The organism is Acidovorax soli, assembly GCF_014207955.1.
Classification (GTDB): Bacteria; Pseudomonadota; Gammaproteobacteria; order Burkholderiales; family Burkholderiaceae_C; genus Acidovorax; species Acidovorax soli_A.
Window position 1 is genome coordinate 56,766 of record NZ_JACHLK010000003.1, and the last position, 55,045, is coordinate 111,810.

At 69.2% G+C, this 55,045-nt stretch carries 54 protein-coding genes (2 of these 54 only partly in view); 26 read left to right on the plus strand and 28 right to left on the minus strand.

Annotated elements, in window-relative coordinates; translation table 11 throughout:
* Both HNP48_RS09030 and HNP48_RS09035 read left to right on the plus strand, forming a co-directional pair.
* On the plus strand, nt 1–198 hold the 3' portion of the coding sequence (locus HNP48_RS09030; protein WP_184856592.1) for a YafY family protein. It extends 789 nt beyond the left edge of the window; the window shows 198 of its 987 coding nt (coding positions 790–987); the start codon falls outside the window, past its left edge; the stop codon is at nt 196–198.
* Nucleotides 195–836, plus strand: a complete 642-nt coding sequence (locus tag HNP48_RS09035) for an SMI1/KNR4 family protein (protein ID WP_184856593.1) — start codon at nt 195–197, stop codon at nt 834–836. The genes HNP48_RS09030 and HNP48_RS09035 overlap by 4 nt, the downstream gene beginning before the upstream one ends.
* A gap of 4 nt (nt 837–840) precedes the next feature.
* Here HNP48_RS09035 and HNP48_RS09040 read toward each other — a convergent pair whose 3' ends face one another.
* The 5 genes from HNP48_RS09040 to HNP48_RS09060 are packed head-to-tail and all read right to left on the minus strand — an operon-like array spanning nt 841 to nt 5,122.
* Nucleotides 841–1,404 carry a TIGR00725 family protein gene (locus HNP48_RS09040; protein WP_184856594.1) on the minus strand — a complete coding sequence of 188 codons (564 nt, stop codon included), beginning with the start codon at nt 1,402–1,404 and terminating at the stop codon, nt 841–843.
* Nucleotides 1,364–2,176: an ABC transporter permease gene (locus HNP48_RS09045; RefSeq protein WP_184856595.1), complete on the minus strand. Its 813-nt coding sequence runs from the start codon at nt 2,174–2,176 to the stop codon at nt 1,364–1,366. Before HNP48_RS09045 ends, HNP48_RS09040 begins: the two co-directional genes overlap by 41 nt.
* A gap of 15 nt (nt 2,177–2,191) precedes the next feature.
* The gene (locus HNP48_RS09050) at nt 2,192–3,283 is read right to left on the minus strand and encodes an extracellular solute-binding protein (RefSeq protein ID WP_184856596.1); all 1,092 of its coding nucleotides are present in this window, start codon (nt 3,281–3,283) and stop codon (nt 2,192–2,194) included.
* 37 nt (nt 3,284–3,320) lie between these two features.
* On the minus strand, nt 3,321–4,349 hold the full coding sequence (locus HNP48_RS09055; RefSeq protein WP_184856597.1) for an ABC transporter ATP-binding protein: 1,029 nt from the start codon (nt 4,347–4,349) through the stop codon (nt 3,321–3,323).
* Complete coding sequence (locus tag HNP48_RS09060; protein ID WP_184856598.1) at nt 4,346–5,122, minus strand: ABC transporter permease subunit; 777 nt, start codon at nt 5,120–5,122, stop codon at nt 4,346–4,348. Before HNP48_RS09060 ends, HNP48_RS09055 begins: the two co-directional genes overlap by 4 nt.
* Nucleotides 5,123–5,448: 326 nt before the next feature.
* On the opposite strand from HNP48_RS09060, the gene HNP48_RS09065 reads away from it, so the two are divergent.
* The 3 genes from HNP48_RS09065 to HNP48_RS09075 are packed head-to-tail and all read left to right on the plus strand — an operon-like array spanning nt 5,449 to nt 7,426.
* Nucleotides 5,449–6,360, plus strand: coding sequence for a LysR substrate-binding domain-containing protein (locus HNP48_RS09065; protein ID WP_184856599.1), 912 nt, complete (start codon nt 5,449–5,451; stop codon nt 6,358–6,360).
* Nucleotides 6,357–7,037, plus strand: a complete 681-nt coding sequence (locus HNP48_RS09070) for a nucleotidyltransferase domain-containing protein (protein ID WP_184856600.1) — start codon at nt 6,357–6,359, stop codon at nt 7,035–7,037. Before HNP48_RS09065 ends, HNP48_RS09070 begins: the two co-directional genes overlap by 4 nt.
* The gene (locus HNP48_RS09075; RefSeq protein ID WP_184856601.1) at nt 7,028–7,426 is read left to right on the plus strand and encodes a hypothetical protein; all 399 of its coding nucleotides are present in this window, start codon (nt 7,028–7,030) and stop codon (nt 7,424–7,426) included. Before HNP48_RS09070 ends, HNP48_RS09075 begins: the two co-directional genes overlap by 10 nt.
* Nucleotides 7,427–7,438: 12 nt before the next feature.
* Here the strand turns inward: HNP48_RS09075 and HNP48_RS09080 are convergent, their stop codons facing one another.
* The 6 genes from HNP48_RS09080 to HNP48_RS09105 all read right to left on the minus strand — a co-directional run bounded on the left by HNP48_RS09080 (nt 7,439) and on the right by HNP48_RS09105 (nt 18,653).
* Nucleotides 7,439–8,893, minus strand: a complete 1,455-nt coding sequence (locus HNP48_RS09080; RefSeq protein WP_184856602.1) for an efflux transporter outer membrane subunit — start codon at nt 8,891–8,893, stop codon at nt 7,439–7,441.
* On the minus strand, nt 8,893–12,036 hold the full coding sequence (locus tag HNP48_RS09085; protein ID WP_184856603.1) for an efflux RND transporter permease subunit: 3,144 nt from the start codon (nt 12,034–12,036) through the stop codon (nt 8,893–8,895). The genes HNP48_RS09080 and HNP48_RS09085 overlap by 1 nt, the downstream gene beginning before the upstream one ends.
* Before the next feature lie 27 nt (nt 12,037–12,063).
* Nucleotides 12,064–15,204 (minus strand): MdtB/MuxB family multidrug efflux RND transporter permease subunit, encoded by a 3,141-nt coding sequence (locus HNP48_RS09090; protein WP_184856604.1) that lies wholly within the window; start codon nt 15,202–15,204, stop codon nt 12,064–12,066.
* A gap of 36 nt (nt 15,205–15,240) precedes the next feature.
* Entirely contained in the window at nt 15,241–17,025 is a 1,785-nt protein-coding gene (locus tag HNP48_RS09095; RefSeq protein ID WP_260420170.1) for an MdtA/MuxA family multidrug efflux RND transporter periplasmic adaptor subunit, read from the minus strand.
* A 271-nt stretch (nt 17,026–17,296) separates the two neighbouring features.
* Nucleotides 17,297–17,932: a LysE family translocator gene (locus tag HNP48_RS09100; protein WP_184856605.1), complete on the minus strand. Its 636-nt coding sequence runs from the start codon at nt 17,930–17,932 to the stop codon at nt 17,297–17,299.
* Between the two features lie 88 nt (nt 17,933–18,020).
* Nucleotides 18,021–18,653 carry an ABC transporter ATP-binding protein gene (locus HNP48_RS09105; protein ID WP_184856606.1) on the minus strand — a complete coding sequence of 211 codons (633 nt, stop codon included), beginning with the start codon at nt 18,651–18,653 and terminating at the stop codon, nt 18,021–18,023.
* Between the two features lie 100 nt (nt 18,654–18,753).
* Between HNP48_RS09105 and HNP48_RS09110 the strand changes: the two genes are divergently transcribed.
* The 8 genes from HNP48_RS09110 to HNP48_RS09145 all read left to right on the plus strand — a co-directional run bounded on the left by HNP48_RS09110 (nt 18,754) and on the right by HNP48_RS09145 (nt 24,639).
* Nucleotides 18,754–19,122: a hypothetical protein gene (locus HNP48_RS09110; protein WP_184856607.1), complete on the plus strand. Its 369-nt coding sequence runs from the start codon at nt 18,754–18,756 to the stop codon at nt 19,120–19,122.
* Between the two features lie 323 nt (nt 19,123–19,445).
* Complete coding sequence (locus tag HNP48_RS09115; protein WP_184857079.1) at nt 19,446–20,354, plus strand: transglutaminase family protein; 909 nt, start codon at nt 19,446–19,448, stop codon at nt 20,352–20,354.
* 98 nt (nt 20,355–20,452) lie between these two features.
* Nucleotides 20,453–20,623, plus strand: a complete 171-nt coding sequence (locus HNP48_RS09120) for a hypothetical protein (RefSeq protein ID WP_184856608.1) — start codon at nt 20,453–20,455, stop codon at nt 20,621–20,623.
* Nucleotides 20,624–20,783: 160 nt separating this feature from the next.
* The gene (locus tag HNP48_RS09125; protein ID WP_184856609.1) at nt 20,784–21,470 is read left to right on the plus strand and encodes a glutathione S-transferase family protein; all 687 of its coding nucleotides are present in this window, start codon (nt 20,784–20,786) and stop codon (nt 21,468–21,470) included.
* 276 nt (nt 21,471–21,746) lie between these two features.
* The gene (hppD, locus tag HNP48_RS09130) at nt 21,747–22,859 is read left to right on the plus strand and encodes a 4-hydroxyphenylpyruvate dioxygenase (RefSeq protein ID WP_184856610.1); all 1,113 of its coding nucleotides are present in this window, start codon (nt 21,747–21,749) and stop codon (nt 22,857–22,859) included.
* On the plus strand, nt 22,856–23,155 hold the full coding sequence (locus tag HNP48_RS09135; protein ID WP_184856611.1) for a 4a-hydroxytetrahydrobiopterin dehydratase: 300 nt from the start codon (nt 22,856–22,858) through the stop codon (nt 23,153–23,155). The genes hppD and HNP48_RS09135 overlap by 4 nt, the downstream gene beginning before the upstream one ends.
* A gap of 18 nt (nt 23,156–23,173) precedes the next feature.
* Nucleotides 23,174–24,073: a phenylalanine 4-monooxygenase gene (gene phhA, locus HNP48_RS09140; RefSeq protein ID WP_184856612.1), complete on the plus strand. Its 900-nt coding sequence runs from the start codon at nt 23,174–23,176 to the stop codon at nt 24,071–24,073.
* Between the two features lie 62 nt (nt 24,074–24,135).
* Entirely contained in the window at nt 24,136–24,639 is a 504-nt protein-coding gene (locus HNP48_RS09145; protein WP_184856613.1) for a low molecular weight protein-tyrosine-phosphatase, read from the plus strand.
* Between the two features lie 5 nt (nt 24,640–24,644).
* Here HNP48_RS09145 and HNP48_RS09150 read toward each other — a convergent pair whose 3' ends face one another.
* The 7 genes from HNP48_RS09150 to HNP48_RS09180 all read right to left on the minus strand — a co-directional run bounded on the left by HNP48_RS09150 (nt 24,645) and on the right by HNP48_RS09180 (nt 32,391).
* Entirely contained in the window at nt 24,645–25,721 is a 1,077-nt protein-coding gene (locus tag HNP48_RS09150) for an XdhC family protein (RefSeq protein ID WP_184857080.1), read from the minus strand.
* 64 nt (nt 25,722–25,785) lie between these two features.
* The gene (locus tag HNP48_RS09155) at nt 25,786–26,466 is read right to left on the minus strand and encodes a CoxG family protein (RefSeq protein ID WP_184856614.1); all 681 of its coding nucleotides are present in this window, start codon (nt 26,464–26,466) and stop codon (nt 25,786–25,788) included.
* A gap of 31 nt (nt 26,467–26,497) precedes the next feature.
* The gene (locus HNP48_RS09160; RefSeq protein ID WP_184856615.1) at nt 26,498–27,715 is read right to left on the minus strand and encodes a VWA domain-containing protein; all 1,218 of its coding nucleotides are present in this window, start codon (nt 27,713–27,715) and stop codon (nt 26,498–26,500) included.
* A gap of 1 nt (nt 27,716) precedes the next feature.
* Nucleotides 27,717–28,640 (minus strand): MoxR family ATPase, encoded by a 924-nt coding sequence (locus HNP48_RS09165; RefSeq protein ID WP_184856616.1) that lies wholly within the window; start codon nt 28,638–28,640, stop codon nt 27,717–27,719.
* A gap of 51 nt (nt 28,641–28,691) precedes the next feature.
* Entirely contained in the window at nt 28,692–29,483 is a 792-nt protein-coding gene (locus HNP48_RS09170) for a xanthine dehydrogenase family protein subunit M (protein ID WP_184856617.1), read from the minus strand.
* Between the two features lie 13 nt (nt 29,484–29,496).
* Nucleotides 29,497–31,884 carry a xanthine dehydrogenase family protein molybdopterin-binding subunit gene (locus HNP48_RS09175; protein ID WP_184856618.1) on the minus strand — a complete coding sequence of 796 codons (2,388 nt, stop codon included), beginning with the start codon at nt 31,882–31,884 and terminating at the stop codon, nt 29,497–29,499.
* A 36-nt stretch (nt 31,885–31,920) separates the two neighbouring features.
* Nucleotides 31,921–32,391, minus strand: coding sequence for a (2Fe-2S)-binding protein (locus HNP48_RS09180; RefSeq protein ID WP_184856619.1), 471 nt, complete (start codon nt 32,389–32,391; stop codon nt 31,921–31,923).
* 220 nt (nt 32,392–32,611) lie between these two features.
* Between HNP48_RS09180 and HNP48_RS09185 the strand changes: the two genes are divergently transcribed.
* Nucleotides 32,612–33,760, plus strand: a complete 1,149-nt coding sequence (locus HNP48_RS09185; protein WP_184856620.1) for a helix-turn-helix domain-containing protein — start codon at nt 32,612–32,614, stop codon at nt 33,758–33,760.
* Between the two features lie 35 nt (nt 33,761–33,795).
* Here HNP48_RS09185 and HNP48_RS09190 read toward each other — a convergent pair whose 3' ends face one another.
* Both HNP48_RS09190 and HNP48_RS09195 read right to left on the minus strand, forming a co-directional pair.
* Complete coding sequence (locus HNP48_RS09190) at nt 33,796–34,575, minus strand: TOBE domain-containing protein (RefSeq protein ID WP_184856621.1); 780 nt, start codon at nt 34,573–34,575, stop codon at nt 33,796–33,798.
* A 21-nt stretch (nt 34,576–34,596) separates the two neighbouring features.
* Nucleotides 34,597–35,232, minus strand: coding sequence for a LysE family translocator (locus HNP48_RS09195; RefSeq protein WP_221480157.1), 636 nt, complete (start codon nt 35,230–35,232; stop codon nt 34,597–34,599).
* A 128-nt stretch (nt 35,233–35,360) separates the two neighbouring features.
* Between HNP48_RS09195 and modA the strand changes: the two genes are divergently transcribed.
* From modA to HNP48_RS09230, 7 genes are all read left to right on the plus strand, one after another.
* A complete protein-coding gene (gene modA, locus HNP48_RS09200; protein WP_184856622.1) occupies nt 35,361–36,119 on the plus strand; it encodes a molybdate ABC transporter substrate-binding protein in 759 nt (252 codons plus the stop codon).
* A gap of 32 nt (nt 36,120–36,151) precedes the next feature.
* Nucleotides 36,152–36,832: a molybdate ABC transporter permease subunit gene (gene modB / locus HNP48_RS09205; protein ID WP_184856623.1), complete on the plus strand. Its 681-nt coding sequence runs from the start codon at nt 36,152–36,154 to the stop codon at nt 36,830–36,832.
* Complete coding sequence (gene modC, locus HNP48_RS09210; protein WP_184856624.1) at nt 36,829–37,917, plus strand: molybdenum ABC transporter ATP-binding protein; 1,089 nt, start codon at nt 36,829–36,831, stop codon at nt 37,915–37,917. The genes modB and modC overlap by 4 nt, the downstream gene beginning before the upstream one ends.
* A 98-nt stretch (nt 37,918–38,015) precedes the next feature.
* Nucleotides 38,016–39,719, plus strand: coding sequence for an EAL domain-containing protein (locus tag HNP48_RS09215; RefSeq protein WP_184856625.1), 1,704 nt, complete (start codon nt 38,016–38,018; stop codon nt 39,717–39,719).
* Entirely contained in the window at nt 39,716–40,849 is a 1,134-nt protein-coding gene (locus HNP48_RS09220) for a saccharopine dehydrogenase family protein (RefSeq protein ID WP_184856626.1), read from the plus strand. The genes HNP48_RS09215 and HNP48_RS09220 overlap by 4 nt, the downstream gene beginning before the upstream one ends.
* The gene (locus HNP48_RS09225; RefSeq protein WP_184856627.1) at nt 40,846–41,214 is read left to right on the plus strand and encodes a DoxX-like family protein; all 369 of its coding nucleotides are present in this window, start codon (nt 40,846–40,848) and stop codon (nt 41,212–41,214) included. The genes HNP48_RS09220 and HNP48_RS09225 overlap by 4 nt, the downstream gene beginning before the upstream one ends.
* A complete protein-coding gene (locus HNP48_RS09230) occupies nt 41,211–41,690 on the plus strand; it encodes a DUF2269 domain-containing protein (protein ID WP_184856628.1) in 480 nt (159 codons plus the stop codon). Before HNP48_RS09225 ends, HNP48_RS09230 begins: the two co-directional genes overlap by 4 nt.
* Before the next feature lie 15 nt (nt 41,691–41,705).
* Here HNP48_RS09230 and HNP48_RS09235 read toward each other — a convergent pair whose 3' ends face one another.
* The 3 genes from HNP48_RS09235 to HNP48_RS09245 are packed head-to-tail and all read right to left on the minus strand — an operon-like array spanning nt 41,706 to nt 44,025.
* Nucleotides 41,706–42,539 carry an extracellular solute-binding protein gene (locus tag HNP48_RS09235; protein WP_409362540.1) on the minus strand — a complete coding sequence of 278 codons (834 nt, stop codon included), beginning with the start codon at nt 42,537–42,539 and terminating at the stop codon, nt 41,706–41,708.
* On the minus strand, nt 42,536–43,291 hold the full coding sequence (locus HNP48_RS09240) for an ATP-binding cassette domain-containing protein (RefSeq protein ID WP_184856629.1): 756 nt from the start codon (nt 43,289–43,291) through the stop codon (nt 42,536–42,538). Before HNP48_RS09240 ends, HNP48_RS09235 begins: the two co-directional genes overlap by 4 nt.
* Complete coding sequence (locus HNP48_RS09245) at nt 43,288–44,025, minus strand: ABC transporter permease (RefSeq protein ID WP_184856630.1); 738 nt, start codon at nt 44,023–44,025, stop codon at nt 43,288–43,290. The genes HNP48_RS09240 and HNP48_RS09245 overlap by 4 nt, the downstream gene beginning before the upstream one ends.
* 50 nt (nt 44,026–44,075) lie before the next feature.
* Between HNP48_RS09245 and HNP48_RS09250 the strand changes: the two genes are divergently transcribed.
* The 4 genes from HNP48_RS09250 to HNP48_RS09265 all read left to right on the plus strand — a co-directional run bounded on the left by HNP48_RS09250 (nt 44,076) and on the right by HNP48_RS09265 (nt 48,043).
* On the plus strand, nt 44,076–45,188 hold the full coding sequence (locus tag HNP48_RS09250; RefSeq protein WP_184856631.1) for a substrate-binding domain-containing protein: 1,113 nt from the start codon (nt 44,076–44,078) through the stop codon (nt 45,186–45,188).
* Between the two features lie 145 nt (nt 45,189–45,333).
* The gene (locus HNP48_RS09255) at nt 45,334–45,873 is read left to right on the plus strand and encodes a TRAP transporter small permease subunit (RefSeq protein ID WP_184856632.1); all 540 of its coding nucleotides are present in this window, start codon (nt 45,334–45,336) and stop codon (nt 45,871–45,873) included.
* A gap of 116 nt (nt 45,874–45,989) precedes the next feature.
* Entirely contained in the window at nt 45,990–47,525 is a 1,536-nt protein-coding gene (locus HNP48_RS09260; protein WP_184856633.1) for a TRAP transporter large permease subunit, read from the plus strand.
* A 23-nt stretch (nt 47,526–47,548) separates the two neighbouring features.
* Complete coding sequence (locus HNP48_RS09265) at nt 47,549–48,043, plus strand: hypothetical protein (protein WP_184856634.1); 495 nt, start codon at nt 47,549–47,551, stop codon at nt 48,041–48,043.
* 42 nt (nt 48,044–48,085) lie between these two features.
* Here HNP48_RS09265 and HNP48_RS09270 read toward each other — a convergent pair whose 3' ends face one another.
* A complete protein-coding gene (locus HNP48_RS09270) occupies nt 48,086–48,538 on the minus strand; it encodes a helix-turn-helix domain-containing protein (RefSeq protein ID WP_184856635.1) in 453 nt (150 codons plus the stop codon).
* A 148-nt stretch (nt 48,539–48,686) separates the two neighbouring features.
* Between HNP48_RS09270 and HNP48_RS09275 the strand changes: the two genes are divergently transcribed.
* Nucleotides 48,687–49,865: an MFS transporter gene (locus HNP48_RS09275; protein ID WP_184856636.1), complete on the plus strand. Its 1,179-nt coding sequence runs from the start codon at nt 48,687–48,689 to the stop codon at nt 49,863–49,865.
* A gap of 51 nt (nt 49,866–49,916) precedes the next feature.
* Here HNP48_RS09275 and HNP48_RS09280 read toward each other — a convergent pair whose 3' ends face one another.
* The 4 genes from HNP48_RS09280 to HNP48_RS09295 form a co-directional block, all read right to left on the minus strand.
* Nucleotides 49,917–50,999 carry a TRAP transporter substrate-binding protein gene (locus HNP48_RS09280; protein ID WP_184856637.1) on the minus strand — a complete coding sequence of 361 codons (1,083 nt, stop codon included), beginning with the start codon at nt 50,997–50,999 and terminating at the stop codon, nt 49,917–49,919.
* Nucleotides 51,000–51,308: 309 nt separating this feature from the next.
* Nucleotides 51,309–52,391 (minus strand): TRAP transporter substrate-binding protein, encoded by a 1,083-nt coding sequence (locus HNP48_RS09285; protein WP_184856638.1) that lies wholly within the window; start codon nt 52,389–52,391, stop codon nt 51,309–51,311.
* 180 nt (nt 52,392–52,571) lie between these two features.
* Complete coding sequence (gene dxs / locus HNP48_RS09290; protein WP_184856639.1) at nt 52,572–54,455, minus strand: 1-deoxy-D-xylulose-5-phosphate synthase; 1,884 nt, start codon at nt 54,453–54,455, stop codon at nt 52,572–52,574.
* 111 nt (nt 54,456–54,566) lie between these two features.
* Nucleotides 54,567–55,045, minus strand: partial view of a polyprenyl synthetase family protein gene (locus HNP48_RS09295; protein ID WP_184856640.1) — the 3' portion only. The gene runs 478 nt beyond the window's last position; the window shows 479 of its 957 coding nt (coding positions 479–957); the start codon falls outside the window, past its right edge; its stop codon occupies nt 54,567–54,569.

The window sequence follows — 55,045 nt, forward strand, 5'->3', positions numbered from 1 at the left end:
CAGGCCCTGGACGCCGAGCGCTGCGTGCTGGCCTGCGGCGCCCACCAGCAGGGCACCCTGGTGTACTGGCTGCTGGCGCTGCAGGTGGAGTTCGAGGTGCTGGAGCCACCCAGCCTGCGCGAGTACCTGCGGGAAGCCACCGAGCGCGTGGCGCGCGGCCTGGCGCGTGGCTCTGGCAATATGGCGCCCTTGCCATGAACACCATGCCCTACCCCGACCTGTTCCAGATACTGGGCCGCCCGCTCCGGCCCACGGACGCGGTGGACCCGCAGGCCATCGCCAAGGCCGAGCAGTCCCTGGACACCACCGCGCCGCAGGCGCTGCGCGCGTTCTACCTGCTGGCCGGCAACGCGCACGACTTCACCACGGTGTACGACCAGTTCCTGCCGCCCGCCGACTGGAGCCTGCAGGAAGGCAAGCTCGTCTTTCTCGAAGAAAACCAGGACGTGGTGCGTTATGGCGTGGACTGCGGCCCCGCAGCGGGCGACGACCCGCCCGTGTGGATCACCACCACCGGCGATGCCACCGAGTGGCACTTGGTGTGCGAGCGCTGCTCGGAGTTCATCGCCACCATGCTGGTCTGGCAATGCGGCTTCGGCGAGGCCCTGCCGCACGGCGCATCGGGCCTCGCGGGGCCCGGCACCGAAACAGCGCTGAAGGCCGGCTGGCGCTTGGTGGGCACCGTCAACGACATGCGCGCCTATGTGCAGCCCGGGCAGGTGGCCTGCCTGGTGGAATGGAGCGATGGCCTGCGTGTCTTCGTGGGCGCGCTCAGCGACGAAGCGTTGTGGGCGCTGGAAGATGCGCTGGATGTGGCGCTGGAATCCGAAGACTGAGCCGCTACGCCAGAAGGCAGGCCAACACCTTGGCCAGCAGATCGTGCACATCGGCGGCCGGCACGGCCCCGGGCAATTGCACGCCGCCGTAGAGCTCGAACACCGGCTTGCCCCACTTGAGGCCCAGGGCCATCTCCGACAGGGTGCCCAGGTTGCTGCCGATGGCCACCAGGCAGACACCGCTGCGCGCAACGATGGCGTTGCGCATCTCGCCCATGCCGGTGGGCACGGCCACGCTGAGCCATTCATTGGCATTGGCGTCGTCGTCCTCGGGCAGGATGCCAACGGCCATGCCGCCGGCCTCGGTGGCACCGCGCGACGCGGCCGCCATCACCCCGCCGCGCCCGCCGCAGATGATCACCATGCCCGCGCCGGCCAGCGCATGCGCCACGGCGTGGGCGGCCGCGCACTCGGCCACGCCTGCGTCACCCGGCCCGATCACGGCCACGGGCTGGCGGTGGCGCCCGGGGCCCTGCTGCCTCAGGGCCAGGCGCTGCAGCGCCTGCAGCACCGGCTCCGGCCAGGTTTCAATGGCCTGCACGGCGCTCGCGTTGTCGCGTAAAGACATCACCCACTCCCATCACCACCACACACACCACCATCAGCACCAGCGACAGGGCCGCCGCCACCGCAAAATCCGACCCGCCATCGCTGACCTGCGCCAGCAGCATCAGCGGCAGGATGTTGAGCTGCGTGCCCACCAGCGCCAGCGCCGTGCCATAGGTGCCCATGGCGATCGCGGCCACCATGCAGGCGTTGGACAGCACCGAGGGCGCCACCTCGGGCACCACCGTGTCCCAGAAGGCCCGTGCGCGCGAGGCCCCCAGCGTGCGCGCGGCCTGCGCGGGACGCAGGTCCAGGTTGGCGAACACCGGGTACAGCGACAGCGCCACGCGCGGGATCAGGTAATAGGCATAGGCCACGCCCAGGCCCGAGACGCTGTAGATCCAGCTGCCGATCACCGCCGGGTCACCGCCCAGGCCCGCCAGCAGCTGCGTGACAAAGCCCGCCCGCCCGAACGCCAGGATGAAGCCGTAGGCGATCACCAGGCCCGAGAAGGCCAGCGGCAGGCCCAGCAAGGCCATCATCCACTGGCGCCGCGCCGCGGGCTGGCGTGCCAGCTCGATCGCAATGCAGGTGCCCACCAGCGCCGACACGGCGCCCGCCGCCAGCCCCAGCGCCAGCGTGTTGCGCAGCGCGCCCAGGAACAGCGGGTTGCCGAACAGCCGCCCGAAAGCGCTGGCGCCATCGCCAAAGGCCTCGGGCAGCAGCGCGGCCAGCGGCACCGCAAAGAAGAGCGCCATGAAGGCCCATGCGGGCCAGGCGCCAAAGCGTCGCATGCGGGCCGGCTCCCTTTACTTGTTGCCCAGCGCGGCCTGCGCCCACAGGCGGTCCACATCGGCCTTGCGCTCGGAGGCTTTCACCACGTCGAGCGGGCGGATCTGCGGCGCGGCCGGCATCTTGGCGGCCACGTCGGCCGCCAGCGGCGTGCCGGGCACGGCGGGGCGCACGAAGCCCTGGGCGAACAGCGATTGGCCGGCCTCGCTCATGATGAAGTTGAGCCAGAGCTTGCCCGCATTGGGGTTGGGCCCGTTCTTCACCAGGCTGATCGCATAGGGTGCGGCCACGCTGGCCTCCTTGGGAATGACCACTTCCACCGCATCGCCCATGCCATCCACGTGCTTGGCCTTGAGGCCGTCGTTCTCGTAGCTGATCCACACGGGGATCTCGCCCTTGAGGAACTTGGCGTAGGGCGTGGTGCCTTCCACGCGCAGCACATTGCCGGCCGCATGCAGCTTGCCCAGGTAGTCGGTGCCGGGCTGCACGTTGTCCACGCCGCCGCCATTGGCATACGCCGCCGCAAAGGTCAGCACCTGGCCGATGCCGGTGGAGCGCGGGTCCAGGTAGACCACGGTGTTCTTGAACTCGGGCTTGAGCAGGTCGGCCCAGCCCGTGGGCATGTTCTTCACCAGCTTCTTGTTGACCAGGAAGGCGATGTTCAGCGTGTGGATGGTGAACCAGCGGCCTTCGGCCTCGCGGAACACGGGCGGCAGCTTGTCGAAGTTGACAGGTTTGAAGGGCGCAACCACGTCTTTCTTCGCGGCGTCCACCGCCGAGGCGGCGAAGTAGTAGGCCGTGTCGGCCTGCGGGCGGCGCTTGGTCTTTTCCAGCGCGACCACGGTGGCGGCCGAGCCGATGTCGTTGTAGGTCAGCTCGATCTCGGGGTAGCGCTTCTTGAAATCGCGGAACAGCGACTTCCAGTTGGCCCATTCGGGGCCGGTGTCGAAGGAGACGCACAGGCCCTCCTTCTGCGCCTCGGCGTACAAGGCCTTTTCGCCCGCATAGAGCTCGGGGCCGTCGAAGGCAAAGGCGGTGCGGGCGGCGAGCGTCGCGAATGACAGTGCTGGCAGTGCGCCGGCGGCCTGGATCAGTTGTCTGCGTTGCATGGTGAAAGCTCCTCGATGGGATGGTTTGGGAGGGAAGTCAGAGGTCGAGCAGGCGGATGTGCTCGGGGGCAATGGCAATCGCTTCGGCCGCCGGCCGAGCCGACTCGGCGAGGAAGGGCTTGCCCGCACCGGGCACCTCGAAGTCGTAGCGCGTGAGCGCGCCCAGGTAACGCTGGGCACCGGTGCGCCCTTGCAATCGGTTCACGCTGCCGGGCGCCGGGTCGGCACGCACATGCTCGGGGCGCACCATCGCGTGCAGCACCGTGCCCACGGGGCGGCTGCCTGTGTGCGCGTGGAGTTCGGCAAAGCCCAGGTCCACCCGGCCCGGCGCGCAAACCGTACAGGGCAGGATGGTGGACAGGCCCACGAATTCGGCGACCGCGCGGCTGGCGGGCTGCTCGTACAACTCGCGCGGCGTGGCGATCTGCAAGAGGCGCCCATCCTTGAGCATGGCCACGCGATCGGCCATGACCAGGGCCTCCTCCTGGTCGTGCGTGACCAGCAAGGTGGTGGCGCCAAAGCGCTGCTGGATGGCGCGGATCTCGTCGCGCAGGTGGCCGCGCACGCTGGCATCGAGGGCCGAGAGCGGTTCGTCAAGCAGCAGGGCCTGCGGGTCGATGGCCAGGGCCCGCGCCAGCGCCACGCGCTGCTGCTGCCCACCCGAGAGCTGGCCAATGCCGCGCTGTGCGTAGCCCGAAAGGCCGACGATGCCGAGCAGCTCCTGCGCGCGCCGGTGGCGCTCGGCCACGGGCACCTTGCGCAGTTTGAGGCCATAGGCCACGTTGTCCAGCACCGACAGGTGCGGGAACAGCGCATAGTTCTGGAACACCATGCCCATGCGGCGCTGGTGCACGGGCATGGCCGACATGTCCTGCCCGCCGAAGACGATGCGGCCCGTGTGGCCGGTTGTGAGGCCCGACACCAGCTTGAGCAGCGTGGACTTGCCCGAGCCGCTGGGCCCGATCACGGCCACCAGTTCGCCGGCACGCACGTCCAGAGAGACTTCGTGCAGGCCATGCGTGCTGCCAGGGTAGCGGTAGCTGACGTTGTCGAGGACGAGGCTCATGGCTGGTCTTTGCGGGCTTGGACGAGGGAAGAAGACAACAGGGCCGATGCACCCGCCAGCACCAGCAGGACCACCGTGGCGGCGCAGGCAAAGCCCGTGGCGCCGTAGAAGGCCTGCAGCAGCACGACGGGGTAGGTGCGGTTCTGGAAGCTGGTGAGCAGGTTGGAGACACCGAACTCGCCCACCGAGATGGCAGCCACCATCACCAGGCCGCTGAGCAGGCTCTGGCGCAGGCTGGGCAGCACGATGCCCGTGAACTGCTGCCAGCCCGAGGCGCCCAGCGTGGCCGCGGCCTGCTCCAGCCGGTGCAGGTCCAGGTGGCGCAGGTCGGCCAGCAGGGTGTTGGTAAGGTAGGGCAGCGTGAGGATGGCGTGCGCCGCGATGAGCAGCGGCATGGAGCCCAGCCAGGGCGCGAGGTCGGTGTTGAACACCACCATGTAGCCAAAGGCCAGGGTGATGGCCGGCACGGCCACGGGCATGGCGCTCACGATGCGCGCCGCCAGGCCCCCGCCGCGTCGCGCGCCGTGGTACAGCGCATAGGCCAGCGGCAGCGCCAGCACGGTGTTGATGGCGCAGGCCGCCAGCGCCACCACCAGGCTGCTCACGAAGGCCTTGCGGAACGAGCTGTCCAGCCACAGGTCCTGGTACCACTGGCCGGTGGCGCCGCTGGGCAAGAGCGTATTGGTCCAGCTGCCGCCCACGCTGCCCACCAGCAACAGTGCGATGGGCAGCAGCAGGTACAGGCCGTAGACGAGGGAAATACCGCGGATCACCTTGTTGTCTCCAATGTCCTGAGAGCGGCCAACAAAACTCTTCTGGCGTCGTTGCCGCGTCTTGTCGTACTACCCGTACTGCCTGCGACGCAGCGCCTGGCCAGAACCGCTTCGCTGAGTTTTGTTATCCGCTCCAATTGCCGGCATACTTTCCGGATACGCAACTGTCGATTCACACCTCTTGCTGCGATGGCCGAATTTTATGAACCAACACGGTTTTCATGGGTGAATCATGGAACACAACACTTGAGCGATTGGAAAATGTTTTTCACTACAACGTCATCAAGACGCGCTAGCGTGGACGGGTTGTGCAAGGAGCGCCAGGCATGAAGCGCGACTGCCCCACCATCCAGGAACTGCTGGCCTTTGACGCCGTTGCGCGCCACCAGAGCATCACTTTGGCGTCGGGTGCGCTGTGCATCACGGCCAGCGCCGTGAGCAAGCAGGTGGCGGGGTTGGAGGCCTTTCTAGGCCGCCAGCTGCTGCAGAAGAACGGGCGCGGCGTGGAGCTCACGCCCCAGGGCCGCGTGTACTGGCAGAAGATCTCGGGCGGGCTGCGCACCATCGAGGCCGCGACCTTCGAGGCGCGCTCGGGTGATGCCGGGGCGGGCCTGCTCACGCTGGCCAGCGTGCCCACCTTTCTCACCAAATGGCTGATCCCCCGGCTGCCGGCCTTCAGCCAGCAAAGCCGCCATGTGATGCTGAGCTTCAGCCGCCACCTGGAGCCCAGCGACGGCATTCCCGCCGGGGTGGACGCCGCCATCCGCTACGGACCCGACGGCTGGCCGGGGGTGGTGTCGGAGTACATCGCGGGGCGCGAGTTCGTGCTCATCGTGGCGCGCAGCCTGGTCGAGGGGCGCCACCGCATCGCCCAGCCCACCGACATCCTGGGCCACACCCTGCTGCACCACGAGGGCGCGCCCACGGCCTGGCGCCAGTGGGCCACCCAGCACGGCGTGCCCGAGGTACAGACCCTGGCGGGCCCGCGCTTCGCCCAGTATTCGGCCCTGATCCAGGCCGCACTCAACGGCCTGGGCATCGGCCTGGTGCCCGCCCTGCTGGTGCAAAAAGAGAGGGCCGAGGGCGCCTTGCTCAGCCCCTGCGGCAGCCCGGTGCGTGTGGACCAGGGCCACTACCTGTGCTACCGGCCCGACCGGCTGGACCTGCCGGCGTTTGCGGCCTTCCGCACATGGTTGCTCCACGAAGGCGCGCAGTCGCGCGGGGGCAGCACGGAATGACCGCACCGAACATCCACTGGACACCCTTGCTGCGCACCCTGTGCGAAGAACTGACCCGGGAGGGCGGCAACCACACCTTGTTGCTCTACGGGTCACGGGCCGACGGCACCGCGGACGAGGACAGCGACTACGACATCGCCGCCTTTGGCCCGCGCGACAGCACAGGCCGTGACACGCGCACCATCGACGGCACGTTTCTTGACGTATTCCTCTACCCGGAATCGGCGCTGACGCAGCCCGGCCCTGAATGGCTCAAGCTGCGCGGCAGCGTGGTGCTGCTGCAGCGGGGACAGGAGGCGGATCGATTCCTGCAGGGGCTGGCTGCCGTCTTCACGCAAGGCCCGCCCCCGCTGCCCGCCGACGAGATCGGCGCGCGCACCACCTGGGCCTGGAAGATGGCGGCCCGCATGGAGCGCGGCGATGCCGAAGGCCACTACCGCCGTGCCTGGCTGCTGACCGCCTTGCTCGAAGACTACTTCGCCCTGCGCAGGCAGTGGTTCGAGGGGCCCAAGAAAGCCCTGCAATGGCTCCAGGCACACGACCCCGAGACGGCGCTCGCACTGCAGGCCGCCTTGCGCCCGGATGCCTCGCATGCCAGCATCCGCCAGGCGGTGGCCCGCGTGGCAGGCCCCTGGCCAGGCAGACACCCAACCCCAGGAGGCAATCCATGCCCGTGAGCACTGACATGGCCGGCGAGATCCGGTCCTTCTTCGATGCCTTCGTGGCGGCCTTCGCCGAATTCGACGGCCCCCTGGTGGCACAGCGCTATGCCGTGCCCTGCATCGCCGTGGAAGCGCAGGGGGCGGTACGGGCCTTCCACACAGCGCAGGACGTTGGCGGCTACTTCCAGGCCGTGCTCACCACCTACCATGGCCAGGGCTGCCGCTCTTGCCGCTTCAGCGATCTGCAAGTCGTACCCATGGGCACGCTCAGCGCGCTGGCCAGTGTTTCCTGGGAGTTGCTGCGCGCCGATGGCAGCGTGGCCAGCGGCTGGCGCGAGTCCTACCACCTGCTGCGCACTGGCCAGGGTTGGCGGGTGGTGGCTTCCGCTGACCACGCCGGCTGAGCCGCCAACCCGTCACCGCGCCAGCGGCTCCCAGTTCCCCGCCACGTTCTTGAGCAGGGTGTTCACGGCCGCCAGGCGACGGTTCTTCACGTCGATCAGGCTGCGCTGCGACGAGAGCACGCTGGCCTGCGCGGTGATCACATTGAGGAAACCCACGGTGCCCGCGCGGTACTGGTTGTTCACCACGTCCAGCGCGCGCTGGGAGGCGGCCAGGGCCTCGGCCTGCAACTGCTGCTCCTGGGCCAGGGCGGTGGCGGCCGTGAGGTTGTCCTCCACCTCCTGCAGCGCGGTGAGCACCGTCAGGCGGTAGGCGGCGGCGGCCTGCTCGTTGCTCGCACGGGCCGACTCCACCGCGGCATTGCGTGCGCCGCCATCGAACAGCGAGACCGCGAGCGCCGGGCCCAGCGACCAGAACAGATTGGGCGCGCGCAGCAGGTTGGACAGTTCCGAACCCCGGTAGCCGGCCGAGCCCGACAGCGTGAGCGCCGGGAAGAAGGCCGCGCGCGCCACGCCGATCTGCGCGTTGGCAGCCGCCACACGGCGCTCGGCCGCGGCGATGTCGGGGCGGCGCTCCAGCAGCTGCGAGGGCAGTTGCGCAGGCACGGCGGGCGGCGCCGGCAGCTCGGCCGTGGCCGGCAGGCTGAAGGCTGCGGGCGCCTGGCCCACCAGGGCGGCCAGCGCATGTTCGAGCTGGCTGCGGTTGGTCTCGGATTCGAGCAACTGCACCTGGGTGCCCTTGTACTGCGCCTCGGCCTGGGCCACGTCGGCCAGCGAGGCCACACCGGCCGCCTGGCGGTTGCGCGTGAGCTCCCAGCTGCGCGCATAGGCGTCCAGCGTCTCGCGCAGCAGCCGGGCCTGGGCCTCGGCGGCCCGCAGCGAGAAATAGGTCTGCGCCACCGTGGCCTGCACCGACAGGCGCATGGCGGCCAGGTCGTCGGCGCTGGCCTGGGCGCTGGCGCGCGCGGCGTCCACCGTGCCCGAGATGCGGCCCCACAGGTCCAACTCCCAGCTTGCATTCAGGCCCAGCGAATGGCTGGTGCTGATGCGCGCATTGCTGCTGCCATCGGCCTGCAGCGTGCTGCCGCTGCGCGCGCGCGAACTGCTGGCGCTGGCACCCAGGCTGGGCAGCAGGCTGGCGCTGCTGCTGGCCACGGCCGCCTGCGCGGCGCGCAGCCGGGCCACGCTCTGCGCGATGTTCTGGTTGCCGGCTGCGGCCTGCTGCTGCAGGGTGTCAAGCGTCGCGTCGCCATACAGCGACCACCATGCGGTCGGCACGGCCTGGCCGCCACCGGGCTGGGCCGGCTGCCACAGGCCCTGGGCCGCGGCGCCGCTTTCCTTGAACGCGGGCGGAATGTCCATGGCCGGGCGCTCGTAGGGCTGCCGGCTGGCACAGGCCCCAAGCAGGGCCAACACGGCCAGCGACAGCGCCAGGCGCGCGGAAGAAGGGAAGAAAGGGGTCGAAAGCATCAATCGTTTCCTTGCAGCGCCGCGGCGGCACCGGCGGATGGCGCCGGGCGGCTGCGGCGCCAGCGGCGCGCCAGGCGGTGGGCACCCATGCGCAGGCGGTCCAGCGCCACGTAGACCACGGGCGTCGTATAGAGCGTGAGCACCTGGCTGAACAGCAGCCCGCCCACGATGGCAATGCCCAGGGGCTGGCGCAGCTCGGCGCCGTCGGCCCGGCCCAGGGCCAGCGGCAGCGCGCCAAAGATGGCGGCCATGGTGGTCATGAGGATGGGGCGCAGGCGCAGGTTGCAGGCGCGGTAGATGGCCTGGGCCGCGCTCACATGGCCGCCGCGCTGGCGCACCAGCGCGAAGTCGATCATCATGATCGCGTTCTTCTTGACGATGCCGATGAGCAGGATCACCCCGATCAGCGCGATCAGCGAAAACTCGGTCTTGAACAGCATCAGCGCCAGCAGCGCCCCCACGCCCGCAGAAGGCAGCGTGGACAGGATGGTGAGCGGGTGCACCAGGTTTTCGTACAGGATGCCCAGCACCAGGTAGATGGTGATGATGGCCGCCAGGATCAACAGCGGCTGCCCCGCCAGCGCATCCTGGAAGGCCCCCGCCGTGCCGCCGAAGGTGCCGCGGATGCTGACCGGCACGCCCAGTTCGGACACCGCGTTGTGCACCGCATCGGTCGCCTGCGAGAGCGAGACGCCCGGCGCCAGGCTGAAGCTCACCGTGCTGGCCGGCGTGCCCCGGTCGTGGCTGACCGACAGCGGCGTGTTGGTCTGGGTGATGCGCGCAAAGGCCGTCAGCGGGATCTGCTGGCCCTGGTTGTTCACGAAGAAGAAGCTGCGCAGGGTCTCGGGGTCCTGCAGGTACTGGGGCGCGGCCTCCATCACCACGCGGTACTGGTTGAGCGGGTTGTAGATCACGCCCACCTGGCGCTGGCCGAAGGCGTCGTTCAGGGTGGCGTCGATGGTGGCGACCGTGAGTCCCAGGCGCGAGGCCGCGTCGCGGTCGATCACCAGCGTGGTCTGCAGGCCGTAGTCCTGCACGTCGCTGTTCACGTCTTCCAGCTCGGGCAGCTGCGACAGGGCCAGGCGGATGCGCGGCTCCCAGGTGCGCAGCTCGGCGATGTCGTCGGCCTGCAGCGTGTAGTCGAACGAGGCGCTGCTCTGCCGCCCACCGATGCGGATGTCGCGCTGGGGCGTCATGAACAGGCGCGCACCGGGCTCGTTCTTGAGCTGCTCGCGCAGGCGGTTGATCACCGTCTCGGAGCTCTCCTGCCCCGGCCCGCGCTTGAGCGACATGAACATCATGGCCGCATTGCGCTGCCAGCCGCCCGTGAAGCCGGTGACATGCTCCACGGCCGGGTCGGCCTGCACGATGGCCAGAAAGCGCTGCAGCCGCTGTTCCATGGCCTGGAACGAGGTGGCCTGGTCGGCCCGGATGAAGCCCGAGATGCGGCCCGTGTCCTGCTCGGGCATGAAGCCCTTGTCGATGGCCGTGTACAGGTACACATTGCTGGCCACCACGCCGGCCAGCACCAGCAGCACCACGGGCTGGTGGCGCAGGCACCAGGCCAGGCTGCGGCGGTAGACGCGCAGGGCGCGCTCCTGCAGCCGGTCCACCCAGCGCGAAAAGCGCGCCCAGCGGGACGGGCTGGGCGCCTTGGGGGCCCGCTGCTGCTTGAGCAGGGCCGCACACATCATGGGCGTGGTGGTCAGAGAGACCAGCAGCGACACCAGGATGGCGGCCGACATGACGATGGCGAACTCGCGAAAGAACCGTCCCACGATACCGCCCATGAACAAAATGGGCACGAACACCGCGATCAGCGAGATGCTCATGGACACCACGGTGAAGCCGATCTCGCGCGCCCCGTCGAGCGAGGCCTGCAGCGCCGTCTTGCCGCGCTCCATGTGGCGCATGATGTTCTCCAGCACCACGATGGCATCGTCCACCACGAAGCCGGTGGCCACGGTGAGCGCCATGAGCGAGAGGTTGTCGAGCGTGTAGCCCGCCAGGTACATGATGCCGAAGGTGCCGGCCAGCGACACCGGCACCGCCACGCTGGGAATGAGCGTGGCGCGCGCATTGCGCAGGAACAGAAACACCACCAGGATCACCAGCGCCACGGCGATCACCAGGGCGCGCTCCACCTCCTTGACCGAGGCACGCAGCGTGGGCGTGCGGTCGGAGACGATCTCGATGTCGATGGCCGCGGGGATGGACGCCTTGAGCGCCGGCAGCAGCGCGCGCACACGCTCCACGGCCTCCAAAATGTTGGCACCCGGCTGCTTGTACACCTGCAGCAGGATGGCGGGCTTGCCGTTGGCCACGCCGAAGTTGCGCACGTCCTGCACCGAATCGGTCACCTGGGCCACGTCGGCCAGGCGGATGGCATTGCCGTCCTTCCAGCGCAGCACCAGCGGGGCATAGTCGGCCGCCACGCGGGCCTGGTCGTTGGCGGTCACCTGCCAGTAGTGGTCCTCGCGCTCCACCGAGCCCAGCGGCCGGTTGGCGTTGGTGCTGGTGATGGCCGCGCGCACCTGCTCCAGCGAGACACCGTTGGCCGCCAGGCGCAGCGGGTCGAGCTGCACGCGCACGGCCGGCAGCGCGCCGCCGCTGATCGACGCCTGGCCCACGCCCTCCACCTGCGAGAGCTTTTGCGCCATGACGGTGGAGGCCGCGTCGTACATCTGCCCACGCGTGAGCGAGTCCGACGTGAGCGCCAGGATCATGATGGGCGAATCCGCCGGGTTCACCTTGCGGTAGGTCGGGTTGCTGGGCATGCCCGTGGGCAGCAGCGTGCGCGAGGCGTTGATGGCCGCCTGCACGTCGCGTGCGGCGCTGTCCACCGTGCGGCTCAGGTCGAACTGCAGCGTGATGGAGGTGCTGCCCAGCGTGGAGCGCGAGGTGATCTCGTTGACGCCCGCGATCGCGCCCAGCGCGCGCTCCAGCGGCGTGGCCACGGTGGCGGCGATGGTGTCGGGGCTGGCCCCGGGCAGGCTGGCCGAGACCGAGATGGTCGGGTAGTCCACCTGCGGCAGCGGCGCCACGGGCAGCAAAAAGTACGACACCGCCCCCGCCAGCGCCAGGCCGATGGTCAGCAGCATGGTGGCGATGGGCCGGTGGATGAAGGGAGTGGAAATGCTCACAGCACCCCCTCGCCCTGGCAGGCCAGGCTACGCATGGCTGGCCCCTTCGGCCTGCGCTGCTGCCTTGGCGGCACGGCGCGCGCGCCAGCGCTCGGCCGCGTTCTCGAAGGTCAGGTAGATCACGGGCGTGGTGAACAGGGTGAGCAACTGGCTCACGATGAGGCCGCCCACCATGGTCACGCCCAGCGGGTGGCGCAGCTCGCTGCCCACGCCCGTGCCCAGCATCAGCGGCAGCGCGCCCAGCAGCGCGGCCAGCGTGGTCATCAGGATCGGGCGAAAGCGCAGCAGGCAGGCCTGGTAGATGGCTTCGCGCGCGGGCAGGCCCTGGTCGCGCTGGGCCTCCAGCGCGAAGTCGATCATCATGATCGCGTTCTTCTTGACGATGCCGATGAGCAGCACGATGCCGATGATGGCGATGATGTCCACATCCAGCCCCGTGACCAGCAGCGCGAGCAGCGCGCCCACGCCGGCCGACGGCAGGGTCGAGAGGATGGTGACCGGGTGGATGGTGCTCTCGTACAGCACGCCGAGCACGATGTACATGGTGACCACGGCCGCCAAAATCAGCAGCAGCGTGTTCGACAGCGAGGCCTGGAAGGCCAGCGCCGCGCCCTGGAAGCTGGTCTCCACCGACAGCGGCAAGAGGCCCGCCTCCTTGGCGCCGGCCTGCTCGGCCTGGATGGCCTTGACCGCATCGCCCAGTGCCACGCCGGGTGCGGTGTTGAAGGAGATGGTGGCCGCCGGCAACTGGCCCACGTGGTTCACGCCCAGGGCCATGGGCCGCTCCTCGATGCGCGCCACGGTGGACAGCGCCACCGGCTTGCCGGCCGTGGAGGTGACGTAGATGTTGTTCAGCGCCTCGGGCCCGATCTTGAACTGCGGCGAAACTTCCAGCACCACCCGGTACTGGTTGGACTGGGTGAAGATGGTGGAGATGAGCCGCTGGCCGAAGGCGTTGTACAGCGCCGTGTCGATGCCCGACACGGTGACCCCCAGGCGGCTGGCCTGGGCCCGGTCGATCTGCACGAAGGCCTGCAGGCCCTGGCTCTGCAGGTCGCTGGCCACGTCGGCCAGCTGCGGCAGGCCGCGCATGCGGCGCACCAGCTCGGTGGTGCTGGTCTGCAGCTGCGCCGGGTCGGGCGATGACACCAGCAGCTGGTACTGCGTGCGCGCCACGCGGTCCTCGATGGTCAGGTCCTGCACGGGCTGGGCATACAGGCGGATGCCGGGCATGTCGGCCGTGTCATCGGCCAGGCGGCGCACCACGGCCGAGGCCTTGTCGCGCTCGCCATGCGGTTGCAGGTCGATCAGCAGGCGGCCGGTGTTGAGCGTGGTGTTGGCACCGTCGACGCCGATGAAGGACGAGACGCTTTTCACCGCCGGGTCGCGCAGGATGCGCTCTGCCAGCTGCTGCTGGCGCTCGGCCATGGCCGCGAACGAGATCGACTGGTCGGCCTCGGTGGTCGCCTGCAGGGTACCCGTGTCCTGCACCGGGAAGAAGCCCTTGGGCACCACCATGTAGAGCAGCACCGTGAGCGCCAGCGTGGCGATGAACACCACCCAGGTCAGCAGCTGGTGGCCCAGCACCCAGTTCAGCGCGCGGCCGTACTGGGCGATGGTGCGGTCGAAGAAGCGGCCCGTGGCCTGGTACAGGCGGCCATGGCTCTCCTCGGGCGTGTGGCGCAAGAGGCGCGCGCACAGCATGGGCGTGAGCGTGAGCGAGACCACCGCCGAGATCAGGATGGCCACGGCCATGGTGATCGCGAACTCGTGGAACAACCGGCCCACCACGTCGCCCATGAAGAGCAGCGGGATCAGCACCGCGATCAGCGAGATGGTCAGCGAGATGATGGTGAAGCCGATCTGCTTGGCGCCCTTGAGCGCTGCCTGCAGGGGGGGCTCGCCGTCCTCCACATAGCGCGCGATGTTCTCGATCATCACGATGGCATCGTCCACCACGAAGCCGGTGGAGATGGTCAGCGCCATCAGCGTGAGGTTGTTGATGGAGAACCCCGCCAGGTACATGATGCCGAAGGTGCCCACCAGCGACAGCGGCACCGCCACGCTGGGGATGAGCGTGGCCGAGGCGCTGCGCAAAAAGACGAAGATCACCGCCACCACCAGCCCGATGGCCAGGGCCAGCTCGGCCTGCATGTCCTTGACCGAGGAGCGGATGGTCACCGTGCGGTCGGTCAGGATCTGCACGTCCAGCGAGGCTGGCAGCGTGCTCTGCAGCTGGGGCAGCAGGGCCTTGATGCGGTCCACCGTCTCGATCACGTTGGCGCCGGGCTGGCGCCGGATGTTGAGGATCACGCCGGCGCGCGCGCCCGTCTCGGGCGTGCCGGCCCAGGCGGCCAGGCGGGCGTTCTCGGCATCGTCCACCGTGGTGGCCACGTCGCGCAGGCGCACGGGCGTGCCGTTGCGCAGCGCGATCACCAGGTTCTGGTACTCGGCGGCGGACTGCAGCTGGTCGTTGGCGTCGATGGTCGATGCGCGCGCCGGCCCGTCGAAGCCGCCCTTGGCCTGCTTGACGTTGGAGGCTGCGATCACGCCGCGCACGTCTTCCAGCGTCATGCCCACCGCGGCCAGCGCCACCGGATTGACCTGGATGCGCACTGCCGGGCGGCGCCCGCCCGCAATGGCCACCAGGCCCACGCCCTTGACCTGCGAGAGCTTGGGCGCCAGGCGGTTTTCCACCAGGTCGTTGACGCGGATCACCGGCAGCGAGGGCGAGGTGATGGCCAGCGTGAGGATGGGCGCATCCGCCGGGTTCACCTTGCTGTAGATGGGCGGCATGGGCAAATCGTTGGGCAGCAGGTTGCTGCCGGCATTGATGGCCGCCTGCACCTGCTGCTCGGCCACGTCCATGGCCATGTCCAGCGCAAAGCGCAGGGTGATGACCGAGGCCCCGCCAGAGCTGGTGGAGGACATCTGCTCCAGCCCCGGCATCTGGCCGAACTGGCGCTCCAGCGGCGCGGTGACATTGGAGGTCATCACGTCGGGGCTGGCGCCCGGGTACAGCGTGGTGACCTGGATGGTGGGGTAGTCCACCTCGGGCAGGGCCGAGATGGGCAGCAGCCGGTAGGCCAGCAGGCCTGCAATCAGCAGCGCCACCATCAGCAGCGAGGTGGCGATGGGGCGCAGGATGAAGATGCGCGAAAGGTTCATGGCGGCGGTGCCCGCTTCAGGGGAGTCGGGACGGCATCAGCGCGAGGCGGCGGCACCAGGGGCCGCGATGCCGGCCGCCTGCATCTTGCCGCGGATGTAGGCGCGGCGCTCGTCGGGCGCCATGGCCTGCAGCTTCTGACGCTCTTCGGGGCTCATTTTTTCGAGCAGGGCCCGCACCTCGAGCGACATGCCGGGGCGGCGCTCGCCATCGGGGGCACCGCCCTCGGCACGCGGGCCGCCGTCAGCACGCGGGCCGGGCGTTTCACGCGGCGCACCGTCCTGCGCGCCCCGGGGGCCTTCGGCGCTGCGGCCACCGGCAGGGCGCGACGCCCCCGGTGCAGGCGCTGCAGCAGCCGATGCACCGGCGGCAGGTGCAGCCGCCTCGCTGCCCACGGTGCCACTGGCCGCTCCCGCCGGACCGGCCGCGCCAGGCTGGTTGCGCTTGCTGCGGAAGAAGGCGCGGCGCTCTTCCTGCGTCATCTTGGCGAGCTTCTCGCGCTCTTCAGGGGTCAGGTTGCGCATCATCGCGGCGCGGCGCGCGCCGGCGTCCTGCACGGCCTCGTCGGCGCGCGCCGCGGCGCCCGAATCGATCACCGCCACCTTGGCGCCTTCGCGCAGGCGGTCGATGCCGTCGACCACGACCTGGTCACCTTCTTTGAGGTCGCCCTCCACCGCCACCCGGTCGCCGTCGGCCACACCCACGCGGATGCGCCGCTGCGTCACCGTGCCATCGGGCTGCACCAGGTAGACGTAATTGTTCTGGATGGCCGTGCCCGGCACGGTGACCGCGTCCTGCAGCAGGTTGACCTGCAGGCGCACATTGACGAACTGGTTGGGGAACAGGGTGCCGTCCTCGTTGCCGAAGGTGGCCTTGACCTTGATGGTGCCGGTGGTCGCATCGATGGCGTTGTCCAGCGCACCCACCTTACCGCGGCCCAGGCGGCGCTTTTGCTCGCGGTCCCACAGCTCCACGGGCAGCTCGGCGCCCTCGGAGAGGCGCTGGTTGATCTGCGCCAGGTGCGCCTCGGGCACGGAAAACACCGCGTCGATGGGGCGCACCAGGTTGATGGTGACAATACCGTTGGCATCCGAAGGGCCGACCACATTGCCCCGGTCGGCCTGGCGCAGGCCCAGGCGCCCGGCGATGGGCGCGGTGATGCGGGTGTAGCTCAGCTGCAGCTTGGCCGCGTCCACCTGGGCCTGGTCGGCCGCCACCGTGCCTTCGAGCTGGCGCACCTGGGCAGCCTGGGTGTCCACCTGCTGGCTGGCAATCGAGTCCTTGGCCAGCAGGTCCTGGTAGCGTTTCAGGTCGAGCTGGGCATTCTTGAGCAGCGCCTGGTCGCGCGCGAGGTTGCCCTGCACCTGGCCCAGCGAGGCCTGGTAGCTGCGCGGGTCGATCTCGGCCAGCAGCTGGCCGGCCTTGACCTCGTCGCCTTCCTTGAAGTGCAGCTTGACCAGCTCGCCGCTGACCTTGGCGCGCACCACGGCCGTGGCGCGGGCGCTCATGGTGCCGATGGCATTGACCTGCACACGCACGTCCTGGCGCCGCACGATGCCCACCGACACCGGCTGCGTCTGCCCACCGGCGCTGAAGCGCGCCGGCCCGCGGCCCCCACCGGGGCCGCCGCGCCCTCCGGGCGGGCCGCCCGCCCCTTCAGCCTGCGGCTGCCCTGTGGTGCTCGCCGCCTGGCGCTGCTTCCACCACCAGCCCCCGCCCGCAGCGGCGGCAATCACCACCAGCAGCACGATCCACCACAGGGCACGCCCCTGTTGGCGCAAAAGGGGCCGCGAGGGCACGGACGGAAGGCGATGGGAAGGCATGGTGGGCGTTACAAATGGAATCGTGGCTATGGTAGCCACCCGCCAAGACGCTCCCGCGCCCGGACAAAAGGATTTACCCTGCCTTTACCCTCGGTTTACGACGTTTTCAAGCCCGAAACCTAACTCAGTTGCCCATGGCGATACGCACGACCCCCATCGCACAAAACTGGCGCTACCCAGGCCAGTGCCCCCGTGCAAGGGCCGCCCCGCCGCACTGGGGGCGTCCCCCTTCAAGGGGGAAGGCGCGAAGCGACTCAGGGGGTGCTTCATGTCAGCGGTTGGTAGCCAGCAGCAGGCCGCCCGCGCCCATGAAGAAACCGCCCGTGGCCTTGTTCAGCCGCACCACACCACGCGAGGTACGGATGAAGCGGCGGATCTGCCGGCCGCCCGCCGCATAGACCGCCGTGGCCACGAACTCAGCCGCCAGGTACACGCTGCCCAACACCAGGAACTGGCGCGCCGCCGGCTGGGCCGGGTCGATGAACTGCGGAAAGATGGCCGCGAACAGGATGATGGCCTTGGGGTTGGTGATGCCCAGCAGGAACTCCTGCGTCACCAGCGACCACAGCCGCACCGGCGCAGCGCCGCTGGCCGCCACCTCGGCACCATCGGCCACCTCCAGCCCATTGAACTCGCGGCTGCGCCAGGCACGCCAGCCCAGCCAGAACAAATAGCAGGCGCCCACCCACTTCACGGCGGTGAAGGCCGCCTCGGACGCCAGCAGCATCGCCCCCAGGCCCACGGCCGACACGGCGAGAAAGATCGCAAACGCCGCCGCCCGCCCGATGGTGCCCACCAGGGCCGCGCCCACACCGGCACGGATGCCGTTGTTGAGACCGCAGAAATTGTTGGGGCCAGGCGTGAGCGCGATGGCCACGGCGACGGGGGCGAAAAGCAGGGCGTCCATGGGGAGAAACATCCGGAAAAACGGCCGCTGGCGCGGCCCAGCTCGCCAGTTTAGGGCTTTGCGCCCTGCCCCGCTTGGCGCTCGGGCATCACCGCTCAGGCAGCGCGATGGTGGTTTGCCAGGGCACGCCCACCAGCGCATCGTAGTGCGCGACCACGATGGCCCGGTCCGCCGCGCCCGCCAAGGCCGCCAGCGCCTGCTGCAGGTACTGGATGGAGGGCTTGTCCAGCCCCGCCACAGGTTCGTCGAGCAGGGTGAGTGCGGCGCCCGAGGCCAGCGCCCCGGCCGTCCACACCTTGCGCCGTGTGCCCGTGGAGAGCATCAGAAAGCGCTTGGAGAGGTGCTCGTGCAGGTCGAAGCCCTCGATGTGCCGGGCCAGTGCGCCCGCGTCGAAGCGCGGGTAGCGCTCCGGCAGTGCGGCCAGCCAGTCCTGCACGCCCTGCTCTTCCAGCGTGCCCGAGCGCGGGTCGCCCCAGAACACCCGGGCCCGGTAGTCGGCTGGCGCCGACTGCAGGGAGACACCCTGCAGCACCAGTTGGCCGGAGCCCGGAGCCAGTTCACCCGCCAGCAGGCGCAGCAAGGTGGTCTTGCCACTGCTGTCGCCGCCCAGCACCAGCGTGGCGCCCGCCGGCACCTGGGCGGACAGGCCATCGAACAGCGGAACCTCAGGGTAGGCAAAGCGCAGGCTGTCGATGAGCAGGAGGGGGCTGGCGGAAGGCATGGGAGCGAGAGCTGAGAAAGAGAAAGAATGCGCCCATTTTAGGAACGGCGCCCGCCCGGCTGAGACAATGCACGCCCCGCTCGCCCATCCGCCACGCACCATGCCCCTGCACTACCTCGATTTCGACTACAGCGAAGACTACGAAGGCACGGGCACCTTCGACGCCATGGCCGCCGCCAGCCCGGCGCAATGGCCGGCCGTACAGGCCGAAGTCGCCCAGGTGCTGGCCTGGGCGCATGCCCACTTCCCCGATACCTTCGGGCCGGCGGAGGAAGGCGGCGAATGGGACTACGACATCAGTGCCGTGCAGGAGGTGTCCACCCCCCTGGCGATGGAATTCGACAGCGCCACGGGCCGCATTGCCACCCACCCCAGCACGCCGGGTGCCCCGCGCACCACCGTGACCCTGTCCATCAGCGGCAGCAGCGCTTTCTGCACCGCCCTGCGCGAGGCCTTCGAACTGGAGTGAGGCGCCGCGCCAGGCGCGTCAGCCACCGCGCCGGGGAGTGACAGGCTGTATGCCTACATACAGCCCGGGGGCCCGCACGTACTCTGAACGGGCTGCGGCATGCCGGTGTGGCAGGCCGTGGACAGCCAGCCCCTCCACCAGAGACATCCACCATGCTCGCGCAAGCGTCGTCCCCTTCCATTGCCACTGCCTTCAACCCGCTGGCCGCACGGCTGCCCTTCCAGGCCGCCAATGGCGAGCCCGGTGACACGGCGGTGCCGCCACCGGGCACCAGTGTGCACCCGGCTTCGGCCGAGCCCCTGCCCGCCACCCGGGCGCCCTTCATGGCCCACACCCGGGTGCGGCTGGAACTCGACATCGAGCTCCACTACGAGATCGACTCACACGGCGCGGACTTCGTGTTCAACATCCACGCCGCGCACACGCCCAGCCAGGCCATCCGCAACGAACGCCTGACCATCAACCAGAACGTGCCGCGCCAGATCCATACCGACCCGGCCACGGGCAACCGCTACCTGCGCCTCAGGGGCGAGCCGGGGGCGCTGAAGGTGGGGTACTCGGCCACGGTGGACATCAGCCACCACTGCGCCGACCCGGCCCAACTGGCCGAGGTACCCATCCGCCAGCTGCCGCAGGACGTGCTGGGCTATATCTACCCCAGCCGCTACTGCCAGTCCGACCGCCTGCTGCGCCTGGCCGGCACCGAGTTCGGCACCCTGCCGCAGGGGCACCGCCGGGTGCAGGCCATCCGCGACTGGGTGCAGCGGCACGTGGCCTTCACGTCCAACGCGTCGAACTCCAACACCTCGGCCGTGGACACGCTGGTGGAGAAGGTGGGGGTGTGCCGCGATTTTGCCCACCTGATGATCGCACTGTGCCGCGCGGTGAACATCCCCGCGCGCTTCACCACAGGCACCGACTATGGCGCCGACCCCAGCCTGGGCCCGCCCGACTTCCATGCCTATGTGGAGGCCTATATCGGCGACCGCTGGTACCTGTTCGACCCCTCGGGCACGGCCATTCCCATGGGGCTGATCCGCTTCGGCACGGGGCGCGACGCGGCCGACGTGGCGTTTGCCACCATTTTTGGCGGTGTCAGGGCGCAGCCCCCGGTGATACGGGCCAAGGCGGTGGAGGACGCAGGGCGTGGCTTTGTGCTGCCCCACCACTGCTGCGAGGCCCTGTCCACCGACCATGGCGCGGCTTTTGCCACCCGCTTCACGGGCGTCTGAAGGCCGGGCGAAACACCTTGAAAAACCACGCTGCTGGGCTTTTTGGCCGATCTATGGCCTAATACGTGTTTTTCCACCAATTTTTCCAGAGAATTTCCATGGGCAACAAGATCGTCACCGAAGCAGACCGCAAGCGCAGCCCCCGTCCCACGCCCGTGGCCGGCTACACCCTGCCCACCGGTGGCCGCGGCCAACGCGTGAGCCTGGAGCGCGGCGTCGCCACGCGCAGCAAGAAGAACCCTGGCAAGCGCTCCAAGAAGGGCGGCTGATCGCCAGATCGGCACGGGCCGCACGCACGCGGCCCCTTGCAAGCAACGAAGCCCTCGCAAGAGGGCTTTGTGCTTTCTGGCGCAGCCGCAACATCGTGCAGGCGACATTGGCCGCGCGGCTGCCACACGGAAACGACGGGGTAGGCCCTAAGATGGCCGGATGATCACCGTCCACCACCTCGAAACCTCGCGCTCCCAGCGCGTCCTCTGGCTGCTCGAAGAACTGGGCGTGCCCTATGAGCTCAAGATCTACCAGCGCGACAAGGCCACCAAGCTGGCCCCGCCCGAGCTCAAGAAGATCCACCCGCTGGGCAAGTCGCCCGTGATCACCGATGGCGGCGAAGTGGTGGCCGAATCGGCCGCCATCATCGAATACCTGGTGGAAACCTATGGCGCGCAGGCCACGGGCGAGCTGGCCCATCTGGAGCCCGCGCGCGGCACGCCCGAGTACCGCCAGTGCCGCTTCTGGATGCACTACGCCGAGGGCTCGCTGATGAACTGGCTGGTGATGAAGCTGGTGTTCATGACCATCCCGCGCCAGCCCATGCCCTTCTTCGTCAAGCCCATTGCCAAGGCCTTGTGCGGCAAGGTGCTCGACAAGGTGGTGGACCCGAACGTGAACACCGCCATGGATTTCATGGAAGCCCACCTGGGCCAGAACACCTGGTTTGCCGGCGAGCACCTGACCATGGCCGACTTCCAGATGAGCTTTGCGGTCGAGGCCGCCCTGTCGCGCTCCGAAAAGGCTGGCAACTGCCCCAACCTGCAGGCCTACAAGAAGCGCATGGAGGCCCGCCCGGCCTACCAGCGCGGCATCCAGAAGGGCGGCCCGGTGGTGATGGGCTGAACCCCGGCTGCGCGGAGCCCTGCGCCCCGCGATGCCGACATGGCGGCAGGGCTTCTGGCGTGAGAACCTGTTCAAGGTCACGCCGCGCAAACAAGCAGCAAGGTTGCGCCAATCGCGGATTCAGAGCTGATCGAATGCTCTACCTTTGATTTTTCGCATGAAACCAGCGCACAGCGGGCCGGCGCGTCCCGAACTTGCAAGATAACTGCGCCCCACTTTCCCTACAGTCGTCCCATCCCCGGCCTGAGTGCTGCCCACCGATGATGGAGACGATGTATGAGCGACCTGTTTGACAACCCCATGGGCCTGTGCGGCTTCGAGTTCGTGGAATTCGCCTCGCCCAAGCCCGGCGTGCTGGAGCCGATGTTCGAGAAGATGGGCTTCACCCTGGTGGCCAAGCACCGCTCCAAGAACGTGCTGCTGTACCGCCAGGGCGGCATCAACTTCATCGTGAACAACGAGCCGGGCAATGCGGCCTACTTCGCGGGCGAGCACGGCGCTTCGGCCTGCGGCCTGGCGTTCCGTGTGCGCGATGCGCACAAGGCCTACAAGCGCGCCCTGGAGCTGGGCGCCCAGCCCATCGAGATCCCGACCGGCCCGATGGAGCTGCGCCTGCCCGCGATCAAGGGCATCGGCGGTGCGCCGCTGTACCTGATCGACCGTTTCGAAGACGGCAAGTCCATCTACGACATCGATTTCGAGTTCCTGCCCGGCGTGGACCTGCACCCCAAGGGCCATGGCTTCCAAGTGGTGGACCATCTCACGCACAACGTGTACCGCGGCCGCATGGCCTACTGGGCCGACTTCTATACCAAGCTGTTCAACTTCCGCGAGATCCGCTACTTCGACATCTCGGGTGAGTACACGGGCCTGACCTCCAAGGCCATGACGGCACCGGACGGCCTGATCCGCATTCCGCTGAACGAGGAATCGCGCCAGGGCGGCGGCCAGATCGAAGAGTTCCTGATGCAGTTCAACGGTGAAGGCATCCAGCACATCGCCCTGCTGACCGACAACCTGCTCGAATCGATCGACCAGTTGCAGATGGCCGGCATCCCCCTGTTGACCGCCCCCAACGAGATCTACTACGAGAACCTGGCCAAGCGCCTGCCCGGCCACGGCCAGCCCGTGGGCGAGCTGCAGGCCCGCGGCATCCTGTTGGACGGCACGACCGAAGGCGGCCAGCCGCGCCTCTTGCTGCAGATCTTCTCGCAGCCCATGCTGGGCCCGGTGTTCTTCGAGTTCATCGAGCGCAAGGGCAACTACCGCGAAGGCTTTGGCGAAGGCAACTTCAAGGCGCTGTTCGAGTCGCTGGAGCGCGACCAGATCAACCGTGGCGTGCTGGCTGTGGACGACAAGGCCAAGGCCCCCGCCAAGGAAGCGGCATGAAGCTCACGCCCGAGCAGTTGGCAGCGCAGCTGCCCACGCTGGACGGCTGGGCCCACGGCGCCGAGCGCGGCGGCGTGCTCACCCGCGAGTTCCAGTTCAAGGACTTTGTGCAGGCCTTCGGCTTCATGGCCCAGGTGGCCCTGCATGCGGAGCGCATGAACCACCACCCCGAGTGGTTCAACGTCTACCACCGCGTGAACGTCACCCTGACCACGCACGACGTGGACGGCATCTCGGCCAAGGACATCGAGATGGCCACGCTGATGAACCGCATCGCCGCCGCCTTCACGGCATAGACGGCGCAGGAGACAACCATGCTGCAGCAGCTCAAGGAAACCGCCAAGCACGGCCTGGCGGCCGGGGACGCGCACGCCCCCGAACGGCCCGACTGGACCATCGACCAGGGCTGGGCCAACTACACCCAGGAAGAGCACGGCGTCTGGCGCACCCTGTTCGAGCGGCAGTCCAAGCTGCTGCCCGGCCGCGCCTGCGACGAATTCATCCGCGGCATGCAGGACCTGCCCATCGGCCCCGAGCAGATCCCCGACTTCGAGCAGATGTCCAAGGTGCTCAAGAAGCGCACGGGCTGGGAGGTGGTGGCCGTGCCCGGCCTGGTGCCCGATGACGTGTTCTTCGGCCACCTGGCCAACCGGCGCTTTCCGGCCGGGCAGTTCATCCGCAAGCCGCACGAGCTCGATTACCTGGAAGAGCCCGACGTCTTCCACGACGTGTTCGGCCATGTGCCCATGCTGATGAACCCTGTCATCGCCGACTACATCCAGGCCTATGGCGAAGGCGGCTTGCGCGCCAGCCGCCTGGGAGTGCTGGAGAAGCTGGCGCGCGTGTACTGGTACACGGTGGAGTTTGGCCTGGTGCAGCAGAGCGACGGCCTGCGCATCTACGGCGCGGGCATTGCCTCCTCGGCCAGCGAGACGCGCTTCTCGGTCGAGAGCGATTCGCCCAACCGCGTGCGCTTCGAGCTGGAACGCGTGATGCAAACGAACTACCGCATCGACGACTTCCAGGAGACCTACTTCGTGCTGGGCCACCTGGACGAGCTGCTGGAGCTGGCCCAGATCGACTTTGCGCCGCTCTACGACCGCTTGAAGGGCGCGCCCGAGCACGACGCCGGCGCGGTGCTGGCCAGTGACCAGGTGCTGACACGCGGCACCCTGGCCTACCACGACGCGAAGCGAGAGAAAGCCTTGGCCTGACCGCTCGCCATGAGACACTGCCAACGGCCCCACGCGGGGCCGTTTGGCATTCAGGGGCACACATGGCATCACCGACACCGGGCTATTCGGTCCTTTTTCTCTGCATGGGCAACATCTGCCGCAGCCCCACGGCGCACGGCGTGTTCCGCCACCGCGTGCGGGCGGCCGGGCTTGATGGTGTGGTGCGGGTCGACTCGGCCGGCACGCACAACTACCACCCGGGCGAGCCGCCGGACCACCGTTCGCAAAAACACGCCACCCGGCGTGGCTATGACCTGTCGGACCTGCGCGCAAGGCAGATGCTGCAGGCCGATTTCGCAACGCACGACCTGGTGCTCGCCATGGACTGGGACAACCTGGCCATGGCGCAGGAGCTGTGCCCACCCCAGCATGCCCACAAGCTCCGGCGCCTCACGGAGTTCTGCCTGCGCATGGACAGCCCCGTGGTGCCCGACCCGTACTACGGCGGCGCCAGCGGCTTCGACGATGTGCTGGACCTGGTGGAGGATGCCTGCGAGGGCCTGCTTGCGCATGTGCAGCGGGAGCTGCAGGGCCGCAAGCGCTGACGCGATCAGCGCCTGACCGCGCAGACCAGCGGCCCGGGGTCGTTGTGCGCCACGTCCCGGTCGTTCTTGGCTTGGGCCACCTCCATCACGCGCGGCAGGGCCACGCCGTTCTTCACGGCCAGGATCTCGGCCATCACGCTCACGGCGATCTCGGGCGGGGTCTTGCTGCCGATGTAGATGCCGATGGGCCCGCGCAGGCGCACGAGGCTGGCCTCGGTCTGGTCGAAATGCTCGATCATGCGCGCGCGGCGCGCCTCGTTGTTGCGGCGCGAACCGATGCCGCCCACATAGAAGGCCTCCGTGGACAAGGCCTCCAGCAGCGCCAGGTCGTCGAGCTTGGGGTCGTGCGTGAGCGCCACCACGCAGCTGCGCCGGTCGGGCTTGAAGTCTGCCACCACGTCGTCAGGCATGGCGCTCACCAGGGTGGCGCCGGGCACCTTCCAGCCGTGGCGGTATTCCTCGCGCGGGTCGCACACGGTCACGGCGAAACCATTGAACAAGGCCATGGTGGCCAGGTACTCGGCCATCTGCCCCGCGCCGATGATGAGCATGCGGTACTCGGGGCCGAAGGTGTTGGTCAGCTCCTGGCTGTCCACGGCCAGCTCGGCCGGCTCCGTGGCCATGGCCAGCGCCACCGCGCCATCGGCCAGACGCACCGTGCGGCGCACCAGGCGCCCGGCTTCGAGCGCGGCGATCAGCTCGGCCAGGCAGACGGGGTCGGGGTCGTATTCGAGCAGCAGTTCCAGCGTGCCGCCGCAGGGCAGGCCGAAGCGGTGCGCCTCGTCCGCCGTGATGCCATATTTGACGAAAGACGGGGGGCCGTTGGGAATGCGGTGCTCATGGCCCGTGGCCCCGGCACGCTCCTGCGCATAGGCACGCGTGTGGCGGTCGATCAGGTCGTCTTCGATGCAGCCGCCCGAGACCGAACCCACCACCGCACCATCGTCGCACAGCGCCATGATCGAGCCCACGGGCCGCGGGGACGATCCCCACGTGCGCACCACCGTGGCCAGCAGCGCACGCCGGCCCGCCGCACGCCAGCCGTGCAGGGTGCGCAGCACCATCACATCGAGGTTTTCCATCGTCGTCGTCATCGTGCGTAGATTGTGCCCAAGGCCCGGCGGTTCCGTGCGCCAGGGGGCAAGCTCAATTCAACCACCAAGCGATGGCCACCAGGGCCACCGCGCCCGCCACCCAGACCCACACGGGAATACCGCCGCCCTGCGCCTCCTGGGCACCCGTGGCCTGCAGGCCTGCCCGCTGGCTCGGGACAAAGCCGCTCGGCGGCCCGGCATCCTCGCCGGGCTGGGTGGGGATTTCGGTGGGCACGGTGTCCGGTGCGCCCTCCACCGCGGGGGACGCGGGGGGATGGCGGCGCTGCATCTCGGCGTCAAAGCGCTTGAAGAAGTCCTCGGCCATGCCCTTGGCGGCACCGTCGATCAGGCGCTGGCCCAGTTGGGCGATCTTGCCGCCCACGGTGGCGTGCACGGTGTAGTGCAGCTCGCAGCGCTCCTGGGCCCCCTCGGGTGCCAGCGGTTCCAGCCGTACCTGGGCACTGCCCTTGCCGAAGCCCGCCACACCGCCCGAGCCGTCGAAGGCGATGGTGTAGCTTTCGGGCGGCACGCTGTCCGACAGCGTGATCTTGCCCGCGAACTTGGCCGAGACCGGGCCGATCTTGAGCGCCATGGCCACGCTGTACTGGTTCTCGCCGGTGGGCTCGACCTTCTCGCAGCCGGGGATGCACAGCTTGAGCACCTCGGGGTCGTTGAGCGCTGCCCAGGCCTGGCTCTGGCTGACGGCAAGGGTGCGGCTGGCTTGCATTTCCATGGTGGGAATCCTCGGTTCGTTCTTCAGATGGTCATTGGCGCAGCACGGTGGCAATGCTGCCTGCCAGGTCCTGCAGACGGCTCAGGTCGTGCACGGCCAGCATGCCGTGCGCCTGGCGGTGCAGCACGGCCGCGCCGCGTGCCGTGGGCGCATAGCCGCCAAAGCGCAGCAGCGGGTTGAGCCAGAGCAGGCGCGCACAGTGGCGGCGCAGCCAGCCCAGTTCCTGCTCCAGCAGTTCGGGCGCGCCGGTATCGAGGCCATCGGTGATGAGCAGCACCAGGGTGCGCCGCCCCACCAGCCGGCGCACATGCTGCAGGCGCAGCGCGCGCAGGCTTTCGCCCATGCGCGTGCCGCCGGCAAAGTCGGCAATGGCATGGCTGGCGGCCTGCAGCATGGCATCGGTATCGGCCAGGCGGAAGGCTGGCGTGAGATCGGTCAAGCCCGTGCCGAAGGCGAACACGTCGCGCCGCAGCGCCCCAGCGCGCCGTGGTGCGGTGGCGGCGTGCAAAAAGGCCAGCAGCAGGCGCGCATAGCGCTCCATGGAACCCGACACGTCGACCAGCACCAGCAGCGGCAGCGGCTGGCGGCGGCGCTGCAGCAGCGGCACCTGCAAAAATTCGCCCCCCGTGCGCGCCGTCTGGTGCATGGCACCGGGCCAGTGCGGGCGGCTGCCACGCACACCCGGGCGGGTGCGGCGGGCGGCGTAGTCGGGCAAGGGCAGCGGAATGTCGCGCGCCAACTGCTCCACCAGCCGGTATTCGCTGGCCGAGAGCTGGTTGAAATCCGCATGGCGCAGGCGCGCCAGATCGCTGGCCGTCATGGCGGCGTCGAAGTCGACCTTGTCCTCCTCGCGCGGCGGGGCCTTGCGCGCGGCACGCACGGGGGCCAGGGCTTCGCTCACGCGCGGGCGGCGCTTCACGGGCTCGGCCTTGGCCTCGGCGCTGGGCAGCATCTGGGCCAGCAGCTTCTGCGCCACGTTCGGGTTCTTGAAGTAGGCGTCGAAGAGCTCGCGGAACACCAGGCGGTCCTGCTCGCGGCTCACCAGCACGGCCTCCAGCGCTGCGGCGACATCCTGGCGCTGCAGGCCCACCAGCAGCACGGCCTGCTGGGCCAGGGCCATGCGCGCGGCGTCCACGCGCACGCCCGCGCGGCGCAGGGTGCGGCCAAAGCCGGTGAGGTTGTCGGCCAGCTTGCCGGTGCGCGCATCGCCCAGCTGGGAAGCCGTCGCAGTGGAGGAAGCGCCCCCCATCTCAGGCCTCGGTATCCTGGGGCTTGAGCAGCTCGGCGGTCATGTCCCGCGTGAGCGCTGCCACGTCCTCGCGCTGCTTGAACAAGATCCCTGCGGTGTCGGAGACGATCTCCGGGTCCACGACCAGGGTGTCGAGTGCCACCAGGGCCTTGGCCCACTCCACGCTCTCGGCGATGCCGGGCGCACGCTGGAAGGCATTGGCAAAGGGCTGGCTGCGCAGGCGGCCCACAAAGTCCGCCACCTGGGCGGCGAGGGCCTCGCTGGCGCCGGGCACCTGGGCGCGCACGATGGCCAGTTCGCGCTCGCGCTCGGGGTAGTCGAGCCAGTGGTACAGGCAGCGGCGCTTGACGGCATCGTGCAGGTCGCGCGTGCGGTTGCTGGTGAGCAGGGTGACCGGCGTGGCCGTGGCGCGCACGGTGCCGATTTCGGGAATGCTGACCTGGTACTCGCCCAGGTATTCGAGCAGAAAGGCCTCGAAGGGTTCGTCGGCGCGGTCCACCTCGTCGACCAGCAGCACCGCCCCGGGTGCGGGCGCCTGCAGGGCCTGCAGCAGGGGGCGCCGGATCAGGTAGCGCTCTTGGTAGACCTCGGCCTCGATGTCCCGTGCACCGCCGGGCATGAGTTCCGCTGCGCGCATATGCAGCAACTGGGCGGCATAGTTCCATTCGTACAACGCCTCGCGCTGCTCCAGCCCGTCGTAGCATTGCAGGCGGATCAGGCTGCGCGCCAGCACCTCGGACAGCGCCTTGGCCAGCGCGGTTTTGCCCACGCCGGGCTCGCCTTCGAGCAGCAGCGGGCGCTGCAGTTGGAGCGCAAGGAACACGGCGGTCGCCAGCCGCCGGTCGGCAAAATAGCCCACGCGCTGCAGGGCCTGCACCAGGTCGTCGATGGAGGCCAGTTCAGGCGGCAAGGCAGCAGCGTTCATAGACAAAAGAGAGTCCGCCATGCACACCGGCACATGGCGGACGGGGGAAGGTCAGCCCAGCATCTGGGCCACGGCGCGTTGGGTTTGCACACTGATCAAATTGGCGCGGTAGGCGGCGCTGGCATGGATGTCGCTGTTCAGATCGCTCGCATCCACCTTCACCGCAGCGGCCGACGCCACCGAGAAGTCCTTGTTCAACGCGGCCTCCAGCGCCTGCTGGCGGAACACGCTGCTCGCAGCCCCGGTGACGGCTACACGCACGCCCACATCGGTCTGCGCCACGAACACCCCCACCAGCGAGAAGCGCGAGGCCGGCTGCTTGAACTTGAGGTAGGCCGCGCGCTTCGGGATCGGGAAGCGGATCGCGGTGATCAGCTCACCTTCGTTCAGCGCCGTGGTGTACATGCCCACGAAGAAGCCGTCCGCCGCGATCTCGCGTTGATCGGTGATGACGGTGGCGTTCAGCGCCAGCACGGCGCTGGGGTAGCAGGCCGCAGGGTCGTTGTTGGCCACCGATCCGCCCAGCGTGCCACGGGCGCGCACCTGCCGGTCGCCGATGTGCGCGGCCAGGTGGGCCAGCGCCGGGACGGCGGCTTGCACTTCGGCGCTGCCGGCCACGTCCATGTGCCGCGTCATCGCGCCGATCACCAGGGCATTGCCCTCGCGGCGGATGCCCGCCAGCTCGGCAATGCCATTGAGGTCCACCACCTGGCCGGGTTTGGCCAGACGCAGCCGCATCGAGGGCAGCAGGCTCTGCCCGCCGGCAATGGGCTTGCCGCCCGCGCCCGCCAGGCGCACCGCATCGGCCACGCTGGCCGGGGTTTCATAGGTGAATGCATACATGGTGTGCTTCTCCTCAGGCTTTGGCGTTCTGAATCACTTCCCACACGCGGTGCGGGGAGGCTGGCATGTCGAAATCCTTCACGCCCAGCGGGCGCAGCGCGTCGAGCACGGCATTGATCACCGCGGGCGGCGAGCCGATGGCACCGGCCTCGCCGCAGCCCTTGGTGCCCAGCGGGTTGTGGGTGCAGGGCGTGCAGACATGGCCAAGCTTGAACTCGGGGAAGTCGTCGGCGCGCGGCATGGCGTAGTCCATGAAGCTGCCGGTGAGCAGCTGGCCGGTCTCGCGGTCGTACACGCAGTTCTCCAGCAGCGCCTGGCCGATGCCCTGCACCAGGCCGCCATGCACCTGGCCCTCCACGATCATGGGGTTGATGATGGTGCCGAAGTCGTCCACCGCGGTGAAGCGGTCCACGCGCGTGGCGCCGGTGGCGGGGTCCACCTCCACCTCGCAGATGTAGGTGCCGGCCGGGAAGGTGAAGTTGGTCGGGTCGTAGAAGGCCGTCTCGTTGAGCCCGGGCTCCAGCTTGTCCAGCGGGTAGTTGTGCGGCACATAGGCCGTGAGCGCCACCTGGCCGAAGGGGATCTTCTTGTCCGTGCCACGCACGCTGAACTCGCCGCCGCTGAAGTCGATGTCGGCGTCGCTGGCCTCCATCAGGTGGGCCGCGATCTTCTTGGCCTTGGCCTCGATCTTGTCCAGCGCCTTCATGATGGCCGCGCCACCCACGCTGATCGAGCGCGAGCCGTAGGTGCCCATGCCGAAGGGCACGCGGCCGGTATCGCCGTGCACGATGTCCACGTTCTCCACCGGAATGCCCAGGCGCGCCGCCACCACCTGCGCAAAGGTGGTCTCGTGCCCCTGGCCGTGGCTGTGCGAGCCGGTGAACACCGTCACGCTGCCCGTGGGGTGCACGCGCACCTCGCCGCACTCGAACAGCCCGGCACGCGCGCCCAGCGCGCCCGCGATGTTGGATGGCGCGATGCCGCAGGCCTCGATGTAGCTGCTGTAGCCCACGCCGCGCAGCAGGCCCTTGGCGGCGCTGGCGCTCTTGCGCGCCTCGAAGCCGGCCACGTCGGCCAGCGCCTGGGCCTGGGTCATGCACGCGTGGTAGTCGCCCACGTCGTACTGCAGCGCCACCGGCGTCTGGTAGGGGAAGCTGGTGATGAAGTTGCGCTTGCGGATCTCGTCCTGCGACAGGCCCAGGTCCCACGCGCAGCGCGTGACCAGGCGCTCGAGCAGGTAGGTGGCCTCGGGCCGGCCCGCGCCGCGGTAGGCATCGACCGGCGCGGTGTTGGTGAACCAGGCGTCCACCTCCACATAGACCTGGGGCGTGGTGTACTGGCCTGCGAGCAGCGTGGCGTACAGGATGGTGGGCACGGCCGTGGCAAAGGTCGACAGGTAGGCGCCCAGGTTGGCGTCGGTGTGCACGCGCATGGCCAGGAACTTGCCGTCCTTGTCCAGCGCCATCTCGGCATGGCTCACGTGGTCGCGGCCATGGGCGTCCGAGAGAAAGGCCTCGCTGCGGTCGGCCACCCACTTGATGTTGCGGTTGAGCTTCTTCGCGGCCCAGGTCAGGCACACGTCTTCGGCGTACAGGAAGATCTTGGAGCCGAAGCCGCCGCCCACGTCGGGGGCGATCACGCGCACCTTGTGCTCGGGCAGGCCCATCACGAAGGCCGTCATGAGCAGGCGCTCCACGTGCGGGTTCTGGTTGCTCACGTACAGCGTGTACTCCTCGGTGGCACGGTTGTACGAACCGATGGCCGCGCGCGGCTCCATGGCATTGGGGATCAGGCGGTTGTTGACCAGGTCGAGCTTGGTCACGTGCGCGGCGCCGGCAAAGGCCGCATCCACCGCGCCCTTGTCGCCGATGGCCCACTTGTAGCAGTGGTTGTCGGCCGCGATGTCGTGCAGCGCGGCGCCGGCCACGCTGTTCGCCGCCGCATCGGCCACGCTGACCACGGCGGGCAGCACGTCGTAGTCCACCTCCACCAGCTCGGCCGCATCGCGCGCCTGCTGCTGCGTGAGCGCCACGACGATGGCCACGTGGTCGCCCACATAGCGCACCTTGCCCTGCGCCAGGATGGGGTGCGGCGGCTCCTTCATGGGCTGGCCGTCGGTGCTGGTGATGAGCCAGCCGCAGGGCAGGCCGTTGATGTTGTCGGCCGCCACGTCGGCGCCCGTGAACACGCCCAGCACACCGGGCGCGGCCCGGGCGGCATCGGTGTTGACGCTGTTGATGCGCGCATGCGCATGCGGCGAGCGCACGAACACGGCATGGCTCTGCGCGGCCAGCACCACGTCGTCGGTGTACTGGCCCGCACCGGTGAGGAAGCGGTAGTCCTCCTTGCGGCGAAGGGCCTCGCCGATGTGCGGCAGCTTGGAGAAGTCGGAAGCACCCATGGTCTTGTCTCCTGGTGTGTGAGTTCTGGACGGGGGTCAGGCCGACGCCATGGCTTTTTGACCGTGTTGCACGGCACGCACGATGTTCTGGTAGCCGGTGCAGCGGCAGATGTTGCCCTCCAGCAGCTCGCGGATCTCGCCCTCGCTGGCCTTGGGGTGGTGGGTGCACAGGTCGACCGCGCTCATCACCATGCCCGGGGTGCAGAAGCCGCACTGCAGGCCATGGCACTCCTTGAAGGCCGCCTGCATGGGGTGCATGCTGCCGTCGGCCGCGGCCAGCCCTTCGATGGTCTGCACCTGGGCCCCTTGGGCCTGCACGGCCAGCATGGCGCAGGATTTCACCGCGCGGCCGTTGACATGCACGGTGCATGCGCCGCACTGGCTGGTGTCGCAGCCCACGTGCGTGCCGGTGAGCATCAGGTGCTCGCGCAGCGCGTGGACCAGCAGGGTGTTGGGGGGGACATCAACGCTGGCCGGCTGGCCGTTGACGGTGAACTGGACTTGCATCTGGCTGTCTCCTCGAGGGGTGTTGGCTGGATCTGCAAGCCGCATCTTGGTCCGGGCGCGGGGCCGGATTCCTAGGGTGAACCCTAGCTTGGTGCCGGCCGGGCACGGATATTCTCAAATTGAAACATGCTGCAGTGCACACCGGCGCATCATGCGCACTGCACACCGAAGCACCCCGCAGTGGGTGCACCGGCCCGCCACCCCACGGGAGTCGTTGTCCATGCTGTCCGCCGCTGCCGTCACGCCATCGCCCGATGAGCGCCAGGCCCTGATCGCCCGCGCCCGCACCGCCCTGTTCAGCCAGGGCCAGGTGCCTGCCGCGCTGGGCATCGAGCCGTGGATCGTGCGCTCCTGGCAGCGCTGCATGGCCCAGGGCCAGACGCCGCGCCAGCGTGTGGCCTTCGACCTGGTGAGCGCCGCCACGCTGCGCGGCGTGGCCGAGCAGCACCGCCACCTGCTGCAGGCTGCGCGCCCCGTGCTCGGCCACCTCACGCGCGCCATTGCCGGCATGCACTACTTCGCCGTGCTGACCGACGCGCGCGGCGTGGTGGTCGACGTGCAGGGCGCACTCGACCACCGCGACGCGCGGGTGCATGCCATCGGCCGCGTGGGCATCGACCTGTCGGAGGCCGCCGTGGGCACCACCGCCATTGGCGCCGCCCTGGCCGAGCTGCAGCCCGTGTGGCTGCATCGGGGCGAGCATTTCTTCGACGACAACACCCACTACAGCTGTGCCGGCGCCCCCCTGTTCGACCCCGAGGGCAGCTGCACCGGCATGCTGGACCTGACCGGCGTGGACGTGCCCGAGCGGCCCGAGCTGCGCCACCTGGTGGACCGCTCGGCCCGTGCCATCGAAGACGCCCTGCTGCTGCAGCGCCCCCACGCCCTGCTGCTGCGCCTGAACTGGCCCGGCAGCACCCTGGGCGGCGAAGGCGACGGCCTGGTGCTGCTGGACGCCGACGGCTACCTGCTGGGCAGCAACCGCACGGCACGCCAGTTGGTGCCCCAGCCGCTGCGCGCACCGGGCAGCCGGGCCCATGCCAGCGAACTGCTGGCCCTGCCCTGGCCGCTGCTGTTCGACGCGGCGCAGCGCCAGCACGCCGGCAGCGCCCCGCTGGACCTGCCGCTGTGGTCCGGCCTGCGCCTGCAGGGCATGGCCCTGGCGCCCCGGCAGGGCCATGCCCCCCGCAGCCTGCTGAGCACCTCCGCAGCACCGGCCGTGGCCGCAGCGCCGCTGCGCGAAGCCGAAACCGCGCTCATCCGCCAGGCGGTGCAGGAGGCGCGCGGCAATGTGGCCGAGGCGGCGCGCGCCCTGGGCATCAGCCGGGCCACGGTGTACCGCAAGCTGGGAACCCCGAAGGGGCATTGATTCGCACTCGCCCTGGCCCAGGGCGATCTTCGCGCTCAGCCTTGCGCGAGCGCGATCACCACGGCGTTGTCTTCCACCACCAGCAGCACCCGGCTGCCGGCACGCAGGCCGCTGTCGGGCGCGGCAAAACCCACCATCTGGATGCCCCCGTCCAGCTCGGCAGACACTTCATCGCCCGATTCCCCCCGCACCACGCGCACCGCCCTGGCGGGCAGCCGGCACGTGCCGGGTACGGCCGGTGGCAGGTCTTTGCCGGCGCGCTCCACGCGCACCGCCGTGGCCTTGCACAGGGCCTGCACCGCCAGGCCGGGCGCCAGGCCCAGCAGCTCGACACTCTCCAGCGTGATACGGGCGCTGAGGAAAGCCGCGGCCCCGCCGTCGCCCTGCCCCAGGTGCACGCGCACGATCTGGCCCAGGGGCTCCAGCCGCTGCACCGTGCAGGGCCACTGGTTGCGCATGCTGGTGCGCACCGCCAGGCGGGCTGCCGCCGGGCCGGCGCGGCCCTCCCAGCGGGCCAGCACGGCGCTGCGCGCCTGGGCCATGGCATCGGCCGCGGCCAGCAGCTGGTGGCCGGCCTCGGTCAGTTGCGCACCACCGCCGCCGGCGCCCCCCACGGCACGGTCCACCAGCGGCGTGCCGGCCAGGTTGGTCAGGGTGTCGAGCGCCTGCCAGGCAGCCTTGTAGCTCACGCCGACGGCGCGCGCCGCCTGCGAGATGGAGCCACCCGCGCCGATCTCGCGCAGGATGGCAATGCGCTTGTCGGCCATGTCATGGCCGAGCGCGCCCGCAAAGGAGACGGGAGGGGTGCCAGGCATCGGAGGGGCGCGGTGCCTTGCCTAGCGCCGGTTGCCCAGCGCCAGCACCGAGATGCCCGAGGCGATGAAGGTGACGCCGGCACCGGTGTTGAGCCACTTCGTGGCGCGCGGCCGGCGTACCAGCCAGCCCGAGAGCTGCGCCGCGCAGCTGCCCAGCACCGAGAAGATGATGGCCGTGAGCACCGCGAAGATCGCGCCATACACCAGCATCTGCGTGGCCACGGGGCCGCGCGTTGCGTCCACGAACTGGGGAATGAAGGCCAGCACGAACAGCCCCGGCTTGGGGTTGAGCACGTTGGAGAACAGGCCCACGCCGAACACCTTGGCCAGCGGCTGGTGGGCGGCGGGTGCGAACGAGATCAGGTTGCCCGCCGTGAGCGCCTTGTAGCCCAGGTACAGCAGGTAGGCCGCGCCCGCGATCTTCACGGCCCAGAAGGCCAGCGGCGAGGCTTGCACGATGAGCGTGAGCCCCAGCGTGGCCGCCACCGTGTGCACCATGATGCCCAGGCCTGCGCCCACTGAGGAGAGCACGGCCGCCAGCCGCCCCTGGCTCAGGCCGCGGCTGATGGCCAGGATGTTGTCCGGCCCCGGTGCAAAGACCACGACGATCACGGCAACGAGGTAGGCGGCGAGGATTTCAGCGGGGAACATCGGCATGGTGGGCACAGTGTAGGGGATCCCCGGGGAATACCGCCACGCAGCACAAGGGCTGCCTGCGCAACGCAGGCACTGCTTTTATACTTTCGCTATTCCATCAATGAACAGCGCTTGCGCGCCCTACCGCCATGCAGATGCCTGCCGCCCGCTTTCTTTCCGTTCTCAGCCTGGCCCTGGCCGCAGCCGCTTCGGCCCATGCCGAGCAGGTCTCGGTCGCAGTGGCCGCCAACTTCACGGCGCCCATGCAGAAGATCGCGGCCGCTTTCGAGGCCGACACCGGCCACAAGGCCGAGCTGTCGTTCGGCGCCACGGGCAAGTTCTATGCGCAGATCACCAATGGCGCGCCGTTCCAGATCCTGCTGTCGGCCGACGACAACACGCCCGCCAAGCTCGAACGCGAAGGCAAGGTGGTGGCCAACTCGCGCTTCACCTACGCCATCGGCACCCTGGTGCTGTGGAGTGCCAAGGACGGCTATGTGGACGACAAGGGCGCCGTGCTCAAGAGCGGCGACTTCAAGCACCTGGCCATCGCCAACCCCAAGCTGGCCCCTTACGGCCTGGCCGCCACGCAGGTGATGGACAAGCTCGGCCTCACCGCCACGCTGCAGCCGCGTTTCGTGCAGGGCGAGAACATCGCGCAAACCTACCAGTTCGTGGCCACGGGCAATGCGCAACTGGGCTTTGTCGCACTGTCGCAGGTGATGGTGGACGGCAAGATCGCCCAGGGCTCGGCCTGGCAGGTGCCGGCCGACATGCACGAGCCGATCCGCCAGGATGCGGCGCTGCTGGAGACGGGCAAGGGCAATGCGGCCGCCACGGCGCTGATGCAGTACCTGAAAGGCGACAAGGCCAAGGGCATCATCAAGTCTTACGGCTATAGTTTCTGACCAGTCCCCTGCACGAGCCCCTTTCACCCTCCATGCCCTTTTCCAGCGCCGATCTTGCGGCCATCGGCCTCACGCTTCGGCTCGCAGGCACCACCATGGCGCTGCTGCTGGTGCTGTGCACCCCGCTGGCCTGGTGGCTGGCGCATACCTCTTCGCGCTGGCGCGGGCCGGTGTCGGCCGTGGTGGCGCTGCCGCTGGTGCTGCCGCCCACGGTGATCGGCTTTTATCTGCTTGTGACCATGGGGCCCAACGGCCCCATCGGGCAGTTCACGCAGTGGCTGGGTGTGGGCGCCCTGCCCTTCACCTTCTGGGGGCTGGTGGCGGGCTCGCTGATCTACTCGCTGCCCTTCGCGGTGCAGCCGCTGCAGGCGGCGTTCGAGGCCATCGGCAACCGGCCGCTCGAAGCCGCGGCCACGCTGGGCGCCGGGCCGCTGGACCGCTTCTTCACCGTGGCCCTGCCGCTGGCGCGCCCGGGCTTCATCACCGCGGCCATCCTGAGCTTTGCGCACACCGTGGGCGAGTTCGGCGTGGTGCTCATGCTGGGCGGCAACATCCCGGGCGTGACGCGCGTGGTCTCGGTGCAGATCTACGACCATGTGGAGGCCCTTGAATACACCCAGGCGCACTGGCTGGCAGGGGGCATGGTGGTCTTCTCCTTCCTGGTGCTGCTGGGCCTGAACCTCACGCGCCGCCGCGCGTCCATGGTGTCATGAGCGCTGCCGAACAGATCCGCGCCCGCCTCCAGGTATCGCGCCCGGGCTTCACGCTCGACGTGGACCTGCAGCTTCCCGGGCGCGGCGTTACGGCCCTCTTCGGCCCCTCGGGCTGCGGCAAGACCACCAGCCTGCGCGCCATTGCAGGCCTGCTGCGCGCACAGCAGGCCACCGTGGTGGTCAACGGCGAGGTCTGGCAGGACGACGCGGCGCGCATCTGGCGCCCCACGCACCAGCGCGCGCTGGGCTACGTATTCCAAGAGGCCAGCCTGTTCGAGCACCTGAGCGTGCGCGGCAATATCGACTACGGCCGCAGGCGCACACCGAAAGAGCGGCACACCGTGGCGCTGGACCACGCCGTGGACCTGCTGGGCATCGCCCACCTGATGGACCGCAAGCCCCACGCCCTGTCGGGTGGCGAGCGCCAGCGCGTGGCCATGGCGCGTGCCCTGGCCACAGGCCCGCGTGTGCTGCTGATGGACGAGCCCCTGGCCGCACTGGACGCCCAGCGCAAGGCCGAGGTCCTGCCCTACCTGGAGCGGCTGCACCAGGCGCTGGACATCCCCGTGCTGTACGTGAGCCACGCCATCGACGAGGTGGCGCGCCTGGCCGCGCACATGGTGCTGATGCAGGACGGCCGGGTGCTGGCCAGCGGGCGCACCGAAGACATGCTGGTGCGGCTGGACCTGCCGCTGGCGCATGGCGATGCGGCCGCCTCGGTGGTCGAAGGCACGGTGCTGCGCCATGACGCGCACGACCACATCACCAGCGTGCAGTTCGCCGGCGGCCGGTTGCTGCTGGCCAGCCCCACCGCGTGGCCGGCCGGCGCGCCGGTGCGCCTGCGCATCCAGGCGCGCGACGTGAGCCTGGCGCTGGCCGCGCCGGTGGACACCAGCATCCTCAACATCCTGCCCGCCACTGTGGTGCAGGTGGAGGCGGACAGCCCCGGCCAATGCATGGTGGCGCTCGATGCCGGCCCCACGCGGCTGCTGGCCCGGGTGACGCAGCGCTCGGCCCAGGCCCTTGCGCTGGCGCCGGGCAAGGCGGTCTTCGCCCAGGTCAAGGGCGTTGCGGTCGTGAACTAGGGCCTGTTGACAAGCCCTAGCGCCACGGACATCCCCCAGGGCCTGGTCATCGCCAGGTCGTATGATGACTGCACAAGATTTTGGGGGGAAGGGTCAGAATGTTTTCCATCGGGCATGACACCACGCAGCTGTTCGCCGTGGGCTTTCCGCCATTGCTGCACAGCCTGCTGTTCTGGATCTTTGCCTCCCTGGTCGTGCACGTGTGCCAGCGGCTCGTGGAGCACACGGCCTTTGCCATCGACCCATCGAGCCGGCGCATCAGCGCATCCCACGCGGCCCTGTGCATCGGTTGCATCGTGTGGGCGCTGGACGTGGTGGGCATGCTCATGTACGCCGAGCTGGCCGGCCACACGCTGGGCCTGGTGCCGGCACTCACGGGCCTGGTCATCATGGCGCTGAGTGCGCGGCTCACGGTCCCCACGCTGAGCACCAGCACCAGCAAGGCGCGCATCCTGGTCGCAGGCGCGGGGCTGTCGCTCGGGATGCTGGCTGCGCACTTCACCATCTCCGAAGGCTATGTATCGAGCTATGCGCGCGTGAACGGCCTGGCCATCGTGCTGGCGCTGGCCACGGCCATCGGCATCGCCGCCTACACCTCCATACGCCACCGCGCCGCCAAGATGAAGGCGCTGACGCGCATTTACATTCCCCAGCAATGGCACGACAAGCTGCTGGCCGGCGCCGCCATCCTGGTGCTGCACTGGCTGCTGGTGAACACCTTTCCGCTGGAATGGCCCGACAGCGCCGCGGCCACCGACGGGGTGGCGCTGCTGGTGATCGTGCTGCTGTTCGGCATGGCCATCGCCACCGAGCAACTGAGCAACATGCGCTTTGACCAGGCACGCCAGCAACTGCTGCGCCGCGGCCTGTCGCTGATGCGCACCTCCAGTTACGAGGTGCCGGCGCCCGAGGGCGACATCCAGCTGTCGCTGATCGCGGACCAGTTGCCCGTGCTGCTCCAGGCCCGGCAGCTGGCGCTGCATTTCCAGCCCATCGCCGACCTGGCGAGCGGCGAACTGCAGTTCGAGGCGCTGTTGCGCGTGCGCAGCGAGCTCCTGGGCCCGCTGCACCCCGAGGCCTTTCTGCTGGTCTGCGAACTGCAGGGCAAGACCCCGCTGGTGGACCGGCTGATCCTGGTCAACGCCATGGCCTGCGCCTGCCAGTGGCGCAGCGAGGGCCTGGACCATGCCAGGTTCAGCGTGAACGTGGCGCCCGCCACCCTGCTCGAGGAGGACTTTGCACCCTGGCTGCAGGCCGAACTCACCCGCCATGCCCTGCCCGGCAGCAGCCTGCGGCTGGAGCTGACCGAGCATGCCCTGATCGCCAGCGGCCCGCGCATGCTTGCGTCCATCCGCCAGCTGCAGGCCATCGGCGTGGGCGTGCTGATGGACGACTTCGGCGCCGGGTATTCCTCGCTGGGCATGCTGGCCGACCTGCCGATTGCCGGCATCAAGTGCGACCGCCTGTTCGTGCGCCAGCTGGCCCAGGATCCACGGCGCCAATCGCTGCTGCGGCATGTCGGTGCCATGGCCGGCGAATTCGGCCTGTCGGTGGTGGTGGAGGGGGTGGAGACCGCCTCCGAGCTGCAGGCCCTGGCGGCCTGCGGCATTCCCACCATCCAGGGCTATGTGTTCTGCAAGCCCATGCCGGCAGCCGAGGTGCCCGGCTGGCACCGCGCCCAATGGCCCCAGCACCTGGCCGCACTGCGGGCGCAGCGGGGCCCGGCCGCAACCCCGGCCCCCCAGGGCAGCCCCGCGCCGGCGCCCGGCTGGGTGCAGCGGCCCCGGGAGGCCCGCCCATGAGCGCCGCACCGCTGACCGTGCTGGTGCTCGGGGGCTATGGCAACTTCGGCGCACGCATCTGCCGCGCGCTGGCCGGCGACCCCGGCATCCACCTGCTGGTGGCCGGCCGCAGCGCCGCCCAGGCCCAGGCCCTGGCGGCCACGCTGGGCCCCGGCACCCGGGGCGTGGCCCTGGACCACAGCGCACCCGGCCTGGTGCAGGCCCTGCAGGCGCTGGGCGTGGGCCTGGTGATCCACACGGCAGGGCCGTTCCAGGCGCAGGGCTATACGGTGGCCGAGGCGGCCGCCGACGCCGGCGCGCACTACATCGACCTGGCCGATGGGCGCCGCTTCGTCTGCGACTTCCCCGCAGCGCTGCAGGCGCGCTTCACGGCCGCGGGGCGCACGGCAGTCTGCGGCGCCAGCACGGTACCGGCCCTGTCCTCGGCCGTGGTGGACCATCTGTGCGCCGGCTGGCAACACATCGCCAGCATCGACATCTGCATCGCCCCGGCCCAGCGCGCACCGCGCGGCCAGGCCACGCTGGCGGCCGTGCTCAGCTACTGTGGCGGCCCCATCGCCGTGTGGGAAGACGGGCGCTGGCAGGACCGGCTCGGCTGGGCCGAGCCCACGCGCGTGCAGTTCCAGCGGCTGCGCCCGCGCCTTGCGGCGGTGTGCGACATCCCCGACCTGGAGCTGCTGCCCGCCCACTACCGCGTCACGCAGCGGGTGAGTTTTCGCGCCGCGCTCGAGGTGGGCCTGGCCCAGCGCGCCTTCGCCGCGCTCGCAGCGTTGCGCGCCTGGGGCCTGCTGCGCCGCCCCGAGCGCCTGGCAGGGCTGATGCACCGCACGGGCGGGGTCTTCGACTTCCTGGGCACACCGCTGGGCGGCATGGTGGTGCGCGTGGCCGGTGCCGATGGTGCGGGCGTGGCACGGCGCCGCGCCTGGCACATTGCCGCCGACCATGACCACGGCCCCGAGATCCCCTGCATGGCCGCCATCCTGCTGGCACGCCAGCTCGCCCGCGGCCAGGCCCTGCCCATTGGTGCCCACACCTGCACCAGCCTGCTGCCGCTGGCCGCCTTCGGGCCCGAGTTTGCGAAATGGGGCATGGTGACGGACGTAGTGGAAGAGGAGGGCCCTGCCCCATGAGCCCGGCCCACCGCCGCCTGCTGCGCCACAGCCTGGTCTTCGTCTGGCTCGCCACCGCCATCGTCAGCGTGTGGGAGCTCGACGGCCAGAGCCGGCAATTGCTGGCCACCCTGCCCTTCAACCATCCGCAGGTCGTCACGGCCCTGGTGCTGGCCGGTGCCGCCGCCGATGCCGTGGTGGGCCTGTGGATCGCCCTGCGCCCCGGCCGCGCCGCCTACGCCGCCGCACTCGTGCTGATGGGGGTGATGACGCTGCTGGCCACGGCCATCGAACCGGGCTGGTGGCTGCACCCCTTCGGCCCGCTGACCAAGAACCTGCCCATCGCCGCCATCCTGGTGGTGCTGCTGCACGAGCCCACGCCATGAGCCTGTACCTGACCCTCAAGTGGATGCACATCGTCTCCAGCGTGCTGCTGGTGGGCACGGGCCTGGGCTCGGCCTACTACATGTTCTTTGCCAACCGCAGCGGCAACGTCCAGGCGCAGGCCGTGGTCAGCCGCCTGGTGGTGCGGGCCGACTGGTGGTTCACCACGCCCACGGTGTTCATCCAGCCCGCCACCGGGCTGGCCATGGTGCACATGGCCGGGCTGCCCCTGTCCACGCCCTGGCTCGCCCTCTCGCTCGGCCTGTATGTGCTGGCCGGCCTGTGCTGGCTGCCCGTGGTGTGGCTGCAGCTGCGCATGCGCGCCCTGGCCCAGCAGGCGGCCGACGCCGGCAGCGACGCCCTGCCCGCCACCTACTGGCGCTATGCGCGCTGGTGGGAGGCACTGGGCTACCCGGCCTTCGTGGCCATGGTGGTGGTGTTCTACCTCATGGTGGCCAAGCCCAGCCTCGGGTTCTGAGCCTGCCGCGCACGCTCACTTGCCGGCGTTCGGGAAGAACAGTTGCTCGCCGCCGATCTTGTAGCCGGCGATGCTGGCCTGCCCACCGGGCGAGACCACCCAGTCCACGAACTTCTGCGCGTCCTGCTGCTTGACCTGCGGGTGCTTGGCCGGGTTGACCACCATCACGCCGTACTGGTTGAACAGGCGCGTGTCGCCCTCCACCAGCACCACCATCTCGGCGCGGTTCTTGAAGTTGAGCCAGGTGCCCCGGTCGGCCAGCACATAGGCGCCGCTGGAGGCCGCGATGTTCAGCGCCGGGCCCATGCCGCAGCCGCATTCCTTGTAGCCGCTGCCCTTGGCCGCCTCGGCACCGGCAAGCTTCCAGTAGCGCAGTTCGGCGGCATGTGTGCCGCTCTTGTCGCCGCGCGAGATGAAGGCGGCATTGCCGGCGGCCAGCTTTTTCAGCGCCTCGACGATGTCCTTGCCCTGCGTGCCCACCGGGTCGGCCTTGGGACCCACGAGGATGAAGTCGTTGTACATCACGGGGTAGCGCCTGACGCCCCAGCCCTCGGCCACGAACTTCTCCTCGGCCACCTGGTCGTGCACGAAGAGCACGTCGGCGTCGCCGCGGCGCGCCATGTCCAGCGCCTGGCCGGTGCCCAGGGCCACGACCTTGATGTCGATGCCGCTGGCCTTCTTGAACTCGGGCAGCAGGTGGCCGAACAAGCCCGACTGCTCGGTGGAGGTGGTGGAGGCCATGGTGATCGTGGCCTGTGCCCATGCCGCGCCATGCGCAAGGGCCACAGCCAGTGCGACCGCAGAGGGAACGAACAGCAGGCGGCGGCGGGCCATCGTGGGTTGTCTCATCCTATTTCTCCTTTGACGAACAGACGCGCGGCCTCCGGCAGGGGGCCGTTGAAAAAGTCGTGTACCGGCAGGTCGGCCACGGCGCGGCCCTGCTCCAGGTAGACCACGCGGCTGGCCAGGCGCTTGACCTGGCCCAGGTTGTGGCTGCTGAACACCATGGTCACCGCCGGCCCACCACCATCGGCCGGCTCCGCAGGGCCTGCCAGGTCGGCCATCAGGCCTTCGACCTCGCGCTTGGCATGCGGGTCCAGGCTGGCCGTGGGCTCATCGAGCAGCAGCACCGCGGGCCGCAGGGCCCAGGCCCGTGCCAGCGCCACGCGCTGCTGCTGGCCGCCCGAGAGCGTGCGCGCGTTCTGCAGGGCGATGGCCTCCAGCCCCACGCGCCGCAGCGCCGCCAGGGCTTCGGCCCGCGCAGCGCGCCAGGGCGTGCCGCGCAGCCACAGGGCCAGCGCCACATTGTTCTGGGCACTGGTGCGCAGCATGTGCGGGCGCTGGAACAGCATGGCCTGGCGCTGCGCGGCATCGCGCCGCACCTGGCCGGCACTGGGCCCGACCAGGCCGTGCAGCACGCGCAGCAGGGTGCTCTTGCCGCTGCCGTTGGCCCCCACCAGGGCCACGCGCTCGCCCGGGGCGATGTGCAGGTCGATGTCGGCCAGGGCCTGCACGCGCCCATAGCGCACGGCCACGCCCTGCAGCGCAATCAGGGGGTGCGCGAGGGGCTGGGCCACGGGCAGGGGCTCCGGGTGCCTCATGCCGCCACCCCCACCAGGGCGTCGGGGGCGCCACCGTCCACGCGCTCGCGCCAGCGGCGCAGCAGCGCGATCAGCACATTGAGCGCCAGCACCACGCCCAGCAGCACCAGGCCCAGCGCCAGCGCCAGGGGCAGGTCGCCCTTGCTGGTCTCCAGGGCGATGGCCGTGGTCATGACACGCGTGAAGCCATCGATGTTGCCGCCCACGACCATCACCGCGCCGACTTCGGAGATGGCGCGGCCGAAGGCGGCGATCAGCACCGTGAGCAGCGCGTAGCGCTCGTCCCAGGCCAGCAGCAGGCTGCGCAGCAGGCTGCTGGCGCCCAGCGAGCGCAACTGCTCGCCATGGGCGCGCTCGGCATCTTCGACCACCTGGCGCGTGAGCGCGGTGACCACCGGCAGCACCAGGAGGGCCTGGGCCAGCACCATGGCCTTGAAGCTGAACAGCCAGCCCAGGGCCCCGAAGGGACCGCTGCGCGACAGCAGCAGGTAGACCACCAGCCCCACCACCACCGAGGGCACGGCCAGCAAGGTGTTGAGCAGCGCCAGCAGCGCGCCCCGGCCGACGAACCGGGCCACGCCCAGCCAGGCCCCGAGCACCAGGCCCGCCGCACAGGCCAGCGCACAGGCCGTGGCACTGACCGACAGGGAGCGGCCGACGATGGTCCACAGCGCCGGGTCCCCCGACAAGGTCAGTTCGAGGGCGGTGGCGGCGCTTTGCGTCAGGGTGGACATGGCTTGGGCTATCGTATGGACCTCCACCATTCCCAGCGATATGAACGTCCGTGCATAGGGTCCAGCTTCACTACACGCTCAGCCGCGATGCGGGCGACACCCAGATCCGCAACCCCCTGCCCGAGCTGCTGCAGGCGGTGGCCGAAGAGGGCTCCATCTCGGGTGCTGCGCGCGCGCTCGAACTGTCCTACCGCCATGTCTGGGGCGCCCTCAAGCGCTGGGAGGAGCAGCTCGGTGGCGAGCTGATCATCTGGGGCAAGGGCCAGTCCGCCCAGCTCAGCGAGTTCGGCACCAAGCTGCTGTGGGCCGAGCGCCAGGCCCAGGCGCGCCTGGCGCCCCAGATCGCCGCCCTGCATGCCGACCTGGAGCGCGCCTTCGCCGTGGCCTTCGACGACCAGGCCCATGTGCTCACCATGTATGCCAGCCACGACGATGCGCTGGCCGCGCTGCGCGCCTATGCGGCCACGCCGGGCGAGAGCGGCGCGCTGCACCTGGACATCCGCTTCACCGGCAGCGTGGACGCCATCCGCGCACTCAACGAGGGCCGCTGCACGATGGCCGGCTTCCACACGCGCGAAACACCAGCTGCCGACTCGCTTGCCGCCCGCACCTACAAGCCCCTGCTCAAGCCGGGGCACCACAAGATCATCGGGTTTGCGCAGCGCACCCAGGGGCTGATCGTGGCGCGCGGCAACCCGCTGGGCCTGCAGTCCCTGGCCGACGTGGCGCGCCAGCAGGCACGCTTCGTGAACCGGCCCCTGGGCACCGGCACCCGGGTGCTGCTGGACGAGCTGCTCGCACAATCCGGGTTGGGCCCCGGCGACCTGCAGGGTTACGAGCGCAACGAACCCTCGCACACGGCCGTGGCCCAGGCCGTGGCCGCCGGCACGGCCGATGTGGGCATGGGCATCGAGCTCGCGGCCCACGCCCGGGGCCTGGGCTTCGTGCCCCTGGTGCAGGAGCGCTACCACCTGGCCTGCCTCAAATCCACCCTGGAGCAGCCGGCCACCCGGGCCCTGCGCGACCTGCTGCAGACCGCCGCCTGGCAGGCGCAGATGGCGGCACTGCCCGGCTATGTGCCCATGCACTGCGGCGAGGTGCTGTCCATGAGCACCGTGCTGCCCTGGTGGCAGTTCGCCCGGCCCAAGCCCGCGCGGGCGTGATCCTGGCGGGGGGGCCTGAGGAAAACCCTATCCCTGCGCGTCAGGCTTTCTTCAGCGCCCAGCAGGTACCATCCGCGTTACTTTCAGACACCCGGCAGCGCTTCGGGTGCATCTGCGCTCTTTTCAAAACCCCAGGAGACACAAGGTGTCAGCACTTCTCAAATTGGCTTTGGGCATGGACTGGATTTCCAGCCAGCTCAGCAAGGTGGCAACGTGGACCGTGCTTGCGGCGGCCATGATCTCGGCAGGCAATGCCTTCGTGCGCTATGGCCTGGACTACAGCTCCAACGCCTGGCTGGAGATCCAGTGGTACCTGTTCGCCGCCACGGTGATGATGGGCGCACCCTTCGTGCTGTACATGAACGAGCATGTGCGCGTGGACATCGTCTACGGCAAGCTGCGCGGCAACAAGCAGGTGTATGTGGACATCGCCGGCCTGGCCCTGTTCCTGCTGCCCGCCATGGGCCTGATCGCCTACCTGAGCTGGCCCTTCTTCCTGCGCGGTTTCCTCTCCGGCGAAATGTCCGGCAACTCCGGCGGCCTGATCCGCTGGCCCGCCCTGCTGCTGCTGCCCGTGGGCTTTGGCCTGATGTTCCTGCAGGGTGTCTCCGAGATCGTCAAGCGGGTGGCCCACCTGCGCGGCATCTACCAGATGAACACCCACTACGAGAAGCCGGTGCAATAACGGGGGCCGATGAACACCCCATCGTGACACGGCAGTCCTTTCTGCGCAGCCCGCCGGCAAGCCCCGCCCGCTAGCGCCCGACTGCCCCCCATTCCCGGAATTTCAGGAACACAACTATGCATATGGAAAACTTCGCCCCGATCATGTTCGCGGGGCTGGTGCTGGTGATGCTGATCGGCTTCCCCGTCGCCTTCTCCCTGGCCGCCCTCGGGCTGGCTTCGGGCTTCTTCGCCATCGAGATGGGCTGGTTCCCGGCCGTCTTCATGTCCAACCTGCCGATCAACATCTTCGGCATCCTGAGCAACGAGCTGCTGCTCGCCATCCCGTTCTTCACCTTCATGGGCGCCATCCTCGAGAAATGCGGCCTGGCGGAAGACATGCTCGACTCCATGGGCCAGCTCTTCGGCACCGTGCGCGGCGGCCTGGGCTACTCGGTGATCATCGTGGGCTTCATCCTCGGCGCCATCACCGGCACCGTGGCCGGCCAGGTGATCGCCATGGCGCTGATCTCGCTGCCCGTGATGATCCGCTACGGCTACAACATGCGCTACGCCACCGGCGTGCTGGCGGCCTCGGGCACCATCACGCAGCTGGTGCCGCCCTCGCTGGTGCTGATCGTCATGGCCGACCAGCTCGGCCGTTCGGTGGGCGACATGTACCGCGGCGCCTGGGGCCCCTCCATCCTGCAGGTGCTGATCTTCGCGGGCTACACCTTCCTGCTGGGCGTGTTCAAGCCCCACTATGTGCCGGGCATCCCCAAGGAAGCGCGCACCATGTCGGGTGCCAAGCTGTGGCTCAAGTGCCTGCGCGGCATCATCCCCTCGGCCCTGCTGATCTTCGCCGTGCTCGGCTCCATGGGCGGCCTGCCCGGCATCGACACCGCCATCGCCACACCGACCGAAGCCGGCGCCATGGGCGTGGTGGGCGCCATGGTGCTGGCCGCCATCCACAAGCGCCTGAACTGGGCGCTGATGTGGGAGGCCATGCAGGGCACCATGCGCCTGACGGCCATGGTGGTGTTCATCCTGATCGGTGCGCGCGTGTTCTCCATGGTGTTCCAGGGCGTGGACGGCGCCAAGTGGGTCGAGCACATGCTCTCGGGCCTGCCCGGCGGCCAGATCGGCTTCCTGATCGCGGTGAACCTGTTCATCTTCTTCCTGGCCTTCTTCCTCGACTTCTTCGAGATCGCCTTCATCATCCTGCCCATGCTCGGCCCGGTGGCCGACAAGCTTGGCATCGACCTGATCTGGTTCGGCGTGCTGCTGTGCGTGAACATGCAGACCAGCTTCATGCACCCGCCCTTCGGCTTTGCACTGTTCTACCTGCGCGGCATTGCCAACACGCTGTTCAAGGAAGGGCGCATTCCCAAGCCGGTGCTCTCCAGCGATATCTACCTGGGCTCCATCCCCTGGGTGATCATGCAGCTGCTGCTGGTGGCCATCGTGATCTTCGTGCCCCAGACCGTGACCATGTTCCTGCCCAAGGCCGAGGTCATCGACACCGACAAGGTGCAGATCGAAGTGCCTGCGGACGACCTGATGAACAACGACGCTCCAAGCGCCGGCGAGAACCCCTTCGGCGATACGGCCCCGGCCACCTCGGACGCAGCCCCTGCGGCCGCCGCGCCTGCGGGCTCCGACGCCAAGCAGTGAGCATGCAAGTGGCGAGCCTCTCCATGCTGAACCAGACCCCCATGATGGCGCCGGAACCCTTTCGCTTCACCCCGCAAGGGGGTGAGGTGGTGGGCTCGGCCTTCTCGCCGACCTTCCGGGCGCTGGCCACGGTGATCGTGGGCGGCTGCGCCATCTGGTTCGCCCAGCTGTGGTCGCGCGGCGCCCTGGGCTCCAGCACGGGCGTGAGCACCGGCGCGGGCTGGTTCATCGCCGGCCTGGTGCTCATGGCCTGGACCTGGTGGAGCATCATGGTCAGCCGCACGCGCATCAGCAAGGACGGCCTGCACCAGCGCTGGGTCTGGGACAAGGCTCTGCCCTTTGACGACCTGGCCTACGCCAAGCTGATCCGCGTGCCCGGCCTGGGCTGGCTGATCGCGCCGCGCCTGTACGTGCGCACGCTGGCCGGCAAGTTCACGGTGTTCTATGGCGCCACGCCGGCCCTGATCCAGGAATTCGAGCGCGTCAGCGCCGAGCTCAAGGCCTTCCGCAGCTTTTAGTGCCCGCTGCTCCCACAAAAACCGCGCCCTGGCGCGTTTTTTTCATGGTGCCGCGGGCTTGTGCACTGCCGTTTGCCAGGGGCCGAGCACCTGGCCGCCGGCCCCATGCGGTTGCATCGGTGCGATAGGCAGGCCCGTGGCCCGCTCCAGCAGCTGCGAACGGGCCTCGCCCGCACCAAACAGGTGCTGCTCGCCCCACTGGCGCAGGGCCACCACCACCGGAAACAGCTGCTCGCCACGGGGGGTGAGCACGTACTCCTGGTAAGAGCTTCCATCGGAGGCCGGCTGCACAGCCAGGATGCCCTCTTCCACCAGCCTGCGCAGGCGGTCCGCCAGGATGCTGCGGGCCACGCCCAGCCCGCGCTGGAAATCGCCAAAGCGGCGCGTGCCGTCAAAGGCGTCGCGCACGATCAGCAGGCTCCAGCGGTCGCCCACGAGGTCGAGCGACCGCGCCACGGGACAGGTTTCGGCCATAGCACTCTTGCGTTGGGACATGGAGGGATCCGGTGGATGGCACCACCCCCATGGGTGTCTTTGCCGGCACAGGTTTCATTTTAAGACTGGTCTGCCTAGAATCAAACCAGTCTTATTTTGAAACCACATTGCGAACGCCATGCACCCTTGCCCACCCAGCGCAGCCCCCATGCCCCGCGCACTGGTCATGCTGTTTGCCTGCGCCAGCGGGCTCTCCGTCGCCAACGTCTACTACGCCCAGCCCCTGCTCGATGCGCTCGCCGCCGACTTCGCGATCCGCCAGGCCGCCGTGGGCGGGCTCATCACGGCCACGCAGGTGGGCTGCGCCCTGGCCCTGGTGCTGTTGGTGCCCCTGGGCGACCGCATGGACCGGCGGCAGCTGATGCGGTGGCAGTGCGCGGCCCTGGTGGCCGCGCTGCTGGGCACAGCCCTGGCCGCCTCGCCCGGGGCCCTGCTGGCTGGCATGCTGGCGCTGGGCCTGCTGGGCACGGCCATGACCCAGGGCCTGATCGCCTTTGCCGCCACCGCGGCCGCACCGCAGGAGCGTGGCCATGTGGTCGGCGCGGCCCAGGGCGGTGTGGTCATCGGCCTGCTGCTGGCGCGGGTGGCGGCCGGCCTGCTGGCCGACCTGCTCGGCTGGCGCGGGGTCTACCTGGCATCGGCCCTGGCCATGCTGGCCCTCGCCGCCCTGCTCTGGCGCGCCCTGCCTGCGGCACCGGCACCCGCAGGCCGGCTCTCCTACCAGGCCCTGGTGCACTCCATGTTCACCCTGCTGCGCACCGACCGCGTGCTGCAGGTGCGCGGCACCCTGGCCCTGCTGATGTTTGCGGCCTTCAGCACCTTCTGGAGCGCCATGGTGCTGCCGCTGCGCGAGGCGCCCCACGCCCTGTCGCACAGCGCCATCGGCGCCTTCGGCCTGGTCGGCGCCCTGGGTGCTCTGGCCGCCACCCGCGCGGGGCGCTGGGCCGACCGGGGCCTGGCCCAGCACGCGACCGCCGCAGCACTGCTGTTGCTGGTCCTGGCCTGGCTGCCGCTGTGGCTCCTGCCCCATTCGCTGGGTTGGCTGGTGCTGGGCGTGGTCGCGCTGGACCTGGGCGGCCAGGCCATCCATGTCACCAACCAGGCCCTGATCCTGCGCGGCGATGCCAGCACCCACGGCCGGCTGGTGGGCTGCTACATGCTGTTCTATGCCGTGGGCAGCGGACTTGGGGCCGCCGCCTCCACAGCCGCCTATGCGGCCTGGGGTTGGGACGGCGTGTGTGTGCTGGGCGCTGGCGTGAGCGCAACCGCAGCCGCCTTCTGGGCGGCCACCCTGCCACCTGTGCCGCGCACGCGGGAACACGCATAAAAAAACCGCGCCGGAGCGCGGTTCTTTGGGCAATGACAGGCCGGGGCCGTATCAGAGCTTCACGGTCTGCATGTAGCTGTCGAAACGGCTTTCGGCCACGCGGAACCATGCCACCTGGTCGCGCTGGAAGGCGCGGAAGTCGGCGAAGATCTTCTTCCACTCGGGGCTCTTGGCGTCGTTCTCGGCGTACACCTCTTGCGAGGCCTTGAACGAGGCGTCCAGCACGTCCTTGGTGAAGGGCAGGAGCTTGATCTTGGCACCGATCAGCTGCTTCAAGGCCACGGGGTTGCGGGCGTCGTACTTGGCCAGCATGTCCACCGAAGCCTGGGCCGATGCGGCGGCCACGATGGCCTTGTTCTCGGGCGACAGTGCGTCGAAGGCCTTCTTGTTGATGAAGAAGTCCACTTCAGGGCCGCCTTCCCACCAGCCGGGGTAGTAGTAGTGGGGCGCGACCTTGTTGAAGCCCAGCTTCTGGTCGTCGTACGGACCGACCCACTCGGCCGCATCGATCGTGCCCTTTTCGAGGGCCTGGTAGATTTCGCCGCCAGGCAGGCTCTGGGGCACCACGCCCAGCTTGGTCATCACGTCACCGACCAGGCCACCACCCAGGCGCATCTTCAGGCCCTTGAGGTCGGCGGTCGACTTGATTTCCTTGCGGAACCAGCCACCCATCTGGGTGCCCGTGTTGCCGCCGGCAAAGCTCAGCATGCCATAGCCGGCATAGAACTCGTCCAGCAGCTTGCGGCCGTTGCCGTGCAGCATCCAGGCATTCATCTGGCGTGCGTTCATGCCGAAAGGAATGGCCGAACCGATGGCGAACGCGGGGTTCTTGCCATAGAAGTAGTAAGGCACGGTGTGGCAGGCTTCCACGGAGCCTTGCTGCACGCCGTCGACCACGCCGAAGGGAGGCATCAGTTCGCCACCGGCGTGCACGGAGATCTCGAACTTGCCGCCCGACATGGCCTTGACCGCGTTGGCAAACACTTCAGCGCCACCGTAGATGGTGTCCAGCGGCTTGGGGAAGCTCGAAGCCAAGCGCCAGCGCACGGCAGCCTGCGCATGCACGGCAGGTGCCACACCCGCGGCCAGCACACCGGCGATACCGGCATGCTTGATGATAGAACGACGATCCATGAGTTTCTCCGAATACTTGTGATTGCACACCCTGGCACACAGGCCGGTCGCCCGAGGCCAAGAACCTTCTAGCCGGATCGATTGTAGGAACATGCCCCCCCGTGGATTTGCGGGTTTTCCCGTGAAAGCCCGCCCCCCGCACGAGGGCTTCAGGGTTCTGCAAGCATCCGGGCAAACCGGTCAAAACCGTCACGCCCCCGACCAGGGCAGCCGTGCAAGGGCCGCCCCGCCGCACCGGCTGCGTCCCCCTTCCCGAATCGCGAAGCGAATCGAGAGAAGGGGGAAGGCGCGCAGCGCCTCAGGGGGATGTCATATCTTCTGCGCCGACATGAAACTGTCAAAGCGCACTTCCGCGAAGCGGAACCACAGGATCTGGTCGCGCTGGAAGTTGCGCATGTCCGCGTAGATCTTCTTCCACTCGGGGCTCTTCGCGTCGTTCTGCGCGAAGGTCTCCATCGATGCGCGGAAGGCGGCATCCAGGATCGTCTGCGAGTACGGCAATACCTTGGTCTTGGCGGCCACCAGCTGCTTGAGCGCGTTGGGGTTGAGCGCGTCGTAGCGGGCCAGCATGTCGGTGTGCGCGATGGACGCGGCCGCCTCGATGATGAACTTGTACTCGGGCGAGAGCGTGTTGTAGGCCTTGCGGTTCACGTACAGGTCGACCTCGGGCCCGCCCTCCCACCAGCCGGGGTAGTAGTAGTAGGGCGCGACCTTGTTGAAGCCCAGCTTCTGGTCGTCGTAGGGCCCGATCCACTCGGCTGCGTCGATGCTGCCCTTTTGCAGGGCCTGGTAGATGTCACCGCCCGGAATACTCTGCGGAACGGCCCCGAGCCGCGCCATGACCTCGGCCACCAGGCCGCTGCCCACACGGATCTTCAGGCCCTTGAAGTCGGCCGGGTTGCGCACCTCGCGCAGGTACCAGCCGCCCATCTGCGTGCCGGTGTTGCCGCAGGCAAAGCTCACGATGTTGAAGCCCGCATAGAACTCGTTCATGAGTTTGCGGCCATTGCCGTGCAGCATCCACGCGCTCATCTGCCGCGCATTGAAGCCGAAGGGCACCGTGCAGCCCAGCGCGAATGCGGGGTTCTTGTCGTAGAAGTAGTAGGGCACGGCGTGGCACATCTCCACCGTGCCGTTCTGCACCCCGTCGACCACGTCGAAGGCGGGCATCAGCTCGCCGCCACCATGCACGGAGATCTCGAACTTGCCGTTGGACAGGATGCGCACCGCGCGCGCAAACACCTCGGCGCCGCCAAAGATATTGTCCGAGGAGCGCGGGAAACTCGAGGCGATCCGCCACCGCAGCGTGGCCTGTGCATGCACGGCCGGCGCAACGCCCGCGGCCAGTACACCCGCCAGGCCGGTGTGCGTGATGAGCGAACGGCGATCCATACAGCGTGTCTCCTGTTTCCGCGGGGGTGGGGGGCGGCAGCGAGCGCTGCGCAGGAAGGTGGGGTGCGCGTGCAGATCCGTGCAGCGCGCCTGCATTGTAGGAGGTGCCCCGCCCGGGCGCTGTGCGGGTTTTCGACAGCACGGCCGTGCCGCCGGCATTCGGCCCGTGGGCCGATCCACTCAGCCGAGGAAGCGTTCGCGCACCGCGCGCTCGATGCCTGCGGCATCGAGCCCTTGCAGCGACAGCAGCTTGGCCGGGTCGCCATGCTCGATGAACACATCGGGCAGGCCCAGCTGCAGCACCGGGCGCACGATGCCAGCGGCGTTCAAGGCCTCGGTCACGGCACTGCCCGCACCGCCCATCACCGCGCCCTCTTCCACCGTGACCAGCACATCGTGGCGCTCGGCCACATCGCGCAGCAGCTCCACATCGACCGGCTTGGCCCAACGCATGTTGGCCACCGTGGCGTCCAGCGCCTCGCCGGCTTCGAGCGCGGGGTACAGCAGCGTGCCGAAGGCCAGGATGGCGATGCGCGGCCCGCCCTCGCCAGCCACGGCCTTGCGCTCACGGCGGATCTCGCCCTTGCCGTAGGGCAGGCCTTCCAGGCCCGCGAGCGGCGCCACACCGGCACCGCTGCCGCGTGGGTAGCGCACGGCCACGGGGTGGTCCTGCTCGAACGCGGTGGTGAGCAGTTGGCGGCACTCGCGCTCGTCGGCCGGGCAGGCCATGGCCATGTTGGGGATGCAGCGCACGAACGGGATGTCGTAGGCACCGGCATGCGTGGCGCCATCGGCGCCCACCAGGCCTGCGCGGTCGAGCGCGAACACCACGGGCAGGTTCTGCAGCGCCACGTCGTGGATCAGCTGGTCGTAGCCGCGCTGCAAAAAGGTCGAGTAGATGGCCACCACGGGCTTGAGCCCCTCGCAGGCCATGCCGCCGGCAAAGGTCACGGCATGCTGCTCGGCGATGCCCACGTCGTAATAGCGCTCGGGGAAGCGCTTTTCGAACTCCACCATGCCCGAGCCCTCGCGCATGGCGGGCGTGATGCCCACCAGGCGCTGGTCCTGCGCACCCATGTCGCACAGCCATTGGCCGAACACCTGGGTGAAGGTCTGCTTGGGTGCCGTGCTGCTCTTGACCAGGCCCACGGCCGGGTCGAACTTGCCCGGGCCGTGGTAGGCCACGGGGTCGGCCTCGGCCAGCTTGTAGCCCTGGCCCTTCTTGGTGACCACGTGCAGGAACTGCGGGCCCTTCAGGCTCTTGATGTTCTCCAGCGTGGGGATCAGCGAATCGAGGTCGTGCCCGTCGATGGGGCCGATGTAGTTGAAGCCGAACTTCTCGAACAGCGTGGCCGGCACCACCATGCCCTTGGCCTGCTGCTCGAAGCGCTTGGCCAGCTCCAGCAGAGGCGGCACAGGGCGCAGCACGGTCTTGCCCACGTTCTTGGCGGCCGCGTAGAACTGGCCGCTCATGAGCTGGGCCAGGTAGCGGTTGAGCGCACCCACAGGCGGGCTGATGCTCATGTCGTTGTCGTTGAGCACCACAAGCAGGTTGGCATCGGCCACGCCCGCGTTGTTGAGCGCCTCGAAGGCCATGCCCGCGGTCATGGCGCCATCGCCGATGATGGCCACGGCATGGCGGTTCTCGCCCTTGGTCTTGGCGGCCAGGGCCATGCCCAGGGCGGCCGAGATGCTGGTGCTCGAATGCGCGGTGCCGAAGGTGTCGTAGGGACTCTCGGCGCGCTGCGGAAAGCCCGAGATGCCGCCCAGCTGGCGCAGCGTCTTCATGCGGTCGCGCCGGCCGGTCAGGATCTTGTGCGGGTAGGTCTGGTGGCCCACGTCCCACACCAGACGGTCCTCGGGGGTGTGAAAGACATGGTGCAGGGCCACGGTCAACTCCACCGTGCCCAGGTTGGAACTCAGGTGTCCGCCCGTCTGCGACACGCTTTCGAGCACGAAGGCGCGCAGCTCGGCGGCCAGCGCCTTGAGCTCGGCCCGCGGCATGGCGCGCAGGTCCGCCGGGTCGTTCACGTTCTGCAGCAGGGGGTAGGGGGTCGTGGACATTGGCTATTCTTTTTCGGATCGATCAGTGCTCACGGGGCAAGAGACAGCCCCCGGTGTGCGCCTGGTCTGGGTGCATCGTATCAACGGACGCAGGGAGTGCAGCCGCAGCCATCAATGCGTACGGTCCACCACCATGTCGGCCAGGGCGGCCAGCGCGCGGGTATCGGCCAGTCCGCTGCGCGCCAGGGCGGCATGGGCCTGCACCTGCAGTTCGCGCGCATAGGCCTGCGCATTCTCCAGGCCCAGCAAGGATACATAGGTGGGCTTGTCGCTCGCGGCATCCTTGCCGGCCGTCTTGCCCAGCGTGGCGGAGTCGGCGATCACGTCGAGGATATCGTCCACCACCTGGAAGGCCAGGCCCATCACGGCGCCGTAGTCGGACAGGGCCTCGTGCGCCTGCGCGCTGGCGGGGCCGCAGGCCACGCCCATCATCACGCTGCCCTGCAGCAGCGCGCCGGTCTTCAGGCGGTGCATGTGGCGCAGCTGGTCTTCGGTCAGGGCCACGCCCACGCTGGCCAGGTCGATGGCCTGGCCGCCAGCCATGCCGGCCGAACCGGCCGCACGCGCCAGCAGGCGGCACAGCATGGCCT

What these genes read in the sequence shown, in the direction of transcription:
- HNP48_RS09220 (WP_184856626.1), top strand. Translation starts at nt 39,716, where the DNA reads ATGAGCGCCGCACCGCTGACCGTGCTGGTGCTCGGGGGCTATGGCAAC.
- phhA (WP_184856612.1), top strand. Translation starts at nt 23,174, where the DNA reads ATGCTGCAGCAGCTCAAGGAAACCGCCAAGCACGGCCTGGCGGCCGGG.
- HNP48_RS09075 (WP_184856601.1), top strand. Translation starts at nt 7,028, where the DNA reads ATGCCCGTGAGCACTGACATGGCCGGCGAGATCCGGTCCTTCTTCGAT.
- HNP48_RS09160 (WP_184856615.1), bottom strand. Translation starts at nt 27,715, where the DNA reads ATGGGGGGCGCTTCCTCCACTGCGACGGCTTCCCAGCTGGGCGATGCG.
- HNP48_RS09180 (WP_184856619.1), bottom strand. Translation starts at nt 32,391, where the DNA reads ATGCAAGTCCAGTTCACCGTCAACGGCCAGCCGGCCAGCGTTGATGTC.
- HNP48_RS09170 (WP_184856617.1), bottom strand. Translation starts at nt 29,483, where the DNA reads ATGTATGCATTCACCTATGAAACCCCGGCCAGCGTGGCCGATGCGGTG.
- HNP48_RS09055 (WP_184856597.1), bottom strand. Translation starts at nt 4,349, where the DNA reads ATGAGCCTCGTCCTCGACAACGTCAGCTACCGCTACCCTGGCAGCACG.
- HNP48_RS09195 (WP_221480157.1), bottom strand. Translation starts at nt 35,232, where the DNA reads ATGCCGATGTTCCCCGCTGAAATCCTCGCCGCCTACCTCGTTGCCGTG.
- HNP48_RS09230 (WP_184856628.1), top strand. Translation starts at nt 41,211, where the DNA reads ATGAGCCTGTACCTGACCCTCAAGTGGATGCACATCGTCTCCAGCGTG.
- HNP48_RS09150 (WP_184857080.1), bottom strand. Translation starts at nt 25,721, where the DNA reads ATGGAAAACCTCGATGTGATGGTGCTGCGCACCCTGCACGGCTGGCGT.
- dxs (WP_184856639.1), bottom strand. Translation starts at nt 54,455, where the DNA reads ATGTCCACGACCCCCTACCCCCTGCTGCAGAACGTGAACGACCCGGCG.
- HNP48_RS09215 (WP_184856625.1), top strand. Translation starts at nt 38,016, where the DNA reads ATGTTTTCCATCGGGCATGACACCACGCAGCTGTTCGCCGTGGGCTTT.
- HNP48_RS09050 (WP_184856596.1), bottom strand. Translation starts at nt 3,283, where the DNA reads ATGCAACGCAGACAACTGATCCAGGCCGCCGGCGCACTGCCAGCACTG.
- HNP48_RS09275 (WP_184856636.1), top strand. Translation starts at nt 48,687, where the DNA reads ATGCCCCGCGCACTGGTCATGCTGTTTGCCTGCGCCAGCGGGCTCTCC.
- HNP48_RS09035 (WP_184856593.1), top strand. Translation starts at nt 195, where the DNA reads ATGAACACCATGCCCTACCCCGACCTGTTCCAGATACTGGGCCGCCCG.
- HNP48_RS09125 (WP_184856609.1), top strand. Translation starts at nt 20,784, where the DNA reads ATGATCACCGTCCACCACCTCGAAACCTCGCGCTCCCAGCGCGTCCTC.
- HNP48_RS09070 (WP_184856600.1), top strand. Translation starts at nt 6,357, where the DNA reads ATGACCGCACCGAACATCCACTGGACACCCTTGCTGCGCACCCTGTGC.
- modB (WP_184856623.1), top strand. Translation starts at nt 36,152, where the DNA reads ATGCCCTTTTCCAGCGCCGATCTTGCGGCCATCGGCCTCACGCTTCGG.
- HNP48_RS09120 (WP_184856608.1), top strand. Translation starts at nt 20,453, where the DNA reads ATGGGCAACAAGATCGTCACCGAAGCAGACCGCAAGCGCAGCCCCCGT.
- HNP48_RS09225 (WP_184856627.1), top strand. Translation starts at nt 40,846, where the DNA reads ATGAGCCCGGCCCACCGCCGCCTGCTGCGCCACAGCCTGGTCTTCGTC.
- modA (WP_184856622.1), top strand. Translation starts at nt 35,361, where the DNA reads ATGCAGATGCCTGCCGCCCGCTTTCTTTCCGTTCTCAGCCTGGCCCTG.
- HNP48_RS09270 (WP_184856635.1), bottom strand. Translation starts at nt 48,538, where the DNA reads ATGTCCCAACGCAAGAGTGCTATGGCCGAAACCTGTCCCGTGGCGCGG.
- HNP48_RS09235 (WP_409362540.1), bottom strand. Translation starts at nt 42,539, where the DNA reads ATGAGACAACCCACGATGGCCCGCCGCCGCCTGCTGTTCGTTCCCTCT.
- HNP48_RS09110 (WP_184856607.1), top strand. Translation starts at nt 18,754, where the DNA reads ATGCCCCTGCACTACCTCGATTTCGACTACAGCGAAGACTACGAAGGC.
- HNP48_RS09040 (WP_184856594.1), bottom strand. Translation starts at nt 1,404, where the DNA reads ATGTCTTTACGCGACAACGCGAGCGCCGTGCAGGCCATTGAAACCTGG.
- HNP48_RS09245 (WP_184856630.1), bottom strand. Translation starts at nt 44,025, where the DNA reads ATGTCCACCCTGACGCAAAGCGCCGCCACCGCCCTCGAACTGACCTTG.
- HNP48_RS09240 (WP_184856629.1), bottom strand. Translation starts at nt 43,291, where the DNA reads ATGAGGCACCCGGAGCCCCTGCCCGTGGCCCAGCCCCTCGCGCACCCC.
- HNP48_RS09090 (WP_184856604.1), bottom strand. Translation starts at nt 15,204, where the DNA reads ATGAACCTTTCGCGCATCTTCATCCTGCGCCCCATCGCCACCTCGCTG.
- modC (WP_184856624.1), top strand. Translation starts at nt 36,829, where the DNA reads ATGAGCGCTGCCGAACAGATCCGCGCCCGCCTCCAGGTATCGCGCCCG.
- HNP48_RS09095 (WP_260420170.1), bottom strand. Translation starts at nt 17,025, where the DNA reads ATGCCTTCCCATCGCCTTCCGTCCGTGCCCTCGCGGCCCCTTTTGCGC.
- HNP48_RS09135 (WP_184856611.1), top strand. Translation starts at nt 22,856, where the DNA reads ATGAAGCTCACGCCCGAGCAGTTGGCAGCGCAGCTGCCCACGCTGGAC.
- HNP48_RS09115 (WP_184857079.1), top strand. Translation starts at nt 19,446, where the DNA reads ATGGCCCACACCCGGGTGCGGCTGGAACTCGACATCGAGCTCCACTAC.
- HNP48_RS09185 (WP_184856620.1), top strand. Translation starts at nt 32,612, where the DNA reads ATGCTGTCCGCCGCTGCCGTCACGCCATCGCCCGATGAGCGCCAGGCC.
- HNP48_RS09285 (WP_184856638.1), bottom strand. Translation starts at nt 52,391, where the DNA reads ATGGATCGCCGTTCGCTCATCACGCACACCGGCCTGGCGGGTGTACTG.
- HNP48_RS09280 (WP_184856637.1), bottom strand. Translation starts at nt 50,999, where the DNA reads ATGGATCGTCGTTCTATCATCAAGCATGCCGGTATCGCCGGTGTGCTG.
- HNP48_RS09260 (WP_184856633.1), top strand. Translation starts at nt 45,990, where the DNA reads ATGCATATGGAAAACTTCGCCCCGATCATGTTCGCGGGGCTGGTGCTG.
- HNP48_RS09190 (WP_184856621.1), bottom strand. Translation starts at nt 34,575, where the DNA reads ATGCCTGGCACCCCTCCCGTCTCCTTTGCGGGCGCGCTCGGCCATGAC.
- HNP48_RS09065 (WP_184856599.1), top strand. Translation starts at nt 5,449, where the DNA reads ATGAAGCGCGACTGCCCCACCATCCAGGAACTGCTGGCCTTTGACGCC.
- HNP48_RS09175 (WP_184856618.1), bottom strand. Translation starts at nt 31,884, where the DNA reads ATGGGTGCTTCCGACTTCTCCAAGCTGCCGCACATCGGCGAGGCCCTT.
- hppD (WP_184856610.1), top strand. Translation starts at nt 21,747, where the DNA reads ATGAGCGACCTGTTTGACAACCCCATGGGCCTGTGCGGCTTCGAGTTC.
- HNP48_RS09100 (WP_184856605.1), bottom strand. Translation starts at nt 17,932, where the DNA reads ATGGACGCCCTGCTTTTCGCCCCCGTCGCCGTGGCCATCGCGCTCACG.
- HNP48_RS09045 (WP_184856595.1), bottom strand. Translation starts at nt 2,176, where the DNA reads ATGCGACGCTTTGGCGCCTGGCCCGCATGGGCCTTCATGGCGCTCTTC.
- HNP48_RS09145 (WP_184856613.1), top strand. Translation starts at nt 24,136, where the DNA reads ATGGCATCACCGACACCGGGCTATTCGGTCCTTTTTCTCTGCATGGGC.
- HNP48_RS09165 (WP_184856616.1), bottom strand. Translation starts at nt 28,640, where the DNA reads ATGAACGCTGCTGCCTTGCCGCCTGAACTGGCCTCCATCGACGACCTG.
- HNP48_RS09155 (WP_184856614.1), bottom strand. Translation starts at nt 26,466, where the DNA reads ATGGAAATGCAAGCCAGCCGCACCCTTGCCGTCAGCCAGAGCCAGGCC.
- HNP48_RS09105 (WP_184856606.1), bottom strand. Translation starts at nt 18,653, where the DNA reads ATGCCTTCCGCCAGCCCCCTCCTGCTCATCGACAGCCTGCGCTTTGCC.
- HNP48_RS09265 (WP_184856634.1), top strand. Translation starts at nt 47,549, where the DNA reads ATGCTGAACCAGACCCCCATGATGGCGCCGGAACCCTTTCGCTTCACC.
- HNP48_RS09080 (WP_184856602.1), bottom strand. Translation starts at nt 8,893, where the DNA reads ATGCTTTCGACCCCTTTCTTCCCTTCTTCCGCGCGCCTGGCGCTGTCG.